Raw genomic sequence first — 51,475 nt, forward strand, 5'->3', positions numbered from 1 at the left:
ATGCACTTCGATCGCGTCGATGCCGAGGCGCGCGGCACGCTTCGCGGCGGCCGCGAACGCGTCGCGGATCCGGTTCAGGCCGGCCGCGTCGAGTGCGAGCGGCGGCGTCTCGCCGTCCTTGTGCGGCAGCGCCGACGGCGCATGCGGCAACCAGCCGCCATCGGCGACGGACACGAGCTGGCCGCCCTGCCACGGCACGTCGCTCGATGCCTTGCGCCCTGCATGCGACAGCTGCATCGCGACGCGGACCGACGAATGCTTGCGGATCGACGCCAGCACGGGCTTGAGCGCCGCTTCGGTCACGTCGTCCCACAGCCCGAGGTCGCCGGCCGTGATGCGCCCGTCGGGTTCGACGGCGGTCGCTTCGATGCAGAGCAGGCCCGCGCCGGACAGCGCGAGATGGCCGAGATGGATCATGTGCCAGTCGGTCGCCTCGCCGCGCTCGGCGGAGTACTGGCACATCGGGGAGATCACGATCCGGTTCGGAAGGGTCACGCCGCGCAGCGTGAACGGAGAAAACAGCGCAGTCATGGGTGCCGCTCGCCAGGAAAGAGAAAGAGCTGACGAGCGTAGCACGCAGGCTGGAAGCCTGCTGGCGGCCGGTTCGGCAGTAAGCCGATGGTCAGGGACAGCCGGCGTGAAGCCGGCGGCGGTGGCGACGGTGAGGCAATGCGCACGCGCGATGCCGCGGTGCGCCGGCCGGTTTTGCCGGCGGGCCGCTCACGCGCGGTGCCGCACGCTCGGCTTCAAAGCCCGACGCTGTCGAGCCACTCCGCGAACATGCGTCGCGCGGCCGCCTCCAGCGCGGGACCATGCTGCACGGTGTCGGCGCGCAGCTGGCGCGCGTCGATGCCGGGCGTCGACGCGATTTCGCCGGCGTTACCGATCAGCCAGGGTTCGAAGCGGTCGGCGCGGATTTCAGGATGGCACTGCAGCGCCAGCACGTGCTGCCCCCACGCGAATGCCTGGTGGCGGCATGCCGGTGTGGACGCGAGATGGATCGCGCCGCCCGGCAGGTCGAACGTATCGCCGTGCCAGTGCAGCATCGAAGTGGCCGCGCCGTCGAGATGGCGCATCGGCGACGCACGGCCCGCGTCGGTGAGCGTCAGCGGCGCCCAGCCGAGTTCCTTCTGCGCCGCCGGATAGACGCGCGCGCCGAGCGCACGGGCGATGAACTGCGCACCGAGGCAGATGCCGAGGATCGGCAGTCCCGCGTCGATGCGCTGGCGCACGAGCGCGGCGAGCGGCGCGATCGACGGATACTGCGCATCGTCGTACACGCTGAGCGGGCCGCCGAGCATCACGAGCAGCGACGGCTGGAGCGCGTCGAGCACCTCGACGCGCGACGATCCGACGTCGACATAGCGCACGCGCCGCCCGCGCTCGCCGAGCACCTGCTCGAAGCTGCCGAGGTCCTCGAAATGCACGTGGCGAATCGCCACCACTTCAGCGTTCATCATCGGCCTCCCGGTCGATCGACGGACGTCAGCCGGCGAACACCTTCCAGGTCTTCTTTTGCGTGGCCGCGTCGGCTTCTTCGTGCACCGAACAGTCGAGACGCAGATCGCTGTCGGTCATCGACAGGTCGAGCGCCGCGCAGTGATGCACGGTCTTCTTCGACGGCTTGCCCGGCTGCAAATGCGTGCACGTCAGGCACATGCGCTGCGGCGGCGTCGCGCCGGCCACCTGCAGTTCGCGCAGCGTCTTCAGCAGCGCGCGGTACAGTGCGCCCTGCTCGTCCGCGCCGAGCTTGCCGACTGCTTTCGTCAGGAATTCCGGCCATTGCAGCGCCTTCTTGGCCGCGGTACGGCCGCGGGCCGACAGGCGCACGGCGAGCGCGCGGCCATCGTCCAGTGCGCGACGCTTCTCGACGAGCCCCTTCGTTTCGAGCGTGCTGACCGCATCGCTGGTGGTCGCCGCGGTGAGCTGCGTCTCGCGTGCGATCTCGCCGAGCCGCATCGGGCCCTTGCGTTGCAGCAGCAGCACGAGGATCTCGCCCTGCGTCGGCGTGAGACCCGCGCCTTCCGCCCAATCCCATGCCTGGCTTCGCATGGCCGTACTCAATCGCAGCAAGCTGTGGGTCACACGTCCCGAAGCCTGATTCCCGTAAACGCCTTCGCTCATAGTCTTTTCGCTTTGCCGCCGCCCGGATTGCCGAGCAGCCGTAGTGTGGAGATCGAATGTCTATCTCAAAACAGACGCTCATCGAGGAGCGTCGACACGGCCGTCGCGAGGCACACGCGGCGGTCGCGTTCGCGGCGACCGGTGAGACACACGTCGTTCCGGTGTCCGCAAAGCCGACATTCTAAGCGAGAGCGGAAAATCGCACAGCTAAGTTATCCCCTTCATTCTGTGGAAAATCACTGGATAACCGGACTTTTTCGTTGTGCCGGCAATCTCTGCCGGCCCTACGGCGCCACGCGCAAACATTTTCCTGTTCGGATCGGCCACCATGCCGAGGGCACCGGTCCACCGGGTTATCCATCCCGCAGAGCGTTGACTTTGAAGCGGAATATTGAGTTATCCACAGATTTTCAGGACGACTGGCGACGTGCCGCACGCGAATCGGCACCGAACGGCGTTCAGTGAATCGCCGCGCGGTCGAGTCCGTAATCTGCAAAACATTTTTTCATTCGCGCCAGCGCAGGCACTGCTGGCGAACCGTCTCGTTCAGCGATTTTTCCTGCTTGAAAACGGTTCTCAACCACGATGCGTCATTCACGCGCGCCTTCGCGAGCGCGCCGATCTCGTCGAGCGCCGCGCGCGAGCCGAGCGCGGCCGCATGCGGCGCGATCCGGTCGAGCGTGTCGAGGATGTCTTCCGCGATCGTGCGGCGCTCACCTGTCTGAGGATTGACGCAAGTGCCCTCGAGCCCGAAGCGGCACGCTTCGAAACGGTTGAACGTGTAGACGAGATAGTCATCCTCCGACAGCTTCAGCGGCCGGTCGGTCAGCAGGTAGCGCGCGAGTGTCTGGATGTAGCACGCGATCGCGGCCGCGCGGTCGACCGACAGCGGCGTGTCCATCACGCGCACCTCGATCGTCCCGTAGCCGGGCTTCGGCCGGATGTCCCAGTAGAAGTCCTTCATCGAGTTGACGACACCCGTGTTGACCATCTTCGTGAAGTACTCCTCGAAGCTGTCCCAGGTCAGCACGAACGGGGCGCGGCCCGACAGCGGGAACGCGAACACCGAATTCAGGCGTGCCGAATGGAAGCCGGTGTCGACGTTCTGCACGAACGGCGACGACGCGGACAGCGCGATGAAGTGCGGAATGAAGCGCGACATCGAGTGCAGCAGGAACAGCGCGCTGTCCGGATCGGGACAGCCGATGTGCACGTGCTGGCCGAACACGGTGAACTGCTTCGCGAGATAGCCGTACAGCTCGGAGATGTACTGGAAACGCGGCGCGTCGTAGATCTGCCGGTCGCTCCACTGCTGGAACGCGTGCGTGCCGCCGCCGCACAGCCCGACGTTGAGCTGGTCGGCCGCCTTTACGAGCACGTCGCGGATCGCATGCAGCTCGGACACTGCCTGCTCGTGCGAGTGGCAGATGCCGGTCGACAGCTCGATCATGCTCTCGGTGATTTCCGGCGTGATGTTGCCGGGGAAGGTCTCGCCCTGGATCAGGCGCATCAGGTCGGATGCAGCCTTGGTCAGGTCGTAGTTGTGCGTGTTGACGACCTGGATCTCCAGTTCGACGCCGAACGTGAACGGTTCGGAATTGACGAAGGTTTCGAGTGCCATGGCAGGTTCCGGAATCAGTTTCTGTCGCTGCGTTCGCTGACCGCCGACAGGCAGCGGTAGACGACGAACGGGCTGACGAGCTGCAGGATCACGATCGTGCACATCACGATCGCGCGCAGATGGGGGTCGAAATTAGGATAGAGCTGGTAGGTGTCGTCGACGAGCAGGTACGACAGCGCGGACATCGGTGTCAGCGCGATGCCGAGCGCGACGCCCTGCTTCATCCCGAGCCCGCTTGGCTTCGCGAACACGACGACGCCGGCCAGCTTGGCGACCAGCCGCGTAACGATCAGCACGATCGCGAGCAGCCCGCCGATCGCGATGTCGCCCCACGTGAACGACGTGAGCGTCAGCACGAACAGGATCACCGTCAGCAGCCAGCCGGCCGTGCCGAAATGCTCGGGCCACAGCTGCGGACGCGCTTCGAGGTTCTTCACGATGATGCCCGCGAGCAGCAGCGTGAGCAGCGTCGACAGCTTCAACGCCTGCGCGACCGCAATCGCGAGCATCACGAGGCCGAACAGCGCGACGAACGAATGCTCGTCGCGCATCGTCGAGGTCATGTGGCGGAACAAGTAATTGCATGCGCGCGCAACCAGATACGCGACGATGAACGAACCGGCGATCAGGTAGACGGGTTGCAGCACCGTCGCGAAAACGTTCCCGTACGCTTCCTGGTGCAGCCAGCTCGTCACGAGCTTGGTCAGCACGATCGCGTAGACGCTGTTCAGCGCGGTCAGCGTGATGAGGCGCTGCGATACCTGCCCTTCCGCGCGCAGTTCGGTCTTCAGCTGGATCACCATCGACGGCGACGTCGCGATCGCGATCGCGGACAGCACCAGCGCGACCATGCCCGACACGCCGAGCGCGAGCATCACGAACAGCACGAGCACGAATGTGAGCGTCGCCTCCGCGAGGCTCGATGCGATGAGCCACGGATTGCGGCGGATCCATTTCAGGTCGAGACGGCTGCCGAGCTCGAACAGCAGCAGCCCGAGCGCGACGTTGATCAGCAGCCGCGAGGTTTCGTCGGTGCTCGCGTCGATCACGCCGAATCCGAACGATCCGGCAATGAGACCGATCACCGCATAACCGGTGATGCGCGGCAGCCGCCATGCGCGATAGCACAGCTCGCCGCACAGGCCGGCCGCAAACAGCGCAAGCCCGGCCCAGAACACGGCATCCGGCGCGAGTGGCCAGTTGGGCAGGAATGAGAACGCCGACTTCATCGTGGTGACTTCTCCTTTGGAAGCAACCGCCAGCGACGCGGGGTCAAGCGTCGGAAATGAGATGCGCGCCGGCTGGGTGTCGCCCCGAATGTGATTGTTGTGGTCGACGACGGCAGGACATGGGATCCGCCTCTTCCGCCATCAGGCGGAACTGTCGTTCAGGCTGCCGATCTGGATTGTCGGCCTGGTGTGTGAACGGACTGCGCGGTCTCGAAGACTCAGATTCGAAATCGTGCCGACCGTTCCGTTGAAGCATGTCCGGCGCCAGGGCCGAACGAACGCGAAGGAAACCGATTGTGCCACAGCTTTTTCGCTCCGGAACCGATCGAATCGACTCGCGGCGCTGTGAGGCACCGCAGGTCTTTGGTTTCAAAGGTTTACTTGTATGTATACATAGTAGAAGTTAACAAGGCGCCCACAGTTCTGTGGATAACTTCGGTTTACGCAACAAGATCAAGGGGTTGGCGCCGCCACAACCCGTTGCACAGGCTGTTCGCTCACAGACGTTTGAGTGGGGCAACTTTCGGGCCGTTTCACAGCTGTGCCGAGTTGCCCAGTTTACGTCCACTGTGATTACACACGAAGTGCGCGCGGATTCCTCGCGGTTATCCACAGCCTCGCGTGGATAACTTCGCACAGAAAAATCGAAGCACTGTGAGGACTCGACCGACGAGATCAGCCGATCTGGCGGCCGCGCAGCGCGCGGATCAGGAACCGGGCCGGATCGACGGCGTCGACGAGTTCGCGCTCGAGCGGCAGCGGCTCGCCTTCGAGTTGCGACGCGATCAGCTCGGCGCCGAGCGCCGCCCAGACGAGCCCGCGGGAGCCGTAGCCGAAGGCGCCGTAGAGGCCCGCGGCGCGCGGCAGGTCGCGCGCTTTCGCGCCGCTCAGCGCGCGGGCGTTCGCGACGGCCTGCGCTTCGTCGGCGAGCGGGCCGATCACCGGCACGCGGTCGGCGACGACCCAGCGAAACGCGACGCGCCCGCGCAGCGTATCGACGTCCGGCAGCTCGCCGATCAGGCCGGGTAGCAGGTGCCGGACGCGCTCGAGGTTTTCGATATGTCCGGCGGTGCGCATCGTCCGGTCGACGTCGTCGGGTTCGAACGTCGCGCCGACCAGCAGCGTGCCGTCGTCGAGCGGCACCGCGTAGCCGTCGCCAATCGTGGGGCACGGCAGCGGCGCCGTGCTGCCGGCCGGCAGCAGCGTGAGCTGGCCGCGCACCGGTTGCAGCGCGACGTGCCGCAGGCCGGCGAGACGCACCGCGTCGCCCGCGTTCGCGAGCACGACGACCGGGGCTTCGGCGAGCGTCGCGCCTGCCGCATCGACGGCGCACCATATGTCGCGATCACGCTCGAGCCGCGCGACTTCGGTGCCGGCCAGCAGTGTTGCGCCTTCGCCGGCCGCCGCGATTTGTGCCGCGCACACCCCGGCCGGCCAGACGGCGCCGCCGTGCGGAAACAGCAGGCCGCCGTGTGCGACCGGCAGGTTCAGATGCGCGCGGGCGGCGTCCGTATCGAGCAGCGACACATAGTCGGACGGTGCGCCGAGCGCGTCGCACGCATCGCGCATCCGCGCGAAATCATCGGCCGATTCCGCGAGATGGATCATCCCGCGCGTGCTGCGCGCGAACGCATGGCCCGCATCCTCGAGCGCGCGCCAGCGTGCGAGCGCATGCAGGAACCCGCTGCGCGTGAGGCGGCTCGCGACGTTGTCGTCGCGCGTCATCAGTGGATGGAATACACCGGCCGGATTGCCCGATGCCTCGCTCGCGATTCGTTCGTGCCGCTCGATCAGCGTGATGTTCCAGCCGCGTGCGGCAAGCCGTTCGACGACCGCGCAGCCTGCCAGGCCCGCACCGATCACGATCGCTTCGCGCGCGGCAACCGGCAATGCACGCGGCGGTTCGTGTCGACGCATCCGCCAGCGCGGCGCGTATTCGCCGACGCGCAATGCGGGCTCGCCTGCGCAATCGTCGACGTCGCGACTCGTGAAACCCGCTTGCTCGAGCGCATGTTTCACGGCGTCGTCGTGCGAATGCGTCGCATAGGTCGCACCGTCGGCGGCGATGCGTGCGAGCGCGCGGATCACGTCGGCCGACAGCACATCGCCGTGCGCGGCCGACGCGACATTGCCGAGATAGAACGCGTCGGCGCGCGCGACGAGCCGTTGCAGCATGTCATGCGCATCGCCGAATGCGAGCGTGAGCACCACGCGTCCCGCGTCGAATTCGAGCCGGTGCAGGCCGGGCACATGCATCGGCCACGCGTCGATCAAAGCGTCGGCGTTTTCCGAGATGGTTGTGTCCGCAACAAAATTGGAAGCGGCGCGGCGCAGGTCCTCGCGCGTGAACGGATGCGGTTCGATCGCGACGAAATGCAGCCGCTCGCAGCGTGCCGGGTCGTCGCGCCATGCGGCCCACGTCGCGAGAAAACGGCTGCCCGTGCCGAATCCCGTCTCGACGATCGTGAACGTGCGGAGGCCCTGCCAGCGGGCCGGCAGGCCGGTGCCGGCGAGCATCCGGTTCGCGTGCGCGCGAGCGCGCGACGCGTCGCGAGGGAGCTCGCCGTATTCGGGCGAGACGAGATTGCCGTCGTCGCGGCGGGCGAGCGTGGCGGGAACGAGTCGGTCGGGCATGCGAAACAAAAAACGTGGCAGCCAAGCCTGGCAAGGGTTTGCGCGGAGGCGTCCGGCGCGCCGTTGGCAAAATCCAACGGCGTTGCGTGCGGGCGGACGCGGCTGCGTATCCTGTCCGGTTGGCGCAGGTCAAAAAACGGGCAATCGACGATTCATTCGGCGAAATACCGATGAAAATCTTTGAAACCCTTGTCGTTATTGGGTTTGCGCTGCGCTATCATAGCAACGCCGTACCGCGGGGTGGCCGCCGGCCAAGCCGGACGGCACGTCGCGCGGGCCAGGATTCGGCGCTGTGTCGTCGGAGTCTGACTCTCGATGGCACGGTTCGCGCACGTATAATCGGCGCGTTCGCGCTGTTCGTGTCAAACCTAACCTGAAAAAGGAACCTTAATGAACAAACAGGAACTGATCGACGCCGTCGCCGCCCAAACGGGCGCCAGCAAGGCTCAAACCGGCGAAACGCTGGACACGCTGCTCGAAGTCATCAAGAAGGCCGTGTCGAAGGGTGATGCGGTTCAGCTGATCGGCTTCGGCAGCTTCGGTTCGGGCAAGCGCGCAGCACGTACGGGCCGCAACCCGAAGACGGGCGAAACCATCAAGATCCCGGCAGCCAAGACGGTCAAGTTCACGGCTGGCAAGGCGTTCAAGGACGCCGTCAACAAGCGTTGATTCAGCGCCTGTGCCTGGAAAAAAACCCGCCTTTTGGCGGGTTTTTTGTTGGGCGCGCGCGGCATTTTCGCCACAGTCCGCACACCTCTTGCAAGATTTAACGGTTAGCTTTCGCGCGCCGTTTTTTACCGCACGTTACACGTGCACGATCTGCGCGTCGGGATCCTCGTCGTCGTGCGCGTCGACATCCCATGCCGGGAACGGATCGTCGAACGTGGTCCATTGCGCGGCACCAAGCGCGAATTCCGCATCGGTGAGCAGGCATGCATCGAGCTTCGCGCGCCATGCATCGGCATCGAGCCCGATGCCGATCAGCACGAGTTCCTGACGGCGATCGCCCACCGAGCGATCGTCGAGGTCGCCCTGCCACTCCGTGCGAATTTCCGCGAGCAGTTCGTCGTCATCCGGCCATTCCGCGCGATCCTGCGCGGCCCACCACAGGCCTGCCGGGCCATGCCGGCACACGCCGCCCGCCTGCGACAGCGAACCCGCGATGTCGTTGCGCGTCGCGAGCCAGAAGAAGCCCTTGCTGCGCAGCACGCCCGGCCACTCCTGATGCAGCAGCGCCCAGAGTCGTGCCGGATGAAACGGCCGGCGCGTGCGGTAAACAAAATTGCCGATGCCGAATTCGTCGGCTTCGCCATGCACGTGCGCATGATGCGGATCGTGGCACTCGGGATCGTCGCAGTGCGTGTGATCGTCTTCCAGCGACGCGAGCCAGCCCGGTGCGTTCGCGGCTTCGTCGAAATCGAAACGGCCGGTGTTCAGCACTTCATCGAGCGGCACGTTGCCGAACGTCGCCACGACCTGGTGCGCGCGCGGATTGAGCCGCGCAAGGATGTGCCGCAGGCGCGCGAGTTCGTCCGCGCCGACGAGGTCGGCCTTGTTGATCACCAGCACGTCGCAGAATTCGATCTGCTCGATCAGCAACTCGACGAGTGTGCGATCGTCTTCGTCCGATGCGGCGATGCCGCGCGTCGCGAGCGCGTCGTCGGAACCGTAGTCGCGCAGGAAATTGTAGGCGTCGACCACGGTGACGAGCGTGTCGAGCCGCGCGACGTTCGACAGCGACGCGCCGTCGTCGTCGACGAACGTGAAGGTTTCGGCGATCGGCATCGGCTCCGCGATGCCGGTCGATTCGATCACGATCGCGTCGAAGCGGCCGTCGGCCGCGAGATTGCGAATCTCGACGAGCAGGTCGTCGCGCAGCGTGCAGCAGATGCAGCCGTTCGACATTTCGACGAGGCGTTCCTCGACGTGCGACAGCGCCTGCGCATCGCGCACGAGCGACGCGTCGATGTTGACCGACGCGAGATCGTTGACGATCACGGCGACTTTCAGGCCCGCGCGGTTCGCGAGAATGTGATTGAGCAGCGTGGTCTTGCCGGCGCCGAGGAAACCGGACAGCACGGTGACGGGCAACGGCTGGTTCATTGCCGGATTCATAACGATTTGCACCAACGGAAAAGATGAAAAAGCGGCCGTGGGGCCCTGGCGGGGCGCGATCGGCCGGGGGCCAGTCGCCCGATGCCGGTCGCCCGGAGCCATCGCCCAAGCCGGTCGAAACCGCGGCGTAGCCCGCATTGTGCATCAAACGCGCACCGGCCGAGCGGCCCGGCGTCAGCCCGCGCCGCGGCGCGACGTCACTGCTCGGGCGGCAGCAGCTTCCACTGCGCGAGGATTGCGGCGATCTGCCGCGCATACTTGTCGCGCAGCGACGGCGTTTCCGAATGATAGGCGCCGACGGCCTGCCATGTGTTGCCGTAGCGATTCATTTTCTGACGCAGATGCCACGCGGCGATATAGACGTTCTTGCACGGCTCCATCAGCGTGTCGCGGCCGATGCCGTAGCGCGACAGCGTCGGCAGGTGGATCGAATTGATCTGCATCAGGCCGTAGTCGACCGAGCCGTTCGTATTCTTGTTCAGCGCGGCGGGCCGGTTGCGCGATTCCTGCCACGCGATCGCGCGCAGAATCAGCGGATTGACCTTCTGGTACCGGGCGGCCTCGTCGAAACAATCCGCGCGAGCGTTTCCGCAGGCGAACCACACGCCGGCGGCGATCAACGCGATCGAAGCGAACCGTCTGTTCATGGTGCGGAAAACGAAAAGGAAGTGACGCAAAGATCGGGAAAACCCGTGCCAGTTATTCGTACGGATGGAAACGCGCCGCCCGTATCATACCGGCAGTCCGTTACGTATTGACACGCGAAAGACGGCAGCCCGTTTATACCGCATTTCGGTGTCGGTTCATCCCAAAACGGCGGCGATGGCCGGAATGCCTGGCGGAGGCCGTAATATTACATATTGCATACGGTATGCCGAAACCATGTCGTATGTGAGACAGTCCTCAGCTCAATGTGATATTTCGGACATGAAAAACTGCTAATGTCGCCTCTTTAGGACTTGGATCCCAGCACTACCGCCGGAAGTGGCCCTGAGCCGGCATCGACCCATTCATCCATGACAAGAAATCGCTTCGTTATGCGGCGCGTCGCCACGACCCTGATCGTCGCCGGCATCATCGTCTCGCAAGCCGCCTACGCTCAGGTCACGCTCAATTTCGTGAATGCGGATATCGACCAGGTCGCGAAGGCGATCGGCGCCGCAACCGGCAAGACCATCATCGTCGACCCCCGCGTGAAGGGGCAGCTCAACCTCGTATCCGAACGGTCCGTGCCGGAAGACCAGGCGCTGAAGACGCTGCAGTCGGCGCTGCGCATGCAGGGCTTCGCGCTCGTGCAGGATCACGGCGTGCTGAAGGTCGTGCCCGAGGCCGACGCGAAGCTGCAAGGCGTGCCGACCTATATCGGCAATGCGCCGCGCGCGCGCGGCGACCAGGTCATCACGCAGGTGTTCGAGCTGCACAACGAATCGGCGAACAACCTGCTGCCGGTGCTGCGGCCGCTGATCTCGCCGAACAACACGGTCACCGCCTACCCGGCGAACAACACGATCGTCGTCACCGATTACGCGGACAACGTGCGCCGCATCGCGCAGATCATCGCAGGCGTCGACAGCGCCGCGGGCGCGCAGGTGCAGGTCATCCCGCTGCGTAACGCGAACGCGATCGACCTCGCCGCGCAGCTGCAGAAGATGCTCGACCCCGGCGCGATCGGCAACAGCGACGCGACGCTGAAGGTGTCGGTCACGGCCGACCCGCGCACCAATTCGCTGATGCTGCGCGCATCGAGCGCGTCGCGCCTCGCGGCGGCGAAGCGCATCGTGCAGCAGCTCGACGCGCCGAGCGGCGTGCCCGGCAACATGCACGTCGTGCCGTTGCGCAACGCCGATGCGGTCAAGCTCGCGAAGACGCTGCGCGGGATGCTCGGCAAGGGCGGCAACGACAGCGGCTCGTCGGCATCGTCCAACGACGCGAACAGCTTCAACCAGAGCGGCGGCTCGTCGGCGAGCGGCAACTTCTCGACCGGTACGTCCGGCACCCCGCCGCTGCCGTCCGGCGGCCTCGGCGGCGGTTCGTCTTCGTCGTCGGCCTACGGCAGCGGGTCGTCGGGCAGCGGTGGCGTCGGCAGCGGCGGCCTGCTCGGCGGCGACAAGGACAAGAGCGACGAAAACCAGCCGGGCGGGATGATCCAGGCCGATGCGGCCACCAACTCGCTGATCATCACCGCGTCCGATCCGGTCTACCGGAACCTGCGCTCGGTGATCGACCAGCTCGACGCGCGGCGTGCGCAGGTCTATATCGAGGCGCTGATCGTCGAGCTGAACTCGACGACGCAGGGCAACCTCGGGATCCAGTGGCAGGTGGCGAGCGGCCAGTTCCTCGGCGGCACGAACCTGGCCCCGACGGCCGGAACCGGCCTGGGCAACAGCATCGTCAACCTGACGAGCGGCGGCACGGCCGCCACCACCGGGCTGGCCGCCAATCTCGCGGGCCTGAGCCAGGGCCTCAACATCGGCTGGCTGCACAACATGTTCGGCGTGCAGGGGCTTGGCGCGCTGCTGCAGTATTTCGCGGGCGTGAGCGACGCGAACGTGCTGTCGACGCCGAACCTGATCACGCTCGACAACGAGGAAGCGAAGATCGTCGTCGGCCAGAACGTGCCGATCGCGACCGGTTCGTACTCGAACCTGACGAGCGGCACGACGAGCAACGCGTTCAACACCTACGACCGTCGCGACGTCGGCCTGACGCTGCACGTGAAGCCGCAGATCACCGACGGCGGGATCCTGAAGCTGCAGCTCTACACGGAGGATTCGGCGGTCGTCAGCGGCACCACCAACGCGCAGACCGGCCCGACCTTCACGAAGCGCTCGATCCAGTCGACGATCCTCGCGGACAACGGCGAGATCATCGTGCTCGGCGGCTTGATGCAGGACAACTACCAGGTGTCGAACAGCAAGGTGCCGCTGCTCGGCGACATCCCGTGGATCGGCCAGCTGTTCCGTTCGGAATCGAAGCAGCGCCAGAAGACCAACCTGATGGTGTTCCTGCGCCCGGTGATCATCTCCGATCGCAGCACCGCGCAGGAAGTCACGGCCAACCGCTACGACTACATCCAGGGCGTGACCGGCGCGTACAAGTCGGACAACAACGTGATCCGCGACAAGGACGATCCGGTCGTCCCGCCGATGCCGCTCGGCCCGAGCCAGGGTGGCACGCCGGCCGGCAACCTGTTCGATCTCGACAAGATGCGTCGCCAGCAGTTGCAGCGCCAGGTCGCGCCGGTGCCGGCCCAGCCGCTGCCCGAGGCGACGCCCGCGCAGCCGCAAGGCGTGCCGCAGCAGTCGGTGCCGCAACAGCCGCTGACCGCCACGCCGGGAGCCTCGCAGTGAGCAACGTGCTCGCGTCCTCGACCCAGGACGGCGCGCCGGGCGAACGGCAGCCGCCGTCGCCGCTCGCCGCGCGCCTGTTGCCGTACGGCTTCGCGAAGAGCGGCCAGGTGCTGATCGCGCACCAGCTCGACGACACGCTCGAGGTGTGGATCAGCGAGCGCACGAACGATGCGGCGCTCGCCGAAATCGCGCGCAACTTCGGCTCGATTTCCGTGCACCGCGTGCCGGCCGACGAGCTCGCGCAGGCGATCAACCAGGCGTACGCGCGCCAGGACGGCAGCGCCGCGCAGGTCGTCGGCGAGGTCGAGGGCGAAGTCGACCTGTCGCGACTGATGCAGGACATCCCCGAAGTCGAGGATCTGCTCGAATCGGAAGACGACGCGCCGATCATCCGGATGATCAACGCGCTGCTCACGCAAGCGGCGCGCGAACAGGCGTCGGACATTCACATCGAACCGTTCGAGAATGCGTCGGTCGTGCGGTTTCGCGTCGACGGCACGCTGCGCGACGTCGTGCGTCCGAAGAAGGCGCTGCACGGCGCGCTGATCTCGCGGATCAAGATCATGGCGCAGCTCGACATCGCCGAGAAACGCCTGCCGCAGGACGGCCGCATCACGTTGCGCGTCGGCGGCCGGCCGGTCGACGTGCGGGTGTCGACGCTGCCGACCGGGCACGGCGAGCGCGCGGTGCTCCGTCTGCTGGAAAAGGATGCGCAGCGCCTGAACCTCGAGGCGCTCGGGATGGGCCGCGACACGCTCGTCCAGTTCGACAAGCTGATCGGCCGCCCGCACGGGATCGTGCTGGTCACGGGCCCGACCGGCTCCGGCAAGACGACCACGCTCTATGCGTCGATGTCGCGGCTCGAAACGGCGACGACCAACATCATGACCGTCGAGGATCCGATCGAATACGACCTGTCCGGCATCGGCCAGACGCAGGTGAACGAGCGGATCGGGATGACCTTTGCCCGTGCGCTGCGTTCGATCCTGCGTCAGGATCCGGACGTGATCATGATCGGCGAAATCCGTGACCTCGAAACCGCGCAGATCGCGGTGCAGGCATCGCTCACGGGCCACCTCGTGCTCGCGACGCTGCACACCAACGACGCGGCCTCGGCCGTCACGCGCCTGACCGACATGGGCGTCGAGCCGTACCTGCTCGCGTCGTCGCTGCTCGGCGTGCTCGCGCAGCGTCTGGTGCGCCAGCTCTGCCCAGCCTGCAAGGAAGAGCGGCACGAGGACGGCCGCACCGTGTGGCATCCGGTCGGCTGCGACCGGTGCGGGCATTCGGGCTATGCGGGCCGGCGCGGCGTATACGAACTGCTGCTGATCGACGATTCGATCCGCGCGCTGATCCACCGCAACGCGGCCGATGCGGAGATTCTCGCCACGGGGCGCGCACAAGGGATGCGCACGCTGCGCGACGACGCCGAGCGCTGGCTCGCGGCCGGCGCGACGTCGCTCGAGGAAGTGCTGCGCGTGACGGGAGGCGCATAGCGCGATGCCGGCATTCCGTTTCGAAGCCATCGATTCGGCGGGGCGACCGCAGAAAGGCGTGATCGATGCCGACAGTGCGCGCGGCGCGCGCGGCCAGCTGCGCACGCAGGGGCTCACGCCGCTCGTCGTCGAGCCGGCCGCCAGTGCGACCCGCGGCGCGCGTTCGCAGCGCCTCGCGTTCGGCCGCAAGCTGTCGCAGCGCGAACAGGCGATCCTCACGCGCCAGCTCGCGAGCCTGCTGATCGCGGGGCTGCCGCTCGACGAGGCGCTCGGCGTGCTGACCGAGCAGGCCGAACGCGACTACATCCGCGAACTGATGGCCGCGATCCGTGCCGAAGTGCTCGGCGGCCATTCGCTCGCGAATGCGCTGGGCCAGCATCCGCGCGACTTCCCGGAAATCTACCGCGCGCTCGTCGCGGCGGGCGAGCACACCGGCAAGCTCGGCATCGTGCTGTCGCGCCTCGCCGACTACATCGAACAGAGCAATGCGCTGAAGCAGAAGATCCTGCTGGCGTTCACGTATCCGGGGATCGTCACGCTGATCGCATTCGGCATCGTCACGTTCCTGCTGAGCTATGTCGTGCCGCAGGTCGTCAACGTGTTCGCGAGCACGAAGCAGCAACTGCCCGTTCTCACGGTCGTGATGATGGCGCTGTCGGAGTTCGTGCGGCACTGGTGGTGGGCGATCCTGATCACGGTCGCGCTCGTCGTGTGGTTCGTGAAGGCGACGCTGTCGCGCGACGGGCCGCGGCTCGCGTTCGACCGCTGGGTGCTGACCGCGCCGCTCGCGGGCAAGCTCGTGCGCGGCTACAACACGGTGCGCTTCGCGAGCACGCTCGGGATCCTGACCGCGGCCGGCGTGCCGATCCTGCGCGCGCTGCAGGCGGCCGGCGAGACGCTGTCGAACCGCGCGATGCGCGCGAACATCGACGATGCGATCGTGCGCGTGCGCGAAGGCTCCGCGCTGTCGCGCGCGCTGAACAACGTGAAGACGTTTCCGCCGGTGCTCGTGCACCTGATCCGTTCCGGCGAAGCGACGGGCGACGTGACGACGATGCTCGACCGCGCGGCGGAAGGCGAGGCGCGCGAGCTCGAGCGGCGCACGATGTTCCTGACGAGCCTGCTCGAGCCGCTGCTGATCCTCGCGATGGGCGGCATCGTGCTCGTGATCGTGCTGGCCGTGATGCTGCCGATCATCGAGCTGAACAACATGGTGCAGTGACGGCCTGACCGCTGGTCAGGCCGCACGTTCAACGCATGTAGATCGCGGGGGACGGCGTGTTCGCGGGGAGCTGGACTTCGGCGCGGGCGCCGTTGCGGTCGATGATGATCGAGCGGCTGCGGACTTCGGCGAGCTTCGCGCCGGACGTGAGCTCCGCGCCGAGCGACACGGCACGCGGCGGCTCGCCACCGATACCGACGATCGCGGCGGCGCCACGACCGAGCGACAGAATGCCGAACAGGTGGATGTCCTGCACGGGATTCTTGTCGAGCTGTCCGCCGAAGAGCGCGGCGGCGTCCTCGGTGCGGATCGGCAACCGCGCGGCGGCGGCGGGCAGCGGCGCTTCGCGGGCTGACAGCGTGACGACCCAGTAGGTGGCCGTCGCGCACAAACCCGCGAAGAGGGCGAGGGAGAGGATCCGGATCGAGAGCGCGTTCATGCGCGCTATTGTACGGATGTATATGAAATTTGCGTTGGGTGAAAGCCCTCGGCAATGCGCGCCTTACAATGCGTGCTCCGCGCCCGGGGAATCGGAAGCTTGCCGTCAGGCAAACGTTCGCGATGCGCCGGGTGCGTCACTCAATCGACGATATTTTTTGGAAAGAGGTAGTCAGTCATGCAAACGTGGATCACTCGCCGTAATGCGGCCGTGCGCCGTCAGCGCGGTTTCACGCTGATCGAGATCATGGTGGTGGTCGCGATCCTCGGGATCCTGGCGGCACTGATCGTGCCGAAGATCATGAGCCGTCCCGACGAGGCGCGCCGTATCGCCGCGAAGCAGGACATCGGCACGATCATGCAGGCACTCAAGCTGTACCGTCTCGACAACGGCCGCTATCCGACCCAGGAGCAGGGCCTGAACGCGCTGATCCAGAAGCCGTCCACCGATCCGATCCCGAACAACTGGAAGGACGGCGGCTATCTCGAGCGCCTGCCGAACGATCCGTGGGGCAACGGGTACAAGTACCTGAACCCGGGCGTGCACGGCGAGATCGACGTGTTCAGCTACGGCGCCGACGGCAAGGAAGGCGGCGAAAGCAACGATTCCGATATCGGTTCGTGGCAGTAAGTCGGCATCGACCGATCCGACGATCGTCCCCGTTCTTCATTTCATGCCCGCCCTTCGCATGCCCTTGCGCTCCGCTCGCGCTCGCCGCGCTGCCCGCGACCGCCGTGTGCGTCGCGGCGCGGCCGTGACCGCGGCACGCACGCGTGCGCGCGGCTTCACGCTGCTCGAAATGCTGGTCGTGCTCGTGATCGCGGGCCTGCTGGTGTCGCTCGCGTCGCTGTCGCTCACGCGCAATCCGCGCACCGACCTGCGCGAGGAAGCGCAGCGCATCGCGCTGCTGTTCGAGACGGCCGGCGACGAAGCGCAGGTGCGCGCGCGCCCGATCGCGTGGCAGCCGACCGCGCACGGCTTTCGTTTCGACGTGAGTTCGCCCGATGGCTGGCGCACGCTGCGTGACGACCTGCTGCGCCCGCGCGACTGGGACGGTGGCGTCACAGGCGCCGAAATCGATTATCCGGGGTCCGACACGCACGCGAGCACCGTGGTGTTCGGCACCGAAAGCGTCGACATGCCGGTGCGCGTGACGCTGCATTCGGCGGTCGGCAGCGCGACGATCGTCGGCACCGGCAACGGCCGGTACGAGGTGCAATGACGATGCGTCGTCGCCTGCCCTTCCCGGCTTCCGGTTCCCGAGGCTTCACGATGATCGAGGTGCTGGTCGCGCTCGCGATCATCGCGGTCGCGCTCGCCGCGTCGATCCGCGCGGTCGGCACGATGGCGAACAATGCATCCGATCTCCACCACCGGCTGCTGGCCGGCTGGAGCGCCGACAACGCGCTCGCGCAGCTGCGGCTCACGCATGCGTGGCCGGAAGTCGGCGAGCAGAGTTTCGATTGTTCGCAAGGCAACGTGCAGATGGTTTGCACGCAGCGCGTGAGCACGACGCCGAACCCGGTGTTCCGGCGCGTGCAGATTTCGGTGAGCATGCCGGGGCATCCCGGCGTGCTCGCGCAAATGGTGACGGTGGTCGCGAATGAAACCAGCCGTCCGCTCTGACGCGCCGATGCGGCGCCGGCCCGCACGTTCCGTCGGCTCGCGCCGCGTGCGCGGCTTCACGCTGATCGAACTGATGATCGCGATCGCGATCCTCGCGGTGGTCGCGATCCTCGCGTGGCGCGGGCTCGACCAGATCATGCGCGGCCGCGACAAGGTCGCGTCCGCGATGGAAGACGAGCGCGTGTTCGCGCAGATGTTCGACCAGATGCGCATCGACGCGCGACTCGCCGCGACCGACGACGAAGCCGGCCAGCCGGCGATCGGCGTCGCCGGCAATACGCTGCAGATCGTCCGCACGCTCGACTTGGCCGGCGCCGCGCCGCGGCTGCAGGTGGTCCGCTACCGGATCGCCGGCGGGCGCGTCGTGCGCTATGCATCACCGCCGCTCGCCGATGCGAACCGCTTGCGCGACGTGCTGAAGGACAGCGGCGTCGACGGCTGGAGCTGGGTCGCGCTGATGGGCGGCGTCGGTGCGATCGACGCGAAGCTGTACGTGCCGCGCGTCGGCTGGACCACCAACCTGCAGACGGCCAACGACGCGCTGTCGCAGAACAACGATGCGCTGAAGGTGCCGCAGATCGGCAACGCGCCGCCGACACGCGCGGTGACGGGGCTGCAGGTCAGCATCGGCGCGACGTCGCTGCGCGTGCCCGTCACGCGCATCTTCCTCGTCGGGGAATGACGATGCGCGCGCGCCCTCCCCGCTCCCGCTTCGCCGGCCGCCCGCCCGCAAGCACGCATGCACGCCGCGAGCGCGGCGCGGCGATCATCACCGCGCTGCTCGTCGTCGCGCTGTCGGCGATCCTCGTGTCGGGGATGCTGTGGCGCCAGCAGGTGCAGATTCGCCGGATCGAGAACCAGCGCGTGATCGCGCAGGCGCAGTGGGTCGCGCGCGGCGCGCTCGACTGGACGCGCATGATCCTGCGCTCCGAGGGCGACACGGCGCCCGGCATCACCTATCTGGGCGGGATCTGGGCCGTGCCGATCGCGAAGACCAAGCTGTCGGACTTCCTCGGCCGGATCGGCGCGCCGAACGACAACGGCGGCGAAGACACCTACCTGTCCGGATCGATCGAGGACGCGCAGGCGAAGTACAACCTGCGCAATCTCGTGTCGTCGCCGGCGCCCGGCGTGCTGCAGCTCAACGTGATGCAGCTGCAGGCGTTCCAGCGGCTGCTGACGACGCTCGGCTACGACGGCGCGTTCGCGAAACGGATCGCGCTGCAGATGCGCGCGGGCCTGATGCATTCGGCGACGCGCTTCCAGACGCCGACGCTGCCCGGCGCCGGTACGGCCGCGACCGCGCCGGTGGCCGGCGGTGACATGCAGGCCGGCAACTTCACCGACGAGCCGGGGATGTCCGACGGCGAGCGCGGCCCTGCGCCGCTCGTGATGACAGGCGTCGACAACCTGCTCGACGTCGACGGTGTGACGCCCGAGATGGTCGCGCGGCTGCGCCCGTTCGTCACCGTGCTGCCGACCACGACGCCGGTGAACATGAACACCGCGCCGGCCGAGGTGATCGCGGCGCTGGTGCCGGGGATGAGCGTGTCGTCCGCGCAGGCGCTCGTGTCGCGCCGCGAGACCGTGTTCTTCCGCAACGTCGGCGACGTGCAGCTCGCGCTGCGCGGTGCCGGCGCGCCGAACGTGACGATCGACGCGAGCCTCGTCGACGTCAATTCCAGCTATTTCATCGTGCATGGCCGGATCCAGCACGATCGCGCGGAGGTGGATCGCACCTCGCTCGTGTATCGTGATCCGACCACGCACTCGACGCGGGTCGTGCGCATCCGCGACCAGCTATAACGACGCCATCCGGGAGAGGAGCTCTTGAGCACGCTGATTGTTTCTTTGCCGCCGCGCGAGCCGGCCGTGCCGTTGCAGGAATGGCAGTGGCCCGAGCTGCCGTTCACGCTCGTGGACAAGGCCGGCCAGGTGCAGCGCGCGGGCCACGCCGCGCTCGCGCTGCTGCCGCGCGCGAACGAGACGCGGCTGATCGTCGCCGCGCGCGACGTGCTGCTGCTCGCCACGACCGTGCCGCCGCTCAAGGGGCCGAAGCTGCGCCAGGCGCTGCCCAACATCGTCGAGGATCAGCTGATCCAGGATCCGCTCGGCTGCCATATCGCGCTCGACCCGGTCGCGCTGCCCGATGGCCGGCGCGTGCTGGCCGTCGTCGACCGCGCGTGGTTCCGTACGATCTGCGACGCGTTCGCCGCGGCCGGCCACCGGCGCTTGAGCGCGGTACCCGCGACGCGCTGCCTGCCGGCGCCGCGCGAGCCGGCGCAAGCGCCGCTCGACGCGCCTGTCGACGGTGAGGCCGCCAAGGCCGACGCGATCACGCTCGCGACCGCACCGGCTGCCCGCCCGACGGCCGTCGCCGCGGTGCTCGGGCTGGCGACCACAGTCGAACCGGCGCTCGTCGAAGCCGGCGCGCTGCCGGTCGCGGCTGGTGCGCCGCGTCTCGAACTCGCGATCGCGCGCGGCGCGCTCGGCGAGGGTTTCGCGGCGCCCGCGTCGCGGGCCGCCGGCACGCTGGCCGCGCTCGCGGGCGGCGGCGACGTCGAACTGTACGAACTCGGCGAGCCCGGCGCGGAGCCGCGGCTCGCGTCGGTCGGCCGCGCCGATGGCCCGCTGCTGCCGGGTGCGCAGCCGCTGCCGTTCGACACGTTCGCGCGGCGTGCGCTCGCCGAGCGCTTCGATCTGTGCCAGTTCGAATTCGAGTCGCAGCCGTGGCGCTTCGACCGCGCGACGATGAAGCGCCTGCGCGTGCCGATCGCCCTCGTCGCGGCAACGCTCGCCGTTGCCGTGATCGGGATGAACCTGCACTGGTGGAAGCTATCGCGCGAGCGCGATGCGCTGTCCGCGCAGATCACCGAGACGCTCCTGTCCGCCTTCCCGAAGACCACGACGGTGCTCGATCCGCCCGCGCAGATGCAGCGCCAGCTCGATCAGCTGCGCCTCGCGGCGGGCGAGCTGTCGCCGAACGACTTTCTCGCGCTGTCGAGCGGGCTGTCGCGTTCGATGGGCGCGCTGCCGCTGAACGGCATCGCGTCGCTCGATTATCACGACCGGCGGCTCGACGTCGGCTTCAAGCCGGAGGTCAAGGTCGACCCCGATTTCCCGCAGCGTCTCGCGCGCAACGGGCTCGCTGGCGAAGTCGACAGCAGCACCGGCAAATGGACCATCCGGAGCCGCCCATGAAGACCGAACAACTGAACCAGACGCTGGCCCAGTTCTGGGGCGAGCGCTCGCAGCGGGAGCGGACGCTGCTCGGCTGGGGCGGTGCCGTGCTGGCCGTCGCGATCGCGTATTCGGTGCTGTGGTCGCCCGCGCAGGAAGGCCGCGCGCGCATCCGGCGCGAGCTGCCGACGATGCGCAGCGAGCTTGCGCAGATGACCGCGCAGGCCAACGAGGCGAAGTCGCTGACGGCCGCCGCGCAAGGCGTCGCACCGACCGGCCTCGCGCTGAAGGACGCGCTTACCGCGTCGCTGTCCGATCACGGGCTGCAGGGCGCGCAGGTGCAGGTCGTCGGCAACGGCGTGCAGATCCAGTTGAAGAACGTGCCGTTCCCGGTGTGGACGCAGTGGCTCGACGACGCGCGGCGGCAGTTCAAGGTGCAGGTCGGCGAAGCGCACGTGACCGGGCTGAAGGAAGACGGCCAGGTCGACCTGACGGCCGTGATGCAACCCTCGACGCAGAAATGACGCAGTGGATGAAACCAGCGACGGTCGGCCGATGAGGCCAGGAATCAGGCGGCTTGCCGCCGCGGTGCCGTGGGTGGTGGCAGGCGGGCTCGCGACGGCGCTGACGCTCGTCGCGCTCGCGCCGGCCGCATGGATCGCGCCGCAGGTCGCGCGCGCGACCAGCGCTCACGTGAATCTCGTCGATCCGGAAGGCTCGCTGTGGCACGGTTCGGGCACGCTGATGCTCGCGCCGGGCGCGGACCAGAGCGCGGCGACGCTGCTGCCCGGCCGGGTCCAGTGGACCACGCGCTTCTGGCCGCTGCTGACCGGGCGCGTGCAGATGCATATGCGGCAGACCGAGGCGATGCCCGACGCCGTCACGCTCGACGCGACGTGGCGCGGCGCGGTGCTGTCGGCGGGCTCGATGGCCGTGCCGGCGTCGCTGCTCGCGGGGCTCGGCACGCCGTTCAACACGCTCGACCTGCAGGGCGACGTGCGGCTCGGCTGGACCGACTGGCGGATGATCGGCAACAACGCGTTCGGCCAGCTGACGGTGACGATCGATTCGATGAGTTCGCGCGTGTCTCGCGTGAAGCCGCTCGGGTCGTACCGCGCGGTGCTGCAGGCGAAAGGGGCGCACGCCGATCTCGACCTGTCGACCACGCAGGGCCCGCTGTTCCTCGACGGGCACGGCAGCTTCGGCCCCGGCCGCGGATCGTTTAGCGGCACCGCGCACGCGGCGCCCGAGCAGCAGGCGAACCTCGCGGGGCTGCTGAACCTGCTCGGCCGTCCGATCGGCAACAACCAGGTGTCGCTGATCTTCGGCGACGCGATGCGCTGAACGCGCGCGGCGCCCTCTCTCTTTTCCCCGATTACTTCTGCGCGAGCGGCGCGGCGGCTGACGGTGCGGTCGCGACCGACGCTGCCGCACCGGACGCCGGCACGGGTGCGGGCGCCGCCACGTCGCCCGTCTCGCGCGCCATGTCCGACGCATCCCACCCGCCGCCGAGCGCCTTCACGAGCCCGACCGACGACACCATCCGCTGGCCGGCGATCGTCGCAAGCTTCTGCTGCGCGGTAAACGCGGTGGTTTGCGCGCTCAGCACGTTCAGATAGGCGACCGTGCCGGCCTTGTACTGGTTCGTGACGATCGCGAGCGCTTGCTCGGCGCTGTCCACGGCCTGCCGCTGCACGTCGACTTCCTGCGCGAGGATGCGCTGCGACGCGAGGTTGTCCTCGACGTCCTGGAACGCGGTGAGCACCGCGAGACGATACGCGGCGACGTCCTGGTCGTAGGTCGCGCGGGCGGCATCGGTCTGCGCGGCACGCAGGCCGGCGTCGAACAGCGTCGCCGCGAGCTGCGGGCCGACCGTCCAGAACCGCGCGGGCAGCGTGAACAGTTGCGACCACACCGAGCTCTGGAAGCCGCCGGTAGCCGACAGCGTGAGCGTCGGGAAGAATGCGGCGATCGCCACGCCGATCTGCTCGTTCGCGGAAGCCGCGCGGCGCTCGGCCGCCGCGATGTCCGGCCGCCGCTCGAGCAGCGCGGACGGCACGTCGACCGGCGTGATCGGCGGTTGCGCGGTGAGCGGGTTCGGCGGCAGCGAGAACGTCGATGCCGGCTCGCCGATCAGCGTCGCGATCGCATGCTCGTACTGCGCGCGCGCGACGCCGTTGTCGATCGCCGCGGCCTGCGCGCTCTGCAGCTGCGTCTGCGCCTGGATCACGTCCGCGCGCGCGGCGACGCCCTGCGCGTACTGGTTCTGGGTGAGCCTCAGCGAGTCGCCGTATGACTTCACGGTGTCGTCGAGCAGCTTCTGCAGCGCATCGGACGTGCGCAGCTGGAAGTAGGTCTGCGCGAGCAGCGCCTGCTGCGACAGCCGCGCATTCGCGAGATCGGCCGCGGCGGCCGCTTCGCCGGCGCGCTGCGCGCTGACGCTGCGGCTCACCTTGCCCCACAGGTCGGGCTCCCAGCTCGCATCGAGGCCGACGCTGTAGCTGTTGCTGATCGACGAACTGCTGCCGAAGCCGGACGCGCTCGACGACGTGGACGTGCGCCCCGAGCGTGCGCGCGAGCCCGACGCGGTCAGCCCGACGGTCGGGAAATACGCGGCGCGCGCTTCGGCGACGAGCGCGCGGGCCTGCCGGTACGCGGCGGCCGATTGCGCGATGGTCTGGTTCGATGCGTTGAGCTTGCCGATCAGCGCGTCGAGCTGCGGATCGTCGTAGACGCTCCACCACGGGCCGCGGTCGGCCCGGTCGGCCGGCTGCGCGACCTTCCAGCCGGCCGGCGCTTCCTTGAAGGCGGCGGGGATCGACGTGTCGGGCCGGTGATAGTCGGGCCCGACGGCGCAGCCGGCGAGCAGCACGGCCGTCGCAACGGCGACGGCGGCGCTCAGCGGGCGAAAGGCGCGCGGGAGGGGGGCGTACGGCATCGTGGTTTTCCTGTCTGGGCGCGACGGCCGGCGAGCGGCGCCGCGCGATGCGGTCGTTGTGCCGCTGGCGGACAAATGGTAACTGACGGCGGGAAAGCCGCGCAGCCCTAAGCGTACGGCGCGCGGCGGCACGCATGTGTTACCGGCGCGGCCGGCCGGTTTACCGGCCATTACGGGTCGCTTGCGGACGAAACAGGCAGGAAATGCGGCGCGCGCCAACCGGGCCGCGGCGGGCGCGGCCGGCCCTCAGTCGGGATGGCGAAAGCGGCGTGGCTTCAGTGGCAGCGCACGGGCACCGGGACGGGATCGGCGGCGGACCGCCATGTCGACGGCTCCGTCGCCGCCGGCTGGCCCGTGCGGCGGCTGGCGCCCTTCGCGTTGCGCTGCCGGCGATGATCGAACCATGCGAACCCGAGCGCCGCGAGCGATCCGCCCGGTACCACCAGCATCGTCACGTACAGCGCGATCTTCCAGCCGCGGTGCGGCCCGGAGAACACATGATGAGCGGTATCGGTCAGGTTGCGGCGCAGCGCGCCGGCGGCATTTTTCAGGAACAGCATCGCGAACATCCTCGGGGGCCCGGCAGCGCGGGCAAAGCGGTCAGAACATAGTCTCCGGCAGTGCAACATGCACGTCGTAACTGGTTGACTGAAATAATATTGACTAAGCAATCATTTTTCAAGATACTGGGCGCGTTTTGACCTGAAACGCACTGTTGCGGCGTGCGCAATCGCATGAACGGCGACCTCTACGATCCTGACACCATCGCGCTGGAAACGAGCCTCGGTTATTACCTGACCAAGGCCCGGCAGGCGCTCGTCGAGCGAATGGACCGCGCACTCGAGCCACACGACCTCACCGCGCAGCAGATCGGCGTGATCCTGCTGCTGTCGCGCGGCTATGCGCGCACGCCGTTCGAGCTGTCGCGCAAGATGTCGTATGACAGCGGCTCGATGACGCGGATGCTCGACCGTCTCGAACGCAAGGGCCTGGTCGCGCGCTCGCGCAGCGAGCAGGACCGCCGGATGATCGAGCTGACGCTGACCGAGCGCGGCGCCGAGGCGGCCCGCGCGCTGCCGTCGCTAATCGCGACCGCGCTGAACGCGCAGCTCGCCGGCTTCTCGGCTGACGAACTCGCGACGCTCACCGGCCTGCTGCAACGGTTCATCGCCAACGGGCCCGGCGACGCCGGCTGCCCGAAACCCGACGAACCGGACTGCTGAGCGCGGGAGGCCGATGTCTAGGTTAAGCATTCGCTTATTTCTCTGTCTGGGCAGAAGATGACAAGACACATGCTCCGTCTCGCCCCTCATCCGTTCCACCCGGCCGGGCCGCGCGGTATCGCGCGCCCGTGCGTTGTGCCGGCGCGTCGCACGCGCCGCGTCTAGGAGATTCCGATGTCCGCCACCACGGCATCCGCCACGCCGCCTGCCGCCCAACCCGCGCCGCTCACCGGCGGCGCGCTCGCGCTCCTTACCGTCGGGCTCGCGCTCGGCACCTTCATGGAAGTGCTCGATACGTCGATCGCGAACGTCGCGGTGCCGACCATTTCGGGCAGCCTCGGCGTCGCGACGAGCGAAGGCACGTGGGTGATCTCGTCGTATTCGGTCGCGTCCGCGATCGCGGTGCCGCTGACCGGCTGGCTCGCGCGGCGGGTCGGCGAGGTGCGCCTGTTCACGCTGTCGGTGCTCGCGTTCACGATCGCGTCGGCGCTGTGCGGCCTCGCGTCGAACTTCGAGACGCTGATCGCGTTCCGGCTGCTGCAGGGCCTCGTGTCGGGCCCGATGGTGCCGCTGTCGCAGACGATCCTGATGCGCAGCTACCCGCCGGCGAAGCGCGGGCTCGCGCTCGGGCTATGGGCGATGACGGTGATCGTCGCGCCGATCTTCGGCCCGTTGCTGGGCGGCTGGATCAGCGACAACTACACGTGGCCGTGGATCTTCTACATCAACCTGCCGATCGGCATCTTCTCGGCGGCCTGCGCGTACTTCCTGCTGCGCGGCCGCGAGACGAAGACGAGCCGGCAGCGGATCGACGCGGTCGGCCTCGCGCTGCTCGTGATCGGCGTGTCGTGCCTGCAGATGATGCTCGACCTCGGCAAGGACCGCGACTGGTTCAACTCGACCTTCATCGTCGCGCTCGCGCTGATCGCGGTCGTGTCGCTCGCGTTCATGCTCGTGTGGGAGGCGACCGAGAAGGAACCCGTGGTCGACCTGTCGCTGTTCAAGGACCGCAACTTCGCGCTCGGCGCGCTGATCATCTCGTTCGGCTTCATGGCGTTCTTCGGCTCGGTCGTGATCTTCCCGCTGTGGCTGCAGACGGTGATGGGCTACACGGCCGGCAAGGCCGGCCTCGCGACCGCGCCGGTCGGGCTGCTCGCGCTCGTGCTGTCGCCGCTGATCGGGCGCAACATGCACCGGCTCGATCTGCGGATGGTCGCGAGCTTCGCGTTCATCGTGTTCGCGGGCGTGTCGGTCTGGAATTCGACGTTCACGCTCGACGTGCCGTTCAACCACGTGATCCTGCCGCGGCTCGTGCAGGGGATCGGCGTTGCGTGTTTCTTCGTGCCGATGACGACGATCACGCTGTCGAGCATTTCCGACGAGCGGCTCGCGAGCGCGTCGGGGCTGTCGAACTTCCTGCGCACGCTGTCCGGCGCGATCGGCACCGCGGCCAGCTCGACGTTCTGGGAAAACGACGCGATCTACCACCACGCGCGGCTGTCGGAATCGGTGAGCGTCTACGCGCAGAACACGACCGACTACCAGGGCGCGCTCGCGCAGCTCGGGATCGTCGGGCAGACGGCCAATGCGCAGCTCAACCAATTGGTCACGCAGCAAGGCTTCATGATGGCGACCAACGACTTCTTCCACCTGTCGGCCGGCGTGTTCATCGCGCTCGCGGCGCTGGTGTGGATCACGAAGCCGCGGAAGGGCGCGGGGCCGGCGATGGGGCATTGAGGGCGGCGGGATGGGCGGGCCGGTGCTTTCGGCGGCCGGGAGGGCCTTGCGACGGGAGCCCAATTGAACTAAGCTAAGGTGATATTTGAACTTAGTTCAATTGGGGAATGCAATGCATACCTACAACATGCATGATGCGAAAACCAACCTGTCACGGTTGATCGACGAAGCCGTTCACGCCGGCGAACCGTTCGTAATCGCCAAAGCCGGCAAGCCGCTCGTCAAGGTTGTGCCGATCGATACGCCGGATCCGGTTCGGCCGAGCAGGATCGGGTTCATGAAGGGACAGATTCGGGTCCCGGACGACTTCGACTCGATGGGCAGTGACGAAATCGGCAAGCTGTTCGAGGGCGACGCATGAAGTTGCTGCTCGACACGCACTTGCTGCTTTGGGCGGCTGCCGGTGCGGCCGAGTTGCCCGCCCGCGCCGGTGCGCTCATCGAGGATCCCGCCTGTACGCCGCTCTTCAGCGTCGCGAGCCTCTGGGAGATCGTCATCAAGCGCGGACTGGATCGCGATGACTTCCAGGTGGACCCGAACGTGCTCCGTCGCAATCTGCTTGATGTCGGCTACGTGGAATTGCCCATTACGAGCGCGCACGCATTGGCGGTCGAACAACTGCCGTCGATTCATCGAGATCCGTTTGACCGTCTTCTGGTCGCGCAGGCGATCTCGGAAGGCGTGACGCTGCTCACGCACGACCATACCGTCGCCCGCTATCCCGGCCCGATTCAGCACGTCTGATTCCACCGGGCATCGCCCCGGCCTCACTCCCGTGCCCGCAATCCCCCGAACGCCAGGTCGTCGCCCGACGCGATCGGCAGCGTCGCCCGCGCGACGTCGAGCCAGGCCCGCGCCGCGTGCGACAGGTAACCCTTCTTCAGCCAGCCGAGCGCGATCGCCCACGTGATCTCCGGCTCGACGATCGGCCGGCACGTGAACTGCCGCGCATCGAGCCGCCGGCAGTATGGCTCCGGCAACAGCGCGATGCCCACGCCCGCGTGCACCAGCGCGGCCATGAAGTCCCAATGACCGCTGCGGCTCACGATCGACGGCGTGAAGCCGGCCTGCCGGCACGCGTCGAGCACCGCATCGTGCAGCGCGAGGCTTTCCGCATAGAACACGAACGACTCGCGCGCGAGATCGGCGAGCGGCACGGCCGCGTCATCCTCCCAGCGTGACTCGCGCGGCGCGACGAGCCACAGCGGCGCGCGCACCATCGGCAGCCGCTCGAACGTGCCGGGATCGACCGGCTCCAGCAGCCCGCCGAGCTCCAGTTCGCCCGACATCAGCGCGGCCTCGATCATCCGCGCGCCCTGCTCGAACAGCTTCAGCTCGATGTTCGGATAACGCTGCTTGTACGCGGCGATGATCGGCGTGAACAGCGACCCGCCGAGCGGCGGAATGCCGATCGTCAGCTCGCCGCGCCCGAGCGTGCCGAGATCGTTCAGCTCCGACTGCAGCTGCGCCTGCGCGGCGAGCACGTCCTGGCCGCGCTGGAACACGATCCGCCCAGCATCGGTCAGCACCATCTGCCGGCCGTCGCGCAGCAGCAGCGGCGAGCCGATCTCGTCCTCGAGCGCCTTCACCATCTTGCTGATGGTCGGCTGCGTGACGAACAGCCGGTCCGCGGCCGCGGTGAAGCTCTGCTGACGGACAACCTCGACGAAGTACCGCAGTGCGCGCAATTCCATCGATTACTCCCCAGTTTGGTGCGGCGAACCCAAAGCGAATTCCGAATTGGAATGACAAGGATAGAGACAAGTCATTTTATTTATGGTTAGGGGAAACCCTATACTCACACCATCAACGGAACATCTGTATGGAGCCTGCCATGACCCACCCGACCACCACTGCCGCCGCCCGCCCCGCCACTGCGGGCAACGTTGCGCGCACGGGCCGGATCGTGCTGCAGGCCACCGCGCTCGGTGTGCTGTGGATGGCGGTCGACTGGGCCGTGCGCGCGGTCGGTCTGCCGGTGCCGTCCGGCGTGATCGGCCTCGCGGTGCTGCTCGTGCTGCTGTTTTCGGGCCGCGTCGCGCCCGCCTGGGTCAAGGACGGCGCGAACTGGCTGCTGTCCGACATGCTGCTGTTCTTCGTGCCGGCCGCCGTCGCGGCGGTCCAGTACGGCGGGCTGTTCCGCGAGGACGGCTGGCGCATCGCGCTGGTCATGCTCGCCGGCACCGCGTTCGTGATGGTCGCGGTGGCCGTCGCGGTCGACCTCGCCGCGAAGCTCGAACGCCGGCTGGCCGCGCAGCGCGTGTTCGCACAACGCCGCCGCGCGCGCCTCGCCACCGTGTCCGCCCACTGAGCCGGAGCCCGCGATGCCTGCGCTATTGTCCAACCTGTCCGTCGACCACGTGAATACGGCGATCTCCGTCGGCTGCTTCGTGCTGACGGTCGTCCTGTATTTCGCGTCGAAGCGGCTCTACGCGTACAAGAAGACGCTGCTGTTCTCGCCGCTCGTGTTCGTGCCGGGCGTGCTGGTGCTGCTCGTGTTGCTCACCGGCATCCCGTATTCGGTCTACTTCCGCGACACGCGCTGGCTGATGTGGCTGCTCGGCCCGGCGACGATCGCGTTCGCGGTGCCGATCTACGAATATCGCGAGCTGATCCGCCGCCACTGGCTGTCGCTGTCGGTCGGCGTCGCGGTCGGGATCGGCGCGGGCGTGTGCGGGTCGCTGCTGCTCGCGAAGCTGCTGCACCTGTCGCCCGAACTGCAGCGCTCGCTGATGACACGCTCGGTGTCGACCCCGTTCGCGCTCGCCGTGTCCGACAAGATCCATGCGCCGAAGGACCTCACCGCGCTCTTCGTGATCGCGACCGGCATCTGCGGGATGCTGCTCGGCGAGATCGTGCTCGCGCTGGTGCCGATGCGCACGCGGCTCGCGCGCGGCGCGCTGTTCGGCGCGGCCGCCCACGGCGTGGGCACCGCGAAGGCGCGCGAGATCGGCAGCGAGGAAGGCGTCGTGTCGAGCCTCACGATGATGATCGCGGGCGTCGCGATGGTGCTGATCGCGCCGCTGCTGTCGCTGCTGCCGATCTGACACCACACGGGCGGGCGCCGAAGCCCTCTCCCAACGCACCGCAGCGGCGTGGGCCAGTCGTTGTCCCGCCATTCCAGCCCTGCCTCGAGCCGGCACCCGCCGACAATCGGCTGAGATAGCCGCAATTCCCCCCTCTTTTCCGCCCATCGGGCTCGGCCCGGATGCCGAACAATGCATGCTACGAGACATCACGCACGCATTCACATGGCCTCCACGACTGCAAACCCGACTGCCGACAAGCCGGCTTCCTCCGGCAAGTTCAAGCGCATCGCGCTCATCGCCGTCATCGCGCTGGGCGCGGCCGCCGCCGCCGCGGGCGGCATGTACGTGTTTCTGAGCAAGGCAGGCGTCGGCCACGCGAGCGCGCCCGCCGAACCGGCGCCGCTCGCCGCGCCGGTGTTCTTCCCGCTCGACCCGCTGACCGTGAACCTGCAGTCCGACGACGGCGTGCAGCATTACCTGCGAGTCGGCCTGTCGCTGAAGCTCACCGACCCGAAGGCGCAGGAGCAGCTGACCGCGCGCATGCCTGAGATCCGCAGCCGGATCCTGCTCGCGCTGTCGAACAAGCATCCCGAGGATCTCGCGACACCGGAAGGCAAGCATTCGCTCGCGAAGGAACTGCGCGAGCTGATCGAGCAGCCGACGCAGCCGGGCAACCAGCGCGCGAAGGTCGACGACGTGCTGTTCACCGAATTCGTCGTCCAGTAACGCGGCCGCAAAAGGAGCGCGCATGGGCCACCAGGAGTTCATGTCCCAGGAGGAGGTCGATGCCCTCCTCAAGGGCGTCACGGGCGAAACCGACACGGTCGACGAGCAGCGCGACCTGTCGAGCGTCCGCCCCTACAACATCGCGACGCAGGAGCGGATCGTCCGCGGCCGGATGCCCGGCCTTGAGATCATCAACGACCGCTTCGCGCGCCTGCTGCGGATCGGCATCTTCAACTTCATGCGGCGAACGGCGGAAATCTCCGTGAGCCAGGTGAAGGTGCAGAAGTACAGCGAGTTCACCCGCAACCTGCCGATCCCGACGAACCTGAACCTGGTGCACGTGAAGCCGCTGCGCGGCACGTCGCTGTTCGTGTTCGACCCGAACCTCGTGTTCTTCGTCGTCGACAACCTGTTCGGCGGCGACGGGCGCTTTCACACGCGCGTCGAGGGCCGCGACTTCACGGCCACCGAGCAGCGGATCATCGGCAAGCTGCTGAACCTCGTGTTCGAGCACTACGCGACCGCGTGGAAGAGCGTGCGGCCGCTGCAGTTCGAATTCGTGCGCTCGGAGATGCACACGCAGTTCGCGAACGTCGCGACGCCGAACGAGATCGTGATCGTCACGCAGTTCTCGATCGAGTTCGGGCCGACGGGCGGCACGCTGCACATCTGCATGCCGTACTCGATGATCGAGCCGATCCGCGACGTACTGAGCTCGCCGATCCAGGGCGAGGCGCTCGAGGTCGACCGCCGCTGGGTGCGCGTGCTGTCGCAGCAGGTGCAGTCGGCCGAGGTCGAGCTGAGCGCGAATCTCGCGGAGATTCCGTCGACCTTCGAGAAGATCCTGAACCTGCGCGCGGGCGACGTGCTGCCGCTGGAGATCGAGGACACGATCACCGCGAAGGTCGACGGCGTGCCGGTGATGGAATGCGGCTACGGCATTTTCAATGGTCAATATGCGTTGCGCGTGCAGAAGATGATCAGCGCGAGCGACACGATGAAGGAAGGTGGATATGAGTGAGCTGAACCAGACGCCCGAACTCGACGCGCAGGCCCTCGCCGACGCGGCGCTCGCGGAATCGGCGGCGGCCGCGCAGGCGGCACCTGCGGCGGCGCAGGAAGATCAGGGCCTGGACGACTGGGCCGCCGCGCTTGCCGAGCAGAACCTGCAGCCGGTGCAGGCCGGCGCGACCGGCGCCGGCGTGTTCCAGCCGCTGTCGAAGGCCGCGGCCAGCTCGACGCACAACGACATCGAGATGATTCTCGACATCCCGGTCAAGATGACCGTGGAGCTCGGCCGTACCAAGATCGCGATCCGCAACCTGCTGCAGCTCGCGCAGGGGTCGGTCGTCGAGCTCGACGGCATGGCCGGCGAGCCGATGGACGTGCTCGTGAACGGCTGCCTGATCGCGCAGGGCGAGGTCGTGGTCGTCAACGACAAGTTCGGCATCCGGCTGACCGACATCATCACGCCGGCCGAACGCATCCGGAAGCTGAATCGATGAACGCAGTCGCGCCCGGCCGCCGCGTGCGCGTCGCGACCTCGGTGGCGGCTGCCGTCGCCATTGCGGCGTCGCTCGCCTGCGTGCCGGCCGGCGCCGCCGACATGAACGCGGTGAACAACGCCGGTTCCATCGCGTCGAGCGTGATGGTCGGCTCGGCCGCGCCGTCGCTCGGCGTCGGCGCGGTGCTGCAAACGCTCGTCGGGCTCGCGGTCGTGATCGGCCTCGTGTTCGGCTGCGCGTGGCTCGCGCGCCGCTTCGGGTTCCAGCCCGCACGGCGCGGCGGCCCGCTGAAGGTCGTGTCGAGCGTCGGGCTCGGCGCGAAGGAAAGCGCGACGATCGTCGAGATCGGCGACACCTGGCTCGTGCTCGGCGTCGCGCCGGGCAACGTGCGGTTGCTGCATACGCTGCCGGCCGGCTCGGCGGTGGCGCCGGCGTCGGCCGACCTTCCCGCCGGCGCGCCTTCTGCCAATCGCGGCCAGCCCGGCACGTTCGGCGCGCGGTTTCGCGACGCGCTCGCGGGCGAAGCCGCGAAGCGCTTCGGGCGCGGCAAGGACAACCGCTGACATGGCGTCGCGCCCTCTTTCCGTATCTGCATTCCGATGAAACACGAATTCCTGCGTCGCGCGGCGCGCTTCGCGCCCGCGCTGATCCTCGGCCTCGCCCCCGCGCTCGCCTGCGCACAAGCGGCCGGCCTGCCCGCGTTCAACACGAGCCCGGGCCCGAACGGCGGCACCACCTATTCGCTGAGCGTGCAGACGATGCTGCTGCTCACGATGCTGTCGTTCCTGCCGGCGATGCTGCTGATGATGACGAGCTTCACGCGCATCATCATCGTGCTGTCGCTGCTGCGCCAGGCGCTCGGCACCGCGACGACGCCGCCGAACCAGGTGCTGGTCGGCCTCGCGATGTTCCTCACCTTCTTCGTGATGTCGCCGGTGCTCGATCGCGCGTACGCCGACGGCTACAAGCCGTTCTCCGACGGCTCGATGCCGATGGAGCAGGCCGTGCGGCGCGGCGTCGCGCCGTTCAAGACCTTCATGCTGAAGCAGACCCGCGAGACCGATCTCGCGCTGTTCGCGAAGATCTCGAAGGCCGCGCCGATGCAGGGCCCGGAAGACGTGCCGCTGTCGCTGCTGGTGCCCGCGTTCGTCACGAGCGAGCTGAAGACCGGCTTCCAGATCGGCTTCACCATCTTCATCCCGTTCCTGATCATCGACATGGTCGTCGCGAGCGTGCTGATGTCGATGGGGATGATGATGGTGTCGCCGTCCACCGTGTCGCTGCCGTTCAAGCTGATGCTGTTCGTGCTGGTCGACGGCTGGCAGCTGCTGATCGGCTCGCTCGCGCAGAGCTTCACGTAAGCGGAGGACACGCGCGATGACGCCCGAACAGGTAATGACGCTGGCGCACCAGGCGATGATGGTCGGCCTGCTGCTCGCCGCCCCGCTGCTGCTGGTCGCGCTCGCGGTCGGCCTCGTCGTGAGCCTGTTCCAGGCCGCGACGCAGATCAACGAATCGACGCTGTCGTTCATCCCGAAGCTGCTCGCGGTGGCCGCGACGCTCGTGATCGCCGGCCCGTGGATGCTGACGACGATGCTCGACTACCTGCGGCAGACCCTGCTGCACGTCGCGACGCTCGGCGCCGGCTGATCGGCGCGCCCGGCACCGTTCCGTCTCAATGTTCTCGGTTACCTACGCGCAACTCAACGGCTGGCTGACCGCCTTCCTGTGGCCGTTCGTGCGGATGCTCGCGCTCGTCGCGACGGCGCCCGTGGTCGGCCATGCCGCGGTGCCGGTGCGCGTGAAGATCGGCATCGCCGCGTTCATGGCGCTGGTCGTCGCGCCCACGCTCGGCGCGATGCCGGACGTCACCGTGTTCTCCGCGCCGGGCATCTGGATCGTCGTCACGCAGTTCCTGATCGGCATCGCGCTGGGCTTCACGATGCAGCTCGTGTTCGCGGCCGTCGAGGCGGCCGGCGATTTCATCGGGCTGTCGATGGGGCTCGGTTTCGCGACCTTCTTCGACCCGCATTCGAACGGCGCGACGCCGGTGATGGGCCGCTTCCTGAACGCGATCGCGATGCTCGCGTTCCTCGCGGTGGACGGCCACCTGCAGGTGTTCGCGGCGCTGGCCGCGTCGTTCCAGACGCTGCCGGTGTCGGGCGACCTGCTGCACGCGCCCGGCTGGCGCACGCTCGCCGCGTTCGGCGCGACGGTGTTCGAGATGGGGCTGCTGCTCGCGCTGCCGGTGGTCGCGGCCCTGCTGATCGCGAACCTCGCGCTCGGGATCCTGAACCGCGCGGCGCCGCAGATCGGCATTTTCCAGATCGGCTTTCCGGTCACGATGCTGGTCGGGCTGCTGCTCGTGCAACTGATGATCCCGAACCTCGTGCCGTTCGTGTCGCATCTGTTCGACATGGGGCTCGATGCGATGGGGCGGGTGTTGCTGGGGTGGCGCTGAGGCGAATACTCGGCAAGCGTGCGGGATATTTACTGCCGCCTTGCTTTTCGCAGCGTATCTGATCGGGACTCTCACGCCGGCACGCCGACGCATTGCGCCGACCGTGCCCTTTTTTCGTCTTTTTCGGCCCTCGTTTTCAGCCCGCGCGACAGGCCCCGCCAGACGCCCGCCGACAACCCCTCCGAAACCGCTTGCGGCCCGTCGGACGGGCGATCGCGGCCGATCCACGCACGATCGCCTCGCATCGGTGCTTGACCTGCGCCGACCGACTCGCTAGCGTTTCGGGTTTGCCCGGGCGGCCATTGCCGCCGGTGCCGTGAGTGCGCCCGACGTCCTGGCGCACGCGGCCGGGCTCCGATGGAAAAAACGATGCAGAAACTCGATGCGGAGAGCCCGCAGGCGATGTCGACGGATTTCATCGCCGACAACGTCGCGCGCCTGAAGGCGCTGTTCCCCGAACTCGTGACCGAAGGCCCGGACGGCGCGTCGGTCGACGTCGACGTGCTGAAGGCGCTGGTCGGCGAGCGCACCGTCGGCGCCGCCGACGAGCGCTACGGCTTCCACTGGCACGGCAAGCGCAGCGCGCGCCAGGCCGCGCTCACGCCGTCGACGGGCACGTTGCGCCCCTGCCCCGACGACAGCGTCGCGTGGGACGACACGCGTCATCTCGTGATCGAGGGCGACAACCTCGACGTGATGAAGCTGCTGCACAAGAGCTACGCGGGCAAGGTGAAGCTCGTCTACATCGACCCGCCGTACAACACCGGCAGCGATTTCGTCTATCCGGACGACTTCAGCGACAGCATCCGCCACTACCTGGCGATGACGGGCCAGACCGACGGCGGCGTGAAGCGCAGCACCAATACCGAGGCGAACGGCCGGTTCCACACCGACTGGCTGAACATGATGTATCCGCGCCTGAAGCTCGCGCACGCGCTGCTGTCCGACGAAGGGCTGATCGCCGTGCACATCGACGAGCACGAGGTGCATGCGCTCGTGCTGATGCTGCGCGAGATCTTCGGCGAGGAGAACGAGCTCGGCGTGGCCGTGTGGGACAAGCGCAATCCGAAGGGCGACGCGCGCGGCGTCGCGTACCAGCACGAATCGTTGGTGCTGTTCGCGCGCAACGCCGAGACGCTGCTCGAACAGGCGCCGCTGAAGCGCCCGAAGCGCAACGCGCAGCGCATGCTCGACGCCGCGCACGACGCGGTGTACCGCAGCGGCAACGCGAAGGATGCGCAGAAGGCGTACCGCGCGTGGATGAAGGCGCAGACCAACCTGTCCGGCGGCGAGGTGATGTACGACCGGCTGTCGGCCGACGGGCGCGTGTACCGCCTCGTGTCGATGGCATGGCCGAACAAGAAGAAGGCGCCGGAAGAGTATTTCACGCCGCTGATCCATCCGGTCACCGGCAAGCCGTGCGCGATGCCGGCCCGCGGCTGGCGCAATCCGCCCGCGACGATGCAGGCGCTGATCGAGCGCGGCCAGATCGAATTCGGCCCGGATGAAACCACGCAGCCGCAGCGGATCTACTACCTCGACGAGAACATGTACGAGAACGTGCCGTCGGTGCTGCCGTTCGCCGGCTCCGACGACGCGCTGCTGAAGACGCTCGGCATCCCGTTCGACCAGCCGAAGCCGGTCGATTTCGCGGCGGCCGTGATCGGCTGGTGCACGCGCGGCGACGACATCGTGCTCGACTGCTTCGCGGGCTCCGGCTCGACCGGCCACGCGGTGATGCAGGTGAACGCGACCGACGGCGGCGCGCGCCGCTACATCCTCGTGCAGCTGCCCGAGACGCTCGACCGGCGCGACAAGACGCAGCTCGCGGCCGCCGATTTCTGCGCGAAGCTGAAGAAGCCGACGACGCTCGCCGAAATCACGAAGGAACGCCTGCGCCGCGCCGCGCAGCAGGTCGCGCGCGACTATCCGGAAAGCTATGGCGACCTCGGTTTCCGCGTGTACCGGCTCGACACGACCAACGTGATCGAGTGGGATCCGCGCCGCGACGACTTCGACCACGCGCTGTTCGCGTCCGTCGAGCACGTGAAGACCGGCCGCAGCGAGGACGACCTGCTCGCCGAGCTGACGCTGAAGCTCGGCCTCGATCTGTGCACGCCGGTCGAGCATCACCAGGTCGCCGGCAAGACCGTGCACCTGATCGGCCGCTCGATCGTCGCGTGCTTCGATGCGCGCATTTCGCGCGACGACGCGGGCCCGCTCTCCGACGGCATCGTCGAGCTGCTCGATGCGACCGGTGCGACGCGCGACGTCACGTGCCTGTTCCGCGACAGCGGCTTCGTCGACGACGTCGCGAAGCTCAATCTCGCCGCGCTGCTCGAGCAGCACGGCGTGAAGCGCGTGCGGAGCCTGTGATGCGGCTGCATTTCGAAGCGGATCTCGACTATCAGCGCGAGGCGATCGACGCCGTCTGCGACCTGTTTCGCGGCCAGGAATCGTATCGCGGCGACTTCAGCGTGCTCGCGAACGCCGCGCCCGGCACGACGGCCGCCGCGCAAGGCTCGCTCGGCTTCGCGGTGTCGGAGCAAGGCGTCGGCAACCGGCTGTCGCTGACCGACGACGCGCTCGCGCGCAATCTCGCCGACGTGCAGCTGCGCGGCGGGCTGCCGCCGTCCGGCCTGCCCGGCTCGCGCGACTTCACCGTCGAGATGGAGACCGGCACCGGCAAGACCTACGTGTACCTGCGCACGATCTTCGAGCTGAACCGCCGCTACGGCTTCACGAAGTTCGTGATCGTCGTGCCGTCGATCGCGATCAAGGAAGGCGTGCACAAGACGCTGTCGATCACCGAGGACCATTTCCGCGCGCTGTATGCGGGCGTGCCGTACGACTACTTCCTGTACGACTCCGCGAAGCTCGGCCAGGTGCGCCACTTCGCGGCGAGCGCGGCGATCCAGATCATGGTGATGACGGTTGCCGCGATCAACAAGAAGGAGATCAACAATCTCTACAAGGACAGCGAGAAGACCGGCGGCGAGAAGCCGATCGACCTGATCCGCGCGACGCGGCCGATCGTGATCGTCGACGAGCCGCAGAGCGTCGACGGCGGGCTCGAGGGGCGCGGGCGCGAGGCGCTCGCCGCGATGGCGCCGCTCTGCACGCTGCGCTATTCGGCGACGCACGTCGACCGTCATCACATGGTGTACCGGCTCGACGCGGTCGATGCGTACGAGCGCAAGCTCGTCAAGCAGATCGAGATCGCGTCGGCGATCGTCGAGGATGCGCACAACAAGCCGTACGTGCGGCTCGTCGGCGTGTCGAACCGGCGCGGCGCGATCAGCGCGCGTATCGAACTGGACGTCGCGACCGCGGCCGGCGTGAAGCGCCAGATCGTGTCGGCGACCGACGGCGACGATCTCGAACGCCTGACGAAGCGCGCGCTGTATGCGGGGCTGCGCGTCGGCGAAGTCCATGCGGTGAAAGGCGCAGAGTACGTCGAGCTGCGCCATCCGGAAGGCGAGGCATTCCTGTCGCTCGGCGAGGCGTTCGGCGACATCGACACGCTCGCCGTGCAGCGCGAAATGATCCGCCGCACGATCCGCGAGCATCTCGACAAGGAATTGCGGCTGGCCGAGCGCGGCGTGAAGGTGCTGTCGCTGTTCTTCGTCGATTCGGTCGAACGCTATCGCCGCTACGACGAGAACGGGATGCCCGTGAAGGGCGACTACGCGCTGATCTTCGAAGAGGAATATGCGCGCGCGGCCCGCGTGCCGGCCTACCGTGCGCTGTTCGACGGCGTCGACGTCGCGCTCGAGGTCGAGCGCGCGCACAACGGCTACTTCTCGATCGACCGCAAGGGCGGCTGGACCGACACGAGCGAGAGCAGCGCCGCCGCACGCGAGAACGCGGAGCGCGCGTACGGCCTCATCATGCGCGAGAAGGAAGCGCTGCTGTCGTTCGACACGCCGCTGAAGTTCATCTTCTCGCACTCGGCGCTGAAGGAAGGCTGGGACAACCCGAACGTGTTCCAGATCTGCACGCTGCGCGACATCCAGACCGAACGCGAGCGACGCCAGACGCTCGGCCGCGGGCTGCGCCTCGCCGTCGACCAGGACGGCGAGCGCGTGCGCGACCCGGGCGTGAACACGCTGACCGTGATCGCGACCGAGCGCTACGAGTCGTTTGCCGAGAACCTGCAGAAGGAAATCGAGGCCGATACGGGCATCCGCTTCGGGATCGTCGAGGAACACCAGTTCGCGGCGCTGCCGGTGCAGGAAGGCGACGGGCCCGCGCATGCGCTCGGCATCGAACTGTCGCGCGTGCTGTGGGCGCATCTGCACGAACAGGGCTACGTTGACGCGCAAGGCAAGGTGCTCGACCGGCTCAAGGATGCGCTGCGCCAGAGCGCGCTCGTGCTGCCCGAAGCGTTCGAGACGCTGCGCGCACCGATCGTCGCGACGCTGCGCAAGCTGTCGGGCCGCTTCGCCGTCCGCAATGCGGACGAGCGGCGCGCGATCGCGTTGCGCCGCGACGCGTCGGGCAAGGCCGTCGTGTTCGGCGACGACTTCCGCGCACTGTGGGACCGTATCCGCCACCGCACCGTGTACAGCGTCGCGTTCGACAACGCGAAGCTCGTGCGCGACTGCACGGCCGCGCTGCGCGACGCGCCGGACATCGCGCGCGCCCGGCTGCAGTGGCGCAAGGCCGAGATCGACATCGGCAAGGCCGGCATCGAGGCGGTCGAGGTGGCCGGCGCGGGCACGGTGCTGATCGATGAAGGCGAGCTGCCGCTGCCCGACCTGCTCACCGAGCTGCAGGACCGCACGCAGCTCACGCGCCGCTCGCTCGCGACGATCCTCGCCGACAGCGGCCGGCTCGACGATTTCCGCGTGAATCCGCAGCAATTCATCGCGCTGGCCGCCGATGCGATCAACCGCTGCAAGCGGGTCGCGCTGGTCGCGGGCATCGCGTACCGCAGGCTCGGCGAACGCAACGTGCATGCGCTCGAATCGTTCGAGAGCGAGGCGCTGACCGGTTATCTGCGCAACCTGCGTCCCGATGCGCGCAAGTCGATCCACGAGGCCGTCGTGTGCGAGACCGACGCGGAACGTGCATTCGCCGATGCGCTGGAAGCGCACGACGGCGTGAAGCTGTACGCGAAGCTGCCCGCGTGGTTCCGCGTGCCGACGCCGCTCGGCAGCTATCACCCGGACTGGGCGGTGCTCGCGGAGCAGGATGGCGGCGAGCGGCTGTATTTCGTCGTCGATACGCCGAATGCCGATGGCGACGTGACGAGCGAGCACGAGCGCGCGAAGCTCGCGTGCGGTGAAGCGCATTTCCGTGCGCTGGTGGACGGGGAAGATGCCGCGCGATTCGTGCGCGTCAGGCAGGCGGATGCGTTGTTCGAGCCAGCTGCAACCATCGCGCCGCTGGCGAGCGCGGGACGCTGAAACGAAGGGCGGCGATGAGCCGCTCTTTGTTCATGGGCCGGGCGGCGACGCCGATGCTCATCGCTTGCGGGAGCTGATCCGCCTGTCATTCGCATGAAAGCCCATCTGTATTCTCGAGCGTTCGTGTGCGTGGTTACGGCTGGTTGCAAATCGGGGTCGATGCCTGGCGCGGCCGGCATGAAAAAAGGGCGCCGAAGCGCCCTTCCGTGCCATGCAGCGCTGCGCTTACAGCGTGTGGCCGAATGCCTTGCGATGCGCGTGATGCGTGGACGTCGATGCATGCGCGGTATGGCCGTGCGTTTGGCTGTGAGCGTGGCCCGGCTGCGTACCCGCACGATCGGCGATCGTGTCGGAACGATCGGCGGCTCGCGCGAGGCCCTTGTCGCGATCGCCTGACTGGAAGCCGTTCGAGTTGCTGAGCGCTTGGCCGCTCATGTGGCCACCGGACATGCCGCCCGCGTTGCCGCCGGAGCCGCCTGCCCCATGACCGCCGCCGTTGCCGCCACCACCACCATTGCCGCCGGCCGCCGCATTCGCGGAAACGGCACCGAGTGCGAGCAGCGCGGCTGCCAGCACCGACAGATATCGTTGCGTTTTCATTGTTGGCTCCCTGGAGCGCATTCGAGTGATTGCATTCTACGAACGCGTGGTCTGCGTGGTGCTCGACGTTGTAAATGATCGTAACGATGCGTGCGAGCGCCAATTCGTCAGATCAATTGGCCCGGTATCGGCCGCATCGGCGAACCGCGCGGCCGGCCGTCATCAAACGGGCGTCATGCGATCACGTTCATGATGTGCCGTCGTCGTGATCGCGTTCTCGCGAACCGTTAGCGGGTTCAGTTCCAGCCACCGCGCCAGCCGCCGCGGTCATGCCAGCGGCGCTCACGCCACTCGTGCTCGCGCCATTCACGGCGGCGCCACTCGTGTTCGCGCCATTCGCGCGCACGCCAGTCGTCGTCACGGTAACCCACCGGCGCGTACACGACCGGCGGCGGCGGCGCCACATAGACGGGCTCCGGTGCCGCATAGACGCCCGGCACGCCGATGCCGACCGACAGGTCGACGTGGGCCGATGCGACGCCCGAAGCTGCCAGCGCCGCTACACCGAGAACTGCACCGAGAATAAGTTTCTTGCTCATCTCGCGACTCCCTGCACGTGTCGTGCTTCATGTGAATACGGTTCGGAGTCTAGGCACCCTGCGCCGACACAGGTGAAACCGGTCTGCGAGAGCGGTAACGGGCGATTACGGGTGGCCGCGAAGCCTTGCGGGACAAGGATGACGAGTGATTCGACACGCCGTTGCAAAGGCGCGTCGAATCGATAAAGGCGGGAAGTTTTGCCGATTCGCGTCGCGGCGACACGGATAGCACACGCACCGCACGCACGCCGTGCGAGCGGTGCGCAACGATCCAACAACCTCAAGCGCGAATATCGTCGACGCTGCGCAGCCAGTGCACGCTGAACAGGTTGTCCGCATCGGTCCACACGGTGTCGGGCTCGAAGCCCGCACGCCGTGCGATCGCATGGAAGCCGTCGATCGTGAACTTGTGCGAGTTCTCCGTGTGGATGCGCTCGCCGGCGTCGAAGCGGAACGCATGGCCGCGCACGTGCACCATCTGCGCGATATCGCTGACGAGATGCATCTCGATGCGCTGCCGCTCGCGATCGTAGAACGCGCAGTGCGAGAACGCGTCGAGATCGAAGTCCGCGCCGAGTTCCGCATTCGCGCGGGCGAGCAGGTTCAGGTTGAACTGCGCGGTCACCCCCTGCGCGTCGTTGTACGCGTCGTGCAGCGTGCGTTCGTCCTTCACGAGATCCGCGCCGACCAGCAGGCCGCCGCCGCGCAACAGCCTTGCGGCGTCGCGCAGGAACGCGTCGGCTTCCTCCGGCGAGAAGTTGCCGATCGTCGAGCCGGGGAAGAAGCCGATGCGACGGCGCGGCGTTTCGGTCAGCTCGGCCAGTTGTTCGGGCTTCGTGTAGTCGGCCGCGATCGGCGCGACGTCGAGCCACGGATACGCGGCACGCAGCCGCGCCGCGGCGCCGTGCAGGTAGTCGGCAGAGATGTCGATCGGCACGTAGCGCGCCGGCGCGTTCGCGTAATTGTCCGCGCATGCATCGAGCAGCACGCGGATCTTCTCGAGCGAACCCGCGCCGAATTCGACGATGTCCGCATGCGGGCCGACGCGCTGGACGATCTCCGCCGCGCGGTCGCGCAGGATGCCGAGCTCGGTACGCGTCGGGTAGTACTCGGGCAGTTCGCAGATGCGGTCGAACAGCGCGGAGCCGGCCGCATCGTAGAAGTATTTCGGCGAAATGCTGCGCGGCGTGCGCGACAGTCCGTCGATCAGGTCGCGCTCGAACGCGCTCGGCCGCGAATCGCGGGCGGGTTGCAGGCCACCGCTCGTGGCCGTCAGATCAGACGTCTCGCGCAAGTCGCACTCCCGTGAATTGCCAGCGCGCGGCCGGCGGAAAGAAATTGCGGTATGTCGGCCGTTCGTGTCCCGGCGGCGTCGCGATGCTGCTGCCACGCAGGACCTGCTGGCCGACCATGAACTTGCCGTTGTATTCGGCAGCCACCCCAGCGAGCGGCCGAAAGCCCGGATACGGCTCGTAGGACGAACGCGTCCACTGCCACACGTGCCCGAGCATCTGCTGCATGCCGTCCGTGCCGAACGCGGCTTCCCATTCGAACTCCGTCGGCAAGCGTGCGCCCGCCCATTCCGCGTAGGCGGCCGCTTCGTAAAAGCTCACATGACAGACGGACGCATCGGGCGCGAGCGGCTCCACGCCGTGCAGGCCGAACGCGCGCCATGCATGGACGGATTTGGCATCGCCGCCGTCGTCGCGAATCCAGTACGGGGGCGCCGACCACCCTTCCCGCTGCACCGTTGCCCAGCCGTCGGACAGCCAGTATTCGGGGCGTTCATAGCCGCCGTCGGCGATGAAGGCCGCGAATTCCGCATTCGTCACGAGACGGTTCGCGATCTCGCACGGCCGCACGAGCGCCGTATGACGCGGCCGTTCGTTGTCGAACGAGAACGCGTCTCCGTCGTGGCCGATCTCGACGAGTCCGCCCGGCTGGTGCAGCCAGCGCAGCGGGCCGGCGTCGCCCGCGGCCAGGGCGTGCGTGGCGCCGCCGTCGCGTGGCCGGAAGGCAGGCTTCAACGGGTTGCACGAGAACGCATGCAGCATGTCCGTAACGATCAGTTCCTGATGCTGCTGCTCGTGATGCAGGCCCAGCTCGATCTCCGGTGCGATCGCGGCGAGCAACGCCGGATCGGCATCATCGAGCGCGCGCAGCATCGCTTCGTCGACATACTGCCGGTACGCATGCACGTCATCGAGCGACGGACGCGTGAGCAGCCCGCGCTGCGGCCGCGGATGGCGCGGCCCGAGCGCTTCGTAATAGGAATTGAAGAGGAACTGGAAGGCCGCGTCGAACGGCGCGTAGCCGGGCACGCGGCGCATCAGCACGACGGTTTCGAAGAACCAGGTCGTATGCGCGAGATGCCATTTCACCGGACTCGCGTCGGGCATCGACTGCACGGCCTGGTCTTCGGCGGATAGCGTCGCGGTGAGCGCGATGCTATGGGCGCGCACGTCCTGGTAACGGCGCTGAAGCTGGGATGCAAGGAGGCTCATCGGTTTACCGTTCACGTCGCGATTCGCTGCGTTGCGTTGCCGGAAAAAGGAAAGCCTTGCGCTCGAATGCGCGCGGCTGACGTGCGACCTTCGTTGCTGCGTCGTCGGGCAGCCGGCGCGCGCGCCGGGCCGCTGATGCGGCATCACTTCTTCTGCCCGTGCAGAACAGTATGGGCTAGAAATGTGAACGTCGCGAATCGGATTTCGGGCGAAACAAAGGCGAAAGAAAAATGAAAGAATTGACCCCGTCCGGCTCGGCGGCATGACGAACCGTCGAGGCCCGTCATCGCGGGGCTCGGCCACTCTAGCGCAATGTGCATGCCTGCGCATGCGCGCTACCGACGCCTCATGACAGCCATGCGGCGCGGATGAAAGGTCGATGGCGCGGCTTCGCCGGAGCAACGGCGTCATGCGGGCGAGGTCGGATCCCGATTCGCGCGCGGGTGTCGCGGGCATCGGCGCCACGTTCGACTCCGCATGCTTCCCCGCCTTTGAAAATTTTTTGCATCGATGTCACACGCGCGGGGTGCTCGCGCGTCATATCACCTGAACCCACACGAAAGGAGAAGGAACCATGACTGCGAAACTCAATCCGTTTGCCGCCGCACCCGCGCTGATGAAGAGCTGGATGACCGTGTCGGTCGCCGCTGCCGGGAGCCTCGAGCCGACGCTGATCGAGCTGGTCAAGATCCGCGCATCGCAGATCAACGCGTGTGCGAACTGCCTTAACATGCACACCGTCGAGGCGCGCGAGCAAGGCGAGACCGAGCAGCGCATCAACCTGCTGGCCGCCTGGCGCGAAGCGCCCTGCTACACCGACCGCGAACGCGCGGCGCTCGGCTGGACCGAGGCGCTCACGCGGCTGTCGGAGGGCCATGGCGCGCACGAGGCCGCGTATGCGGCGCTGAACGACCACTTCAGCCAGGAGGAACAGGTGAAACTCACGCTGATGATCAACGTGATCAACGGCTGGAACCGGCTTGCCGTCGGCTTCGGGCTGTGGATCGATCCGGCCGAAGCGAAGGCCGCGGCCGCGAAGATGGTGGCCTGATGACGAGCGTCGATCCGGCCACGGGCAGTGCCGAAGACCGGGCCGACGCAGCGTCGAGCTTCGACCCGCTGCGTCGCACGCTGATTCGCGTCGCGTACCGGATGCTCGGTTCCGTCGCCGACGCCGAGGACATCGTGCAGGAGGCGTTCATCCGCTGGATGGACGTCGATCGCACCGAGGTGCGCGTGCCCGAGGCGTTCCTGCGCCGCATGGTGATGCGCATGTGCCTCGATCAGTTGAAGTCAGCGCGGCATCAGCGCGAGACCTATATCGGCCCGTGGCTGCCCGAGCCGGTCGTCGAGCAAGACGAACAGGAGGACGTCACGCTGCCGCTGATGCTCGCGCTCGAACGGCTGTCGCCGCTGGAGCGCGCGGCGTTTCTGCTGCACGACGTGTTCGGCCTCGAGTTCGACGAGATCGCGACCACGATCCAGCGCGATCCGGCCGCATGCCGGCAGCTCGCCGCGCGCGCACGCACGCATGTGCGCGAGGCGCGGCCGCGGTTTCATGTCGAGAAGCAGCGCGGGATCGAGCTGGCCGAGGCGTTCTTCGCGGCGTCGCGCAGCGGCGACATGCGCGCGCTCGGCGCGATGCTCGCCGAAGACGTGAGCCTGCATTCGGACGGCGGCGGCAAGCGCGCGGCCGCGGGCAAGCCGGTGTTCGGCTTCGAACGTGTGATGAAGGTGCACGAATACCTGGCCGAGCTGTTCGCCACGCATGCGTCGAAACTCGTGCGCGCGGGGTTCATCAACGGGCTGCCGGGGTTCGTCACGCTGGAGGCCGACGGCGAGCTGCAGACGACCGCGCTCGACATCGACGACGGGAAGATCGTCGCGATCTATGTCGTACGCAATCCTGACAAATTGAAGCATCTGCATTGACGGTGGCCGGTGGGCGCGTTGCGCGCGCTTGCCCTGCTCTGCGCCCTGCTTTGTCGATTGCCTGCTACGTGCAGCGCGTGGATCCGAACGATGCATCTTGCATGCGCAGTTTCGGCCGCAAAAAGAAAAACGCCACGCGAGGTTGCCGCGTGGCGTTTGTATGTTTGGCGAGCCGGATTGCCTGTAGGCAATTCGCGCTGCCGGACCCCTTCATTTTGTTCGTTGGTAGGCTCGATTGGATTCGAACCAACGACCCCCACCATGTCAAGGTGGTGCTCTAACCAACTGAGCTACGAGCCTAAGAAGCCGCGAATTATAGAGAGGGTTTTGGAGGAGCACAAGCCCCTTCGTGAAAATTTTTTGAAGCGGGGATGCGGGCGCCCACGATCGGCCGTTGCCCGGTGTTGCGAGCACGTCGGTTTCACGTCTTCATGTCACAGCAAAACGCGTCGATGCGCTGTGAGGTTATCCACATTCCCCTCTGGATAACCATCCGGCAAGCCTCTGGATTCACAGTGGAACGATTGAGGATATGTCGGCGCAGCTGTGAATCGGCGATAAGTTGTTCTGTGCTGCACAGAGCTTTGAGTGTGCATTGCCTGTGGTTATGCATTCCACTTCGCGCTGAAAATTCAGGACGTTACGGTGGTTATCCACTGTGAGGCCGCGTGCTTGTTAACTATCACTACGTATGTATACGAACTCTGTTAACACCATTGGATAAGCACAGTCCGGCGACTGTGATCCAACCAGGCCATGCGCTACCTGCAGCAAGCAGACAACCAAATCGGCGGGCTGTGAGGCCTGCGGTCAATGTGCGAACGGTCATGTCTGTAGAATCGCCGGCATTCACGATGCGACGAGTTGTCGACATGACATTGGCGATCCGGGTTGACTGGCAAAGCGGTGTGGTTCACGCCGACCGCATGCGTATCGAGGTCGGCGACGACGGGCGATTGAGCGAGGGCGTCCGGCGCCTGTGTTCGCCGGTGCAGGAGCTGGAGAACGGTGCGGTGCGTTATCGCATATCGCAGACGATCACCTTCGGTGGACATGCGGGCGAATGCTTGATCGACGTGGTTGGAGGGCGTCTGACGAGCGTGTTGATCCTGTTCGATACGATTCGCTTCCTCGACGCGAGCATCACAGAGTCGAAGATCGTTCGGTCGATCGCGAAGGCGTCGGGACTGGCTGTGGTGAGCGCGCATCCCACAGAGGCACGACTCGAGCCGTGTTCATGGGGCGTGGCGGAGTTTCGCTACGATCCCAGGCAAGGGGACTTGAGTTTGGAAATGCGGTTTCGTGGTGAGTGAATCGCGTCCGGCTGTTGTAGTTGGTGGCCGATACGAATCCACCGATGGAGGCAGCACCGGATGAGTCGACGTGGTCGAGGATTGCTCGTGCGACAGTTTGTGTTTCAGGAAACAGGTGACGAGATGCCGGTGATAAATTGCCCGTCTCACGGATATGTCGGCGGTGAGCTTGTGACACGATCGGTGTCCGATCTCGTCGGGGATCGCAGCCGCTGGAGCGGCAGCCGTCGGATTGTGCCGTTGACCCTGTTGCGCGACGAAATCGAGTATCCCGGCTACATGCTCGAATCCGAAGAGACGAAAATGCTTGCGCTGGGCGGTAAGTACGAGGGAGGGAATGTCTACCGCTTCAACGATGACGAGTCGATGGAAGCAGCCATCGGATTGCTGACCGCAACGTGCGTTGAGTGCCTGAGGGAATTAATGGCCGTGCAGAAAGAAGGGTAGTTGAACAGGATGTCTCGGGGAGAAGGATGGCCAAACCGACCGGTGCCCCGTCGAGCTCGATACCGCGACGCTGCTCGGTCTGGCCAACGAAGCGCTCACGCGTGTGAACAACCTGAACGCAACTAAATCGAAACCCTGTGCATCGGCTCGGTGAGAGCGGTGTGGATATCACCCGCTAAAGCCACTCGAAATCCTGTGCAACCCAAAGGTGAGCGATTCGACAAGGGAGGGTATGCGAAGCCGTTGCAGCCGATGTCGATATCCAGCGCCGAAACGACACCAAACCCTGTGATTCTGAAGCCCAAGAGCGCCCGCCCATCCACGAACGCATCGAGACGATCTGCGCGGTGTGGATAACCAATACGAAAACGAATCCCAATGCTGTGAACTTGAACGGTGAGCATGAGCGCTTTCGGGCTGGCTGAGCCGCCCGGGCCGGCCCGCGGACCACGGGCCGCACATTGTCTCGCTCAAATCTGCTGATCGAGCGCCCGCACAACGGCTTGTTCGCCGAGATTGACCGCCGGCCCCACCACCGCAAAATTAATCCCATTCACCGACCCATAACGCGCCAGCAACGCCCCATCCACGCGTTGCCCGGCCGGCAGCAGCCGATGTTTCGATTCCGCTGGCCGGAGATAGAAGCTGAGAGTCCGTCCGGCATTGTCTTCATAGAGCACCATCGCGGCCGCGGCCCCACTGTCCGTCGTAAACAACCGCCCCCCAACCGGCCTGAACCCCGCCGCACTCAAATCCGGCAGCTTCGCCGAAGCGCCCACGCGTCTGGTGAGCCACCCCTGCAAATCGCCCGCACTCGTCGGCCGGAAATCCACCTTCGCGACCTGGTCGACCACCATCATCCGATAAGCCTCGAGCGCATCGCTCATCGGCGCGATCGGCGGCGCCGCGTTCCACCCGCGCGCCTGCCACCCACCGAACGTCCCCAGCCCGATACAGAACACGAACGAAGCCGCGATCGCGAACCGCATCCGCGAGCGCTCCGCACGCCGCGCACGAATCGCCGCCGGATCGAGTTCAGGATTCTCGCCCGGCATCCGCACACTCTCGAGCGCGGCCCGCAACCGCTGCGCATCCTGCTGCCAGCGCTTCACCTGTTCCGCACTCTCCGGATGCAGCGCGAGATATCGCTCGACCGCGGCACGCGCATCGTCGTCGAGCTGGCCGTCGACATAGGCCTGGAGATCGTGTTCGTCGGGACGGAGGTTGTTCATTTCATCAACCGGAGAGAAGGAGCGGGAAGCTCGCCGTCGCTGAGCTGGCGCAGCGCCTGACGCGCGCGGGAGAGTCGCGACATCACGGTGCCGATCGGCACGTCGAGCAGGTCGGCGACTTCCTGGTACGTGAAGCCCTCGACCGCGACGAGCAGCAGCAGGCTGCGCTGCTCGTCGGACAGGCGGCCGAACGCTTCGAGCGTCGCGCGCGCGGCCACCTCGCGTTCGGCGGACGGCCAGTGCAGCTCGTCGTCGTCGCGAATGCGGCCGAGCATCCACGCGTAACGCTTCGCGCTGCGTTTGCCGTCGAGAAACTGCCGGTAAAGGATCGTGAAGAGCCAGCTGCGCAGCGACGCGTCGTCGCGACGGCTCGTCCAGCGCGACAGCGCGCGCTCGAGCGTCGACTGGACGAGATCGTCTGCCGCATGAACGTCGCGCGCCAGCCAGAGCGCGAAGCGTCGCAGCCTGGGGATGAGTTCGCGCAACGCGTCGTCGTCGGGGGCGTTTGGGGGCATGGCCGGGGCGCTAGCCGATAAGCGTGGAGATTCCGCGTAGGACGCCGGTCGGCGCCGCTTATTCCGTCAGCATACGAAAAATTTCTTCATGGAATAAAGCGGCGCGTGCGGCGTCCTATGCCTGTTCGACAATGATCTGACGATCGGGAGTGCATCCATGAAGCAATCTTCCTCTTCTTCGCCGCCGCGCGAGCCCGGGCGCGGGTGGTGGCGCTGGGCCGTGATCGGCGGCGCGGTGGCCGGCGTGACCGTGGCGTTCGGGTATGTCGGCGGTTGGCTCGCGCCGGCGCGGCTGACCCCGCACCGAATCGTCGACGCGCTGCAGACGGCCGGCGGCGGCGCGCATCCGGGTTTCCGGCGCAATCACGCGAAGGGCGTGTGCGTGACCGGTTACTTCGAAAGCAACGGTGCCGCGAGCGCGTATTCGGTCGCGCCGTTCTTCAAGGCGGTGCGCACGCCGGTGGTCGGGCGCTTCGCGCTGCCGGGCGGGAATCCGTATGCGCCCGACAGCAGCGTGCCGATCCGCAGCCTCGCGCTGAAACTCACCGCACCGGACGGCCAGCAATGGCGGACCGGGATGAACGCGATGCCGGTGTTTCCGGTGGCCACGCCGAAGGCGTTCTACGCGCAGTTGCTCGCGACGCGGCCGGATCCGGCCACGGGCAAACCCGATCCGGCGAAGGTGAAGGCGTTTTTCGGCGCGCATCCGGAGACGGCTGCATTCCGCGAGTGGGTGAAGGGTGCGAAGCCGAGCGCGAGCTACGTCACCGAAAGTTATTACGGGCTGAACGCGTTTTACTTCGTCGACGCGGCGGGCAAGCGCCAGGCGGTGCGGTGGCGCGTCGTGCCGGAGCAGACGGCCGGCGCCGGCGACGTGGCGACGGCCGCGGATCCGAACGTGTTGCAGCAGGACCTGACGCGTCGCATCGCGGACGGTGAGCAGAAGTGGAAGCTGCTGGTCACGCTGGCGGCGCCCGGCGATCCGGTGGACGACGCGACGAAGGTCTGGCCCGCGCAGCGCACGACGATCGACGCGGGCACGCTCGTGCTCGATCGCGTGGAGCCGCAGGACAGCGGGCCGTGCCGCGATGTGAATTACGACCCGACGGTGTTGCCGCAGGGGATTCAGGTATCGGGGGATCCGTTGCTGGCGGCGCGGTCGGCGGCTTATGCGGATTCGTATCTGCGCAGGACGAGTGAAGAGGCCGGCGTGGCCGGTGCGGCGCGGTTGAGTGCGGAGGGACGGTGATGAAGGCGACTACGACGTTTAGCTTGCCGGCGAGGGTGCTGCATTGGGTGATGGCCGCGATGATTCTCACGATGCTGTTTATCGGGGTGGGGATGGTGGCGTCGGTTTCCGAGCGGCATGATTTCCTGGTGGCTTTGCATAAGCCGCTGGGGGTTGCGGTGCTGGTACTGGTTTGTGTGCGGATCGTGGTGCGGTTCATGTCGAAGCCGCCGGCGTTGCCCGCGGATCTGCCCGTCTGGCAGAAGGTGGCCGCGCATGGGTCGCATCTCGTGCTGTATGCGCTCATGGTTGCGATGCCGCTGATCGGCTGGGCGATGCTGTCGGCTGGCGGGTATCCGGTGACGCTGGGCGGCGGTGTGCAGTTGCCGGCGCTGGTTTCGGCGGATCCGGTGGCGTTTGCCTGGCTCCGGGTCGCGCACCGGCTGCTGGCTTACCTGTTCTTCGCTACGTTCGTCGCGCACTTTGCGGCTGCGCTGTATCACGGCTTGATCCGGAGGGATGGGGTGGTGAGGGCGATGGTGGGGCGCTGAACGACGGGAGGGTTGCGTTGGATGCGGCGAGGCTGTTCACGGGCTATCGAGGCAGCTTCTGCCGAGTCGCTTCTATAAGTATCGTGGGACGGCTCAACGGCTCCCCGACACCGCTTGTAAAAAAATTTTCACAAAAGGGTTGCAGAGACGAGGGCCGCTGCATAGAATCACGCCTCTTTCGCGCTAACGGAAACACGGCGCGGGAAGAAAGAAGAAGGGAAGCGGTGCTATTGAGATTGGTTTTAGCGATCTCGGCGCACATTGAGTTGAATCTCAACCGTCACAACGAATTAGTTAAATAAGTTGTTGACGAGTTGAAAAAAACACCTCATAATCTCGCTTCTCTGCTGCTGAAAACGCAGCGCTGCTGGGAAACGGAAGGTTTCTCGCAGAAATGCTCTTTAAAAATTAACAGCCGATAAGTGTGGGCGCTTGATGGCAGCGAGCTGATCTTCGGATCAGATAGCGAAAGTATCAAGAGTCTCACACTAAAGTAAGTCAGGTTTATGAAGTGATTCATATTCCTGTCAGCTTTGAGTGAGCGACCG

The 51,475-nt window shown here is 67.0% G+C and carries 53 protein-coding genes and 1 tRNA gene (1 of these 54 running past the window's edge); 33 read left to right on the forward strand and 21 right to left on the reverse strand.

Features of this window, described 5'->3' with window-relative positions:
* From ABIC50_RS32730 to mnmC, 6 genes are all read right to left on the reverse strand, one after another.
* Window positions 1-531, reverse strand: partial view of an NADH:flavin oxidoreductase/NADH oxidase gene (locus tag ABIC50_RS32730; RefSeq protein WP_175735406.1) — the start only. Its footprint begins 582 nt before the window's first position; only the first 531 of its 1,113 coding nucleotides appear in the window; its start codon is at window positions 529-531; its stop codon lies off the left edge, out of view.
* Between the two features lie 215 nt (window positions 532-746).
* Window positions 747-1,457 (reverse strand): glutamine amidotransferase, encoded by a 711-nt coding sequence (locus ABIC50_RS32735; RefSeq protein WP_105830794.1) that lies wholly within the window; start codon window positions 1,455-1,457, stop codon window positions 747-749.
* Between the two features lie 28 nt (window positions 1,458-1,485).
* Window positions 1,486-2,124 carry a MarR family winged helix-turn-helix transcriptional regulator gene (locus tag ABIC50_RS32740; protein ID WP_011655591.1) on the reverse strand — a complete coding sequence of 213 codons (639 nt, stop codon included), beginning with the start codon at window positions 2,122-2,124 and terminating at the stop codon, window positions 1,486-1,488.
* 505 nt (window positions 2,125-2,629) lie between these two features.
* Window positions 2,630-3,745: a YbdK family carboxylate-amine ligase gene (locus ABIC50_RS32745; RefSeq protein ID WP_006751345.1), complete on the reverse strand. Its 1,116-nt coding sequence runs from the start codon at window positions 3,743-3,745 to the stop codon at window positions 2,630-2,632.
* Between the two features lie 14 nt (window positions 3,746-3,759).
* Window positions 3,760-4,974 carry a cation:proton antiporter gene (locus tag ABIC50_RS32750; RefSeq protein ID WP_126226893.1) on the reverse strand — a complete coding sequence of 405 codons (1,215 nt, stop codon included), beginning with the start codon at window positions 4,972-4,974 and terminating at the stop codon, window positions 3,760-3,762.
* Window positions 4,975-5,649: 675 nt separating this feature from the next.
* Window positions 5,650-7,608 (reverse strand): bifunctional tRNA (5-methylaminomethyl-2-thiouridine)(34)-methyltransferase MnmC2/FAD-dependent 5-carboxymethylaminomethyl-2-thiouridine(34) oxidoreductase MnmC1, encoded by a 1,959-nt coding sequence (gene mnmC, locus ABIC50_RS32755; RefSeq protein ID WP_354168898.1) that lies wholly within the window; start codon window positions 7,606-7,608, stop codon window positions 5,650-5,652.
* 390 nt (window positions 7,609-7,998) lie between these two features.
* Between mnmC and ABIC50_RS32760 the strand changes: the two genes are divergently transcribed.
* The gene (locus ABIC50_RS32760; protein WP_006401505.1) at window positions 7,999-8,277 is read left to right on the forward strand and encodes an HU family DNA-binding protein; all 279 of its coding nucleotides are present in this window, start codon (window positions 7,999-8,001) and stop codon (window positions 8,275-8,277) included.
* A gap of 135 nt (window positions 8,278-8,412) precedes the next feature.
* Here the strand turns inward: ABIC50_RS32760 and ABIC50_RS32765 are convergent, their stop codons facing one another.
* Complete coding sequence (locus tag ABIC50_RS32765) at window positions 8,413-9,723, reverse strand: GTP-binding protein (RefSeq protein ID WP_354168901.1); 1,311 nt, start codon at window positions 9,721-9,723, stop codon at window positions 8,413-8,415.
* Between the two features lie 197 nt (window positions 9,724-9,920).
* A complete protein-coding gene (locus ABIC50_RS32770; protein WP_041491055.1) occupies window positions 9,921-10,370 on the reverse strand; it encodes a lytic transglycosylase domain-containing protein in 450 nt (149 codons plus the stop codon).
* Between the two features lie 369 nt (window positions 10,371-10,739).
* Here ABIC50_RS32770 and gspD point away from each other — a divergent pair, with 369 nt between their 5' ends.
* The 3 genes from gspD to gspF are packed head-to-tail and all read left to right on the forward strand — an operon-like array spanning window position 10,740 to window position 15,791.
* On the forward strand, window positions 10,740-13,073 hold the full coding sequence (gene gspD, locus ABIC50_RS32775) for a type II secretion system secretin GspD (protein ID WP_105830767.1): 2,334 nt from the start codon (window positions 10,740-10,742) through the stop codon (window positions 13,071-13,073).
* On the forward strand, window positions 13,070-14,569 hold the full coding sequence (gspE, locus tag ABIC50_RS32780; protein WP_011655585.1) for a type II secretion system ATPase GspE: 1,500 nt from the start codon (window positions 13,070-13,072) through the stop codon (window positions 14,567-14,569). Before gspD ends, gspE begins: the two co-directional genes overlap by 4 nt.
* Window positions 14,570-14,573: 4 nt before the next feature.
* Window positions 14,574-15,791, forward strand: a complete 1,218-nt coding sequence (gene gspF / locus ABIC50_RS32785; protein WP_006751352.1) for a type II secretion system inner membrane protein GspF — start codon at window positions 14,574-14,576, stop codon at window positions 15,789-15,791.
* Window positions 15,792-15,819: 28 nt separating this feature from the next.
* Here gspF and ABIC50_RS32790 read toward each other — a convergent pair whose 3' ends face one another.
* Complete coding sequence (locus ABIC50_RS32790; protein ID WP_006759195.1) at window positions 15,820-16,230, reverse strand: hypothetical protein; 411 nt, start codon at window positions 16,228-16,230, stop codon at window positions 15,820-15,822.
* A 177-nt stretch (window positions 16,231-16,407) separates the two neighbouring features.
* On the opposite strand from ABIC50_RS32790, the gene gspG reads away from it, so the two are divergent.
* Genes gspG through ABIC50_RS32830 form a run of 8 tightly spaced genes read left to right on the forward strand, consistent with a single transcriptional unit; the run spans window position 16,408 to window position 22,380 of the window.
* Complete coding sequence (gene gspG / locus ABIC50_RS32795; protein WP_006751354.1) at window positions 16,408-16,860, forward strand: type II secretion system major pseudopilin GspG; 453 nt, start codon at window positions 16,408-16,410, stop codon at window positions 16,858-16,860.
* Window positions 16,861-16,903: 43 nt separating this feature from the next.
* Window positions 16,904-17,452, forward strand: coding sequence for a GspH/FimT family pseudopilin (locus ABIC50_RS32800; RefSeq protein WP_354168903.1), 549 nt, complete (start codon window positions 16,904-16,906; stop codon window positions 17,450-17,452).
* Complete coding sequence (gspI, locus tag ABIC50_RS32805) at window positions 17,449-17,856, forward strand: type II secretion system minor pseudopilin GspI (protein WP_081467163.1); 408 nt, start codon at window positions 17,449-17,451, stop codon at window positions 17,854-17,856. Before ABIC50_RS32800 ends, gspI begins: the two co-directional genes overlap by 4 nt.
* On the forward strand, window positions 17,834-18,538 hold the full coding sequence (locus ABIC50_RS32810) for a PulJ/GspJ family protein (protein ID WP_354168905.1): 705 nt from the start codon (window positions 17,834-17,836) through the stop codon (window positions 18,536-18,538). Before gspI ends, ABIC50_RS32810 begins: the two co-directional genes overlap by 23 nt.
* A 2-nt stretch (window positions 18,539-18,540) precedes the next feature.
* Window positions 18,541-19,662, forward strand: a complete 1,122-nt coding sequence (gene gspK / locus ABIC50_RS32815) for a type II secretion system minor pseudopilin GspK (protein WP_354168908.1) — start codon at window positions 18,541-18,543, stop codon at window positions 19,660-19,662.
* Between the two features lie 24 nt (window positions 19,663-19,686).
* Window positions 19,687-21,057, forward strand: coding sequence for a type II secretion system protein GspL (gene gspL / locus ABIC50_RS32820; RefSeq protein WP_354168911.1), 1,371 nt, complete (start codon window positions 19,687-19,689; stop codon window positions 21,055-21,057).
* Entirely contained in the window at window positions 21,054-21,560 is a 507-nt protein-coding gene (locus tag ABIC50_RS32825; RefSeq protein ID WP_012362733.1) for a type II secretion system protein M, read from the forward strand. The genes gspL and ABIC50_RS32825 overlap by 4 nt, the downstream gene beginning before the upstream one ends.
* A 31-nt stretch (window positions 21,561-21,591) precedes the next feature.
* On the forward strand, window positions 21,592-22,380 hold the full coding sequence (locus ABIC50_RS32830; protein ID WP_354168957.1) for a type II secretion system protein N: 789 nt from the start codon (window positions 21,592-21,594) through the stop codon (window positions 22,378-22,380).
* 31 nt (window positions 22,381-22,411) lie between these two features.
* Here ABIC50_RS32830 and ABIC50_RS32835 read toward each other — a convergent pair whose 3' ends face one another.
* Both ABIC50_RS32835 and ABIC50_RS32840 read right to left on the reverse strand, forming a co-directional pair.
* The gene (locus ABIC50_RS32835) at window positions 22,412-23,974 is read right to left on the reverse strand and encodes an efflux transporter outer membrane subunit (protein ID WP_354168914.1); all 1,563 of its coding nucleotides are present in this window, start codon (window positions 23,972-23,974) and stop codon (window positions 22,412-22,414) included.
* 275 nt (window positions 23,975-24,249) lie between these two features.
* Entirely contained in the window at window positions 24,250-24,534 is a 285-nt protein-coding gene (locus ABIC50_RS32840; RefSeq protein ID WP_354168917.1) for a multidrug ABC transporter ATPase, read from the reverse strand.
* A 174-nt stretch (window positions 24,535-24,708) separates the two neighbouring features.
* Here ABIC50_RS32840 and ABIC50_RS32845 point away from each other — a divergent pair, with 174 nt between their 5' ends.
* From ABIC50_RS32845 to ABIC50_RS32860, 4 genes are all read left to right on the forward strand, one after another.
* A complete protein-coding gene (locus tag ABIC50_RS32845; RefSeq protein WP_354168920.1) occupies window positions 24,709-25,197 on the forward strand; it encodes a MarR family winged helix-turn-helix transcriptional regulator in 489 nt (162 codons plus the stop codon).
* A gap of 174 nt (window positions 25,198-25,371) precedes the next feature.
* Window positions 25,372-26,934, forward strand: a complete 1,563-nt coding sequence (locus tag ABIC50_RS32850) for a DHA2 family efflux MFS transporter permease subunit (protein ID WP_006750436.1) — start codon at window positions 25,372-25,374, stop codon at window positions 26,932-26,934.
* Between the two features lie 112 nt (window positions 26,935-27,046).
* A complete protein-coding gene (locus tag ABIC50_RS32855) occupies window positions 27,047-27,295 on the forward strand; it encodes a type II toxin-antitoxin system Phd/YefM family antitoxin (RefSeq protein WP_105785919.1) in 249 nt (82 codons plus the stop codon).
* A complete protein-coding gene (locus ABIC50_RS32860; RefSeq protein ID WP_342612684.1) occupies window positions 27,292-27,678 on the forward strand; it encodes a type II toxin-antitoxin system VapC family toxin in 387 nt (128 codons plus the stop codon). Before ABIC50_RS32855 ends, ABIC50_RS32860 begins: the two co-directional genes overlap by 4 nt.
* Before the next feature lie 23 nt (window positions 27,679-27,701).
* Here ABIC50_RS32860 and ABIC50_RS32865 read toward each other — a convergent pair whose 3' ends face one another.
* Entirely contained in the window at window positions 27,702-28,628 is a 927-nt protein-coding gene (locus ABIC50_RS32865; protein WP_012362727.1) for a LysR family transcriptional regulator, read from the reverse strand.
* 140 nt (window positions 28,629-28,768) lie between these two features.
* On the opposite strand from ABIC50_RS32865, the gene ABIC50_RS32870 reads away from it, so the two are divergent.
* The 11 genes from ABIC50_RS32870 to ABIC50_RS32920 all read left to right on the forward strand — a co-directional run bounded on the left by ABIC50_RS32870 (window position 28,769) and on the right by ABIC50_RS32920 (window position 40,066).
* Entirely contained in the window at window positions 28,769-29,245 is a 477-nt protein-coding gene (locus ABIC50_RS32870; RefSeq protein ID WP_354168923.1) for a CidA/LrgA family protein, read from the forward strand.
* A 13-nt stretch (window positions 29,246-29,258) separates the two neighbouring features.
* Window positions 29,259-29,981: an LrgB family protein gene (locus ABIC50_RS32875; protein WP_006757441.1), complete on the forward strand. Its 723-nt coding sequence runs from the start codon at window positions 29,259-29,261 to the stop codon at window positions 29,979-29,981.
* A gap of 171 nt (window positions 29,982-30,152) precedes the next feature.
* Window positions 30,153-30,689: a flagellar basal body-associated protein FliL gene (gene fliL / locus ABIC50_RS32880; RefSeq protein WP_011655572.1), complete on the forward strand. Its 537-nt coding sequence runs from the start codon at window positions 30,153-30,155 to the stop codon at window positions 30,687-30,689.
* A 22-nt stretch (window positions 30,690-30,711) separates the two neighbouring features.
* Complete coding sequence (gene fliM / locus ABIC50_RS32885; RefSeq protein WP_011655571.1) at window positions 30,712-31,710, forward strand: flagellar motor switch protein FliM; 999 nt, start codon at window positions 30,712-30,714, stop codon at window positions 31,708-31,710.
* Window positions 31,703-32,194, forward strand: a complete 492-nt coding sequence (fliN, locus tag ABIC50_RS32890; protein WP_006750430.1) for a flagellar motor switch protein FliN — start codon at window positions 31,703-31,705, stop codon at window positions 32,192-32,194. The genes fliM and fliN overlap by 8 nt, the downstream gene beginning before the upstream one ends.
* Window positions 32,191-32,757: a flagellar biosynthetic protein FliO gene (gene fliO, locus ABIC50_RS32895; RefSeq protein WP_354168926.1), complete on the forward strand. Its 567-nt coding sequence runs from the start codon at window positions 32,191-32,193 to the stop codon at window positions 32,755-32,757. The genes fliN and fliO overlap by 4 nt, the downstream gene beginning before the upstream one ends.
* A 36-nt stretch (window positions 32,758-32,793) precedes the next feature.
* Window positions 32,794-33,555, forward strand: a complete 762-nt coding sequence (gene fliP, locus ABIC50_RS32900) for a flagellar type III secretion system pore protein FliP (RefSeq protein ID WP_011655568.1) — start codon at window positions 32,794-32,796, stop codon at window positions 33,553-33,555.
* A gap of 16 nt (window positions 33,556-33,571) precedes the next feature.
* Window positions 33,572-33,844 (forward strand): flagellar biosynthesis protein FliQ, encoded by a 273-nt coding sequence (gene fliQ, locus ABIC50_RS32905; RefSeq protein ID WP_006750427.1) that lies wholly within the window; start codon window positions 33,572-33,574, stop codon window positions 33,842-33,844.
* Between the two features lie 28 nt (window positions 33,845-33,872).
* Window positions 33,873-34,655, forward strand: coding sequence for a flagellar biosynthetic protein FliR (gene fliR, locus ABIC50_RS32910; protein ID WP_011655567.1), 783 nt, complete (start codon window positions 33,873-33,875; stop codon window positions 34,653-34,655).
* A 369-nt stretch (window positions 34,656-35,024) separates the two neighbouring features.
* Complete coding sequence (locus ABIC50_RS32915; RefSeq protein WP_229061161.1) at window positions 35,025-37,031, forward strand: site-specific DNA-methyltransferase; 2,007 nt, start codon at window positions 35,025-35,027, stop codon at window positions 37,029-37,031.
* Window positions 37,031-40,066, forward strand: coding sequence for a type III restriction-modification system endonuclease (locus ABIC50_RS32920; protein ID WP_354168929.1), 3,036 nt, complete (start codon window positions 37,031-37,033; stop codon window positions 40,064-40,066). Before ABIC50_RS32915 ends, ABIC50_RS32920 begins: the two co-directional genes overlap by 1 nt.
* Window positions 40,067-40,291: 225 nt before the next feature.
* Here ABIC50_RS32920 and ABIC50_RS32925 read toward each other — a convergent pair whose 3' ends face one another.
* From ABIC50_RS32925 to egtB, 4 genes are all read right to left on the reverse strand, one after another.
* Window positions 40,292-40,666 carry a hypothetical protein gene (locus ABIC50_RS32925; RefSeq protein WP_011655559.1) on the reverse strand — a complete coding sequence of 125 codons (375 nt, stop codon included), beginning with the start codon at window positions 40,664-40,666 and terminating at the stop codon, window positions 40,292-40,294.
* 236 nt (window positions 40,667-40,902) lie between these two features.
* A complete protein-coding gene (locus ABIC50_RS32930) occupies window positions 40,903-41,205 on the reverse strand; it encodes a hypothetical protein (RefSeq protein WP_105830777.1) in 303 nt (100 codons plus the stop codon).
* Between the two features lie 280 nt (window positions 41,206-41,485).
* A complete protein-coding gene (gene egtD / locus ABIC50_RS32935) occupies window positions 41,486-42,499 on the reverse strand; it encodes an L-histidine N(alpha)-methyltransferase (RefSeq protein ID WP_354168932.1) in 1,014 nt (337 codons plus the stop codon).
* Window positions 42,483-43,709, reverse strand: a complete 1,227-nt coding sequence (gene egtB / locus ABIC50_RS32940; protein WP_354168959.1) for an ergothioneine biosynthesis protein EgtB — start codon at window positions 43,707-43,709, stop codon at window positions 42,483-42,485. The genes egtD and egtB overlap by 17 nt, the downstream gene beginning before the upstream one ends.
* 574 nt (window positions 43,710-44,283) lie before the next feature.
* Here egtB and ABIC50_RS32945 point away from each other — a divergent pair.
* Window positions 44,284-44,760 carry a carboxymuconolactone decarboxylase family protein gene (locus ABIC50_RS32945; protein WP_175696416.1) on the forward strand — a complete coding sequence of 159 codons (477 nt, stop codon included), beginning with the start codon at window positions 44,284-44,286 and terminating at the stop codon, window positions 44,758-44,760.
* A complete protein-coding gene (locus tag ABIC50_RS32950; protein WP_354168934.1) occupies window positions 44,760-45,641 on the forward strand; it encodes a sigma-70 family RNA polymerase sigma factor in 882 nt (293 codons plus the stop codon). The genes ABIC50_RS32945 and ABIC50_RS32950 overlap by 1 nt, the downstream gene beginning before the upstream one ends.
* Window positions 45,642-45,864: 223 nt before the next feature.
* Here ABIC50_RS32950 and ABIC50_RS32955 read toward each other — a convergent pair.
* Window positions 45,865-45,941, reverse strand: a tRNA-Val gene (locus ABIC50_RS32955).
* A 572-nt stretch (window positions 45,942-46,513) separates the two neighbouring features.
* On the opposite strand from ABIC50_RS32955, the gene ABIC50_RS32960 reads away from it, so the two are divergent.
* Window positions 46,514-46,954, forward strand: a complete 441-nt coding sequence (locus ABIC50_RS32960; protein WP_354168937.1) for a hypothetical protein — start codon at window positions 46,514-46,516, stop codon at window positions 46,952-46,954.
* 87 nt (window positions 46,955-47,041) lie between these two features.
* Window positions 47,042-47,401 carry a hypothetical protein gene (locus ABIC50_RS32965; RefSeq protein ID WP_354168940.1) on the forward strand — a complete coding sequence of 120 codons (360 nt, stop codon included), beginning with the start codon at window positions 47,042-47,044 and terminating at the stop codon, window positions 47,399-47,401.
* A 122-nt stretch (window positions 47,402-47,523) separates the two neighbouring features.
* On the opposite strand, the gene ABIC50_RS32970 is transcribed toward ABIC50_RS32965, so the two are convergent.
* The 3 genes from ABIC50_RS32970 to ABIC50_RS32980 all read right to left on the reverse strand — a co-directional run bounded on the left by ABIC50_RS32970 (window position 47,524) and on the right by ABIC50_RS32980 (window position 49,148).
* Window positions 47,524-47,805: a hypothetical protein gene (locus tag ABIC50_RS32970; protein ID WP_354168943.1), complete on the reverse strand. Its 282-nt coding sequence runs from the start codon at window positions 47,803-47,805 to the stop codon at window positions 47,524-47,526.
* A gap of 66 nt (window positions 47,806-47,871) precedes the next feature.
* Entirely contained in the window at window positions 47,872-48,633 is a 762-nt protein-coding gene (locus ABIC50_RS32975) for an anti-sigma factor family protein (RefSeq protein WP_212121147.1), read from the reverse strand.
* Entirely contained in the window at window positions 48,630-49,148 is a 519-nt protein-coding gene (locus tag ABIC50_RS32980; protein WP_105830786.1) for a sigma-70 family RNA polymerase sigma factor, read from the reverse strand. Before ABIC50_RS32980 ends, ABIC50_RS32975 begins: the two co-directional genes overlap by 4 nt.
* Before the next feature lie 157 nt (window positions 49,149-49,305).
* On the opposite strand from ABIC50_RS32980, the gene ABIC50_RS32985 reads away from it, so the two are divergent.
* Together ABIC50_RS32985 and ABIC50_RS32990 are read left to right on the forward strand one after the other, a co-directional pair.
* The gene (locus ABIC50_RS32985; protein ID WP_354168946.1) at window positions 49,306-50,397 is read left to right on the forward strand and encodes a catalase family peroxidase; all 1,092 of its coding nucleotides are present in this window, start codon (window positions 49,306-49,308) and stop codon (window positions 50,395-50,397) included.
* Complete coding sequence (locus ABIC50_RS32990) at window positions 50,397-50,927, forward strand: cytochrome b (protein ID WP_175712563.1); 531 nt, start codon at window positions 50,397-50,399, stop codon at window positions 50,925-50,927. Before ABIC50_RS32985 ends, ABIC50_RS32990 begins: the two co-directional genes overlap by 1 nt.
* A 328-nt stretch (window positions 50,928-51,255) precedes the next feature.
* Here the strand turns inward: ABIC50_RS32990 and ABIC50_RS32995 are convergent.
* Window positions 51,256-51,475, reverse strand: a 220-nt coding sequence (locus tag ABIC50_RS32995) for a hypothetical protein (protein ID WP_354168948.1), incomplete at its 5' end; no start/stop codon positions are given.

This window comes from Burkholderia sp. 567 (assembly GCF_040545115.1).
Taxonomy (GTDB): Bacteria; Pseudomonadota; Gammaproteobacteria; order Burkholderiales; family Burkholderiaceae; genus Burkholderia; species Burkholderia ambifaria.

Coding starts and splice junctions, on each gene's coding strand:
- ABIC50_RS32735 (WP_105830794.1), bottom strand. CDS start 1,457: ATGAACGCTGAAGTGGTGGCGATTCGCCACGTGCATTTCGAGGACCTC.
- ABIC50_RS32740 (WP_011655591.1), bottom strand. CDS start 2,124: ATGAGCGAAGGCGTTTACGGGAATCAGGCTTCGGGACGTGTGACCCAC.
- ABIC50_RS32745 (WP_006751345.1), bottom strand. CDS start 3,745: ATGGCACTCGAAACCTTCGTCAATTCCGAACCGTTCACGTTCGGCGTC.
- ABIC50_RS32750 (WP_126226893.1), bottom strand. CDS start 4,974: ATGAAGTCGGCGTTCTCATTCCTGCCCAACTGGCCACTCGCGCCGGAT.
- mnmC (WP_354168898.1), bottom strand. CDS start 7,608: ATGCCCGACCGACTCGTTCCCGCCACGCTCGCCCGCCGCGACGACGGC.
- ABIC50_RS32760 (WP_006401505.1), top strand. CDS start 7,999: ATGAACAAACAGGAACTGATCGACGCCGTCGCCGCCCAAACGGGCGCC.
- ABIC50_RS32765 (WP_354168901.1), bottom strand. CDS start 9,723: ATGAATCCGGCAATGAACCAGCCGTTGCCCGTCACCGTGCTGTCCGGT.
- ABIC50_RS32770 (WP_041491055.1), bottom strand. CDS start 10,370: ATGAACAGACGGTTCGCTTCGATCGCGTTGATCGCCGCCGGCGTGTGG.
- gspD (WP_105830767.1), top strand. CDS start 10,740: ATGACAAGAAATCGCTTCGTTATGCGGCGCGTCGCCACGACCCTGATC.
- gspF (WP_006751352.1), top strand. CDS start 14,574: ATGCCGGCATTCCGTTTCGAAGCCATCGATTCGGCGGGGCGACCGCAG.
- ABIC50_RS32790 (WP_006759195.1), bottom strand. CDS start 16,230: ATGAACGCGCTCTCGATCCGGATCCTCTCCCTCGCCCTCTTCGCGGGT.
- gspG (WP_006751354.1), top strand. CDS start 16,408: ATGCAAACGTGGATCACTCGCCGTAATGCGGCCGTGCGCCGTCAGCGC.
- ABIC50_RS32800 (WP_354168903.1), top strand. CDS start 16,904: ATGCCCGCCCTTCGCATGCCCTTGCGCTCCGCTCGCGCTCGCCGCGCT.
- gspI (WP_081467163.1), top strand. CDS start 17,449: ATGACGATGCGTCGTCGCCTGCCCTTCCCGGCTTCCGGTTCCCGAGGC.
- ABIC50_RS32810 (WP_354168905.1), top strand. CDS start 17,834: ATGAAACCAGCCGTCCGCTCTGACGCGCCGATGCGGCGCCGGCCCGCA.
- gspK (WP_354168908.1), top strand. CDS start 18,541: ATGCGCGCGCGCCCTCCCCGCTCCCGCTTCGCCGGCCGCCCGCCCGCA.
- ABIC50_RS32825 (WP_012362733.1), top strand. CDS start 21,054: ATGAAGACCGAACAACTGAACCAGACGCTGGCCCAGTTCTGGGGCGAG.
- ABIC50_RS32830 (WP_354168957.1), top strand. CDS start 21,592: ATGAGGCCAGGAATCAGGCGGCTTGCCGCCGCGGTGCCGTGGGTGGTG.
- ABIC50_RS32835 (WP_354168914.1), bottom strand. CDS start 23,974: ATGCCGTACGCCCCCCTCCCGCGCGCCTTTCGCCCGCTGAGCGCCGCC.
- ABIC50_RS32840 (WP_354168917.1), bottom strand. CDS start 24,534: ATGCTGTTCCTGAAAAATGCCGCCGGCGCGCTGCGCCGCAACCTGACC.
- ABIC50_RS32845 (WP_354168920.1), top strand. CDS start 24,709: ATGAACGGCGACCTCTACGATCCTGACACCATCGCGCTGGAAACGAGC.
- ABIC50_RS32850 (WP_006750436.1), top strand. CDS start 25,372: ATGTCCGCCACCACGGCATCCGCCACGCCGCCTGCCGCCCAACCCGCG.
- ABIC50_RS32855 (WP_105785919.1), top strand. CDS start 27,047: ATGCATACCTACAACATGCATGATGCGAAAACCAACCTGTCACGGTTG.
- ABIC50_RS32860 (WP_342612684.1), top strand. CDS start 27,292: ATGAAGTTGCTGCTCGACACGCACTTGCTGCTTTGGGCGGCTGCCGGT.
- ABIC50_RS32865 (WP_012362727.1), bottom strand. CDS start 28,628: ATGGAATTGCGCGCACTGCGGTACTTCGTCGAGGTTGTCCGTCAGCAG.
- ABIC50_RS32870 (WP_354168923.1), top strand. CDS start 28,769: ATGACCCACCCGACCACCACTGCCGCCGCCCGCCCCGCCACTGCGGGC.
- ABIC50_RS32875 (WP_006757441.1), top strand. CDS start 29,259: ATGCCTGCGCTATTGTCCAACCTGTCCGTCGACCACGTGAATACGGCG.
- fliL (WP_011655572.1), top strand. CDS start 30,153: ATGCATGCTACGAGACATCACGCACGCATTCACATGGCCTCCACGACT.
- fliM (WP_011655571.1), top strand. CDS start 30,712: ATGGGCCACCAGGAGTTCATGTCCCAGGAGGAGGTCGATGCCCTCCTC.
- fliN (WP_006750430.1), top strand. CDS start 31,703: ATGAGTGAGCTGAACCAGACGCCCGAACTCGACGCGCAGGCCCTCGCC.
- fliO (WP_354168926.1), top strand. CDS start 32,191: ATGAACGCAGTCGCGCCCGGCCGCCGCGTGCGCGTCGCGACCTCGGTG.
- fliP (WP_011655568.1), top strand. CDS start 32,794: ATGAAACACGAATTCCTGCGTCGCGCGGCGCGCTTCGCGCCCGCGCTG.
- fliQ (WP_006750427.1), top strand. CDS start 33,572: ATGACGCCCGAACAGGTAATGACGCTGGCGCACCAGGCGATGATGGTC.
- fliR (WP_011655567.1), top strand. CDS start 33,873: ATGTTCTCGGTTACCTACGCGCAACTCAACGGCTGGCTGACCGCCTTC.
- ABIC50_RS32915 (WP_229061161.1), top strand. CDS start 35,025: ATGCAGAAACTCGATGCGGAGAGCCCGCAGGCGATGTCGACGGATTTC.
- ABIC50_RS32920 (WP_354168929.1), top strand. CDS start 37,031: ATGCGGCTGCATTTCGAAGCGGATCTCGACTATCAGCGCGAGGCGATC.
- ABIC50_RS32925 (WP_011655559.1), bottom strand. CDS start 40,666: ATGAAAACGCAACGATATCTGTCGGTGCTGGCAGCCGCGCTGCTCGCA.
- ABIC50_RS32930 (WP_105830777.1), bottom strand. CDS start 41,205: ATGAGCAAGAAACTTATTCTCGGTGCAGTTCTCGGTGTAGCGGCGCTG.
- egtB (WP_354168959.1), bottom strand. CDS start 43,709: ATGAGCCTCCTTGCATCCCAGCTTCAGCGCCGTTACCAGGACGTGCGC.
- ABIC50_RS32945 (WP_175696416.1), top strand. CDS start 44,284: ATGACTGCGAAACTCAATCCGTTTGCCGCCGCACCCGCGCTGATGAAG.
- ABIC50_RS32950 (WP_354168934.1), top strand. CDS start 44,760: ATGACGAGCGTCGATCCGGCCACGGGCAGTGCCGAAGACCGGGCCGAC.
- ABIC50_RS32960 (WP_354168937.1), top strand. CDS start 46,514: ATGACATTGGCGATCCGGGTTGACTGGCAAAGCGGTGTGGTTCACGCC.
- ABIC50_RS32970 (WP_354168943.1), bottom strand. CDS start 47,805: ATGCTCACCGTTCAAGTTCACAGCATTGGGATTCGTTTTCGTATTGGT.
- ABIC50_RS32975 (WP_212121147.1), bottom strand. CDS start 48,633: ATGAACAACCTCCGTCCCGACGAACACGATCTCCAGGCCTATGTCGAC.
- ABIC50_RS32980 (WP_105830786.1), bottom strand. CDS start 49,148: ATGCCCCCAAACGCCCCCGACGACGACGCGTTGCGCGAACTCATCCCC.
- ABIC50_RS32985 (WP_354168946.1), top strand. CDS start 49,306: ATGAAGCAATCTTCCTCTTCTTCGCCGCCGCGCGAGCCCGGGCGCGGG.
- ABIC50_RS32990 (WP_175712563.1), top strand. CDS start 50,397: ATGAAGGCGACTACGACGTTTAGCTTGCCGGCGAGGGTGCTGCATTGG.